This is a genomic window from Agrobacterium tumefaciens (assembly GCF_009649785.1).
GTDB classification, from domain to species: domain Bacteria; phylum Pseudomonadota; class Alphaproteobacteria; order Rhizobiales; family Rhizobiaceae; genus Agrobacterium; species Agrobacterium tumefaciens.
The window spans coordinates 1-56,597 of record NZ_WJOK01000009.1; the positions used below are offsets into that span (position 1 = coordinate 1).

Sequence of the window (56,597 nt, forward strand, 5' to 3'; positions counted from 1 at the left end):
TTGCCAAGACCGCACAGGACTATGACGCCCCTGTGCGGCTGATCGAGACCACCATCGCCATCAACGACAACCGCAAGCGCGCCATGGGCCGCAAGGTCATCAACGCGGTGGGTGGCGACGTGCGCGGCAAGAAGATCGCGGTCCTTGGTCTGACCTTCAAGCCCAATACCGACGATATGCGCGACAGCCCGGCGATTGCCATCATCCAGACCCTCCAGGACGGCGGCGCCAAGGTGGTCGGCTACGATCCGGAGGGAATGGTGAATGCCCGCCATGTCATCGAGGATATCGACTATGCAAGCGGCCCCTACGAGGCTGCCGAAGGCGCCGATGCCGTCGTGATCGTGACGGAATGGAACCAGTTCCGCGCACTCGATCTGCCGCGCCTGAAGGCCATCATGAAAAACCCCGTTCTGGTGGATCTACGCAATATCTACCGCACGGACGAGGTCACCGGGCACGGCTTCGTTTATGCCGGCATTGGCCGCCCACACGACAGCAGTTCCGACAAGGGCCAATAGCGGTTTCGCCTTCGAAGTTTCATTAAAACGGTTTTTGCGCTTCGGTTCGGCCGCAAACGCACCAACGGATTTGGGATATAGTCATCATGCGTTATCTGGTTACCGGCACCGCGGGCTTCATCGGTTTTTACGTTGCCAAACGGCTGCTCGATGCCGGCCATTTCGTAACCGGTTTCGACGGCATGACGAATTATTACGATGTCAGCCTGAAAGAAAAACGCCATGCGATCCTTTCCCGCTCCAACGGTTTCAGGGCGGAAATCGGCATGCTGGAAGACACGGATGCGCTGAAGCGCGCGGCAGAGGCTGCCGAACCGGAAATCATAATTCACCTCGCCGCGCAGGCGGGTGTTCGCTACAGCCTCGAAAATCCACGCGCCTATATCGATTCCAATCTCATCGGATCGTGGAACATGCTGGAGCTTGCCAAGAACCTGCGTGTCAAACACCTGATGCTGGCTTCAACTTCCTCCATCTACGGCGCCAATGAAAAAATTCCCTTTGCGGAAAGCGACAAGGCCGACGAGCCGATGACGCTTTATGCGGCCACCAAAAAATCGATGGAATTGATGGCGCACAGCTACGCCCATCTTCACAAATTGCCCACCACAGCCTTCCGTTTCTTCACGGTTTACGGACCGTGGGGACGGCCGGACATGGCGCCAATCAAATTCGTCGACGCCATCTCGAACGGCGAGCCGATCGATATTTACGGCCAAGGCAATATGAGCCGCGACTTCACCTATATCGATGACCTCGTTGAAGGTATCGTCCGGCTGAGCCAGGTCATTCCGTCCGAGGAAAACCGGGTAACTGAGGAAGGCGTCACCGACACGCTGTCGCACCACGCACCCTTCCGCATCGTCAATATTGGCGGCGGCCAGCCGGTAGAGCTGATGCACTTTGTCGAAACGGTCGAAAAGACGGTCGGCAGGCCGGCAATCCGCAACATGTTGCCGATGCAGCAGGGCGACGTCCCCCGCACCTTCGCTTCACCCGATCTTCTGAGGGCCTTGACGGGCTATGTGCCGCAAACCCCGGTCGAGGAGGGCATCAAGGCCCTCGTCGCCTGGTATCGTGACATGCAGTCGACAGAGCTGCGCGAATAAATCAAAGCGTCGCTAGAAGACGATTTGAAAGCATACCGCCGGAGGCGCTCTGCATGGCGATCTTGGTTTCCACGGCTTCGATGATCGTATCGCTGAAATCGACATCGGTGAGGTCGCGAATGTTGGAGAGACCGCCGGGCGAAAACACGTTTACCTCCAGTATCTTGTCGCCGACAATATCAAGCCCGACCAGGAACATACCGTCTTCCACCAGCTTCGGCCGCATCATTTCGGCAAGCGCCACAATCTCGTCCGTCACCTTCACGGCCTCGGCAGTGCCCTTGGCGTGAATGTTGGAGCGCAGATCGCCTTTTGCCGGAACGCGGCGCAAAGCCGCATATTGTCCGTCGCGCATCAGAGGCTTGCCATTCATCATGAAGAACCGAATATCGCCATCCTTGGCGGCCGGCAGATAGGCCTGTGCAATCAAGTAACCTTCGAGACTGACCGCCTCGAAAATCTGGTTGAGATTGGCCTCCTTGCTGGAGCCGATCTTGAAGACGTTCTTGCCGCCTGAACCCTGCAGCGGCTTGACGATGACACCCTTAGGGTGGGTATCCGCAAATGCGCGTATTTCATCGACATTGCGCGAGATGATCGTGGTCGGGCGTACGATTTCCGGAAAGCTCTGGAAATAGAGCTTGTTCTGCGCCAGCGCCAATCCTTCCGGGTCGTTCAAAACCACAACGCCGCGCTGTTCTGCCAGCCGCCCGAACAGAATGCCGGCATGCACCGCCCATGGCCGCGTCGTCTGATCCAGCGAGGGATCGTTGCGCAGCATCAGCGCGTCGATTTCCTCTACATCCATGGTACGCCGTTCCAGTGCTTTGTCCTGAAGTGCCGCGTGAAAAGCATCGGCTTTCTTGTATTTGGCCTTCGGTAGAACGGTGGCGTGTACGGTCAGGCTATCATCCGAGCGCAAGGTAAAATCGCCAGGCGTCAGATACACCACCTCGTGACCGCGATTGAGCGCCGCCATGGCCAGCAGGCCGGTTGCGAAAGTAGGCCCCTCAGTTTCGATGGAATTGACGAAAAATGCGATACGCATAAGCCCCTCCTGTAATATTACAATGTCGCCAGTTCGGCGATGGATAATCCGGCCCGTATCTTTTCCAGCCGCTCATTGGCCTTGGCCGGCAGCAGAAAAGCGGGACGTACGCCCGGCGGACGCAAGAGGCCGCGCAAGGCAAGCTCCTGCATCACCGGGAAATGGGCAGCGGCAATCTTGCCCATCCAGAACGGATCGAGCGCGCCACCCTTGCGCAGATGCTCCAGCACCTCCGCAAGCCCACGCAGATAGATCGCGTCCTTGGAAAGACCGCCGCCACGATAGATGCGCAAAACCATGTTGAAGGCGCCAGCCTCGTCGAAACCATGATCGCGGGTCATAGTCCGGAACGTCTCAACAAAAGTCGCGCCGTCCAGCATGGCGGCGCAGCCGACGACACGGCCGGCGATCAGCCGCAGGCGCTCGCGCGTCATGCCGCCGGCCAGATGTTCCGCCAGCACTGCCAGCCCTTCCTGCACGCCCTCGTAACCGGAAAGGCCGGTGCGGAAGAGCCGGAGGCCCTGAAACGAACCGTTGAAATAGGTGAGGAGATGCACGCCGATCTCATGCGACAGCAGCGCCTCGACCCGGCGCTGTTCCATGACGGTGTGGCGAGAAATCAGGAGCTTCTCGCCCGTCACCATCAGGCCAGGCGGCAGGTCATCCCTGATCTCGACACGCGCCTTGAATTCCGGCTCCTCCGCCAGATAGGTCTCGATCATCTCGCGCGATTTTTTGGCGACCGCATAACAATCGACCATGGCGATTTCGCCGCTCTCATCCTTGCGTGGGCAATCGGCAAGCACCTTGAGCGCCAGCGTCAGAAGCGCGGGTTCGACGGCACCGTAAAGGGCGCGGGAGAAATCGGTGAAAGTACGGCGATGCAGATTGGCGAGCATGGTCAGTTGCAGATCGATCTCCTGCTGTTTCTCCCGGTAGAGATGATAAAGCACCGGGTCTTCCAGATGATCGAAAACGACGGAATAGAGCTTGCGTTTCTGCTCCTCGACGTCAACGCCGAGCGGCCGGTAAAGCAGGCGCGGCGCATATTGGAAGCTGCCATCGCGAAATTCCTCGAAGGCCCGGCGGGCATTGATCGGCGTCACGGACAGAAGAAAATCAAAGGACGAGACGATGTCGTCTATTGAACGATCGGCACGTCTGACGGCATCAACGAAGGCCTTGCGGCCGAGCGCGCGATGGCTGGTAACCTTGAGTGCATCTTTACCGGCAGCGAATGACGAGAAGGCCTGAAGGCCGGCATCGAAAATATCCGCAATCATCGTCTCGCGCAGGCCGGGATAATCGGCGCCGGATTCAGGCTGTCGGTAGATCGGCGCGAAACGCACGCTGATGCAGGGAAAATCAAGCCCGGCATTTTGAAATCTGAGGATCGGATCGGCATCCGGTTCGGGCCGGGTTATGCGGGGCGTGCGGAAACGCACTTCGGCATCACAAACCGCCTTAATGAAAACACGGCGTGCACTTTGCGTTTCCGGCTCAGATGTTGCCGAGACGGAAACCTCATAATGCGGCAGGAAAGGTGAATCGTCAGCGAGCAGAATGTCGTGTTCCAGTTCGCCGATATCGAGAACCATGAAGGCGCCGAAACGTTCGCGCATGGCCGTGCCGACGGCTGCAATCAGGGGTGCAGCCTCCTGAATGCTCGATGCGATCAGATAAGATGCATGCGCAGAGGCGATATCGCGGGCCGCAAGGTCCTTCGTGCCACCAGTCAGATGCAGGCAAAGAAACGGCAGCGGCCGGTCGATATGCAGCCGGCCGTTCTTTCCGACATCACGACGGACGGCTTTGCCGGCCTCAAGGCAGGCGACGACATCGTCTACCAGCTCGATAACCTGTAACGGTTCACCACGCGCCGAGGAGACGTTCATCGCCGCGCCCTCAGGCATTCTTCGAGAACCGGCTGAAGTGCGGTGATAGCGTCGCGAATATCGGAAACGACGCGCTTATCCGGCTTACCGGTCCACTCGTCCATGAAGAATTTCTTGAACTCCACTGCGATGGCGCAGCCGTTCTGCGCAAAACGCTCGTGAATAAACCGGGTCTGCTCACCCTTGCCCTGAAAGGCGACGTTCTCGCGTACATCAAGGCGGCGTCCGCCGATGGTGGCTGTCGCAAAATGATGGCCCACCGCACTGACGACGTCACTCCAGCGGCTGCGATCCATGGAAAATGTGCCGATATTGATATCAGGCGCTTCCGCCTGGGGCGTTTGCGGCGCTGTAGCGCCCTGCCGGCGATGATTGTAGCTGTGTATGTCCAGCACGACAAAAGCACCATGCCGCCGCTCGACGGTTGAAAGAACTGCTTCGAGCATTGCGTAATAGTCGGCATGAAAATCGAGCGATTGCCGGGTGGCCTCTTCCGGCGGCTCCTGTTTCCAGACCTCCAGCCCCCAGGATTGTTCCGGCTTCAGATAAACTGCCTGATCGGCGAACCGGTTGAGATCGATTTCGAAACGCGAATGGTGAACGACAATGCGGTTTGTCATTCCCGCGATCATCTCGCCGGTAAAAGGGTCTTCCTCTCTCAGCCGCTGGTCGGCGGAAAGAGCCATCAGCGAGGCTATGTCCGGGCGAATGAGATGACCATCATGAATGGCCGTGCCGATGATCGGTGAATTGCCGAAGTCGATCGACCAGAAACCCTTGTTTTCGTCGTTGCCGCGGCACTCGTCGTCACTGTGTCTGGCTGTCATGCTGCCTCCCCTGCATCTGGGCTAAAACAGCACGACTTGCCGGTTTGTTCCGATAAAAATTGCGCGCGATACATTTGTCCTTGGCAAGAATCCGCCTGAAAAAATGCGGAACCATACCGGAAAGCTCACGTTGTTCTGGCAGGAGGGCCGCCGTGTCAAACGGACACGATGGCGCTGAAGAACATCGGGATTTTTCCGTTTTCTCCCGGTGGCCAACGAAATGGCAGCCGAGCTTCTTACCCATCCGGCGCCCTCCGTCCCCGCTTTCCACGCACAAGGAACCGCGACATGGAAAAGACCGAAACGCGTAAACTTGCAGAAGAATATCTGCGGCTCGGCGGCACCCGTCAGGTCATGATCGACGACAACAAGACCTTCGTGCGCCAATGGGAAGACGAACCGGCAGAAGCCGAGACCTTCTGGCAAACGAATATCGAAAAGCTCGATCCGGAGCGCCGTGAGGATGTGGAGTTTTTTCTGCCCTCCGTGAATTCGGACAAAGACGAAAACAGATAAACAGGAAGGAAACAGACATGACTGCCATCAACACTGCAAAAATCGTCATTCTCGCAACGGACGGCTATGAGCGTTCGGAACTGCGCGTGCCATATGATCAGCTGAAGGCCAAGGGCGCGGACGTCAAGATCGCCTCGATCAAGGATGGTGAGATCAAGAGCTGGGACGAAAAGAACTGGGGCGACAGCATCGCCGTCGATATGTCCGCGAAGAACGTCAGCGCCAATGATTTCAATGCACTCGTCCTGCCCGGCGGCCAGATCAATCCGGACGTATTGCGTCATGACGAGGATGCAATGCGCGTGGTGCGAGATTTCGTCAAATCCGGCAAGGTCGTGGCTGCCATCTGCCATGCCCCTTGGCTTCTGGTTGAAGCAGATGCCCTGCGCGGTCGTGACGCGACCTCCTATTGGTCGATCAAAACCGACCTGAAAAATGCCGGAGCCAACTGGAAGGACGAAAAGGTTGTGACCGATAAGGGCATCATCACGTCTCGCAGCCCCGATGATCTGGACGCCTTCGTCGCCAAAATCATCGAGGAGGTCGAAGAAGGCAACCACGAGCGCCGCGCTGCCTAAGGGCCGTAAAGCGGAAAAAAACCAGAGCGCATCCGGCCTATCCAAAATGGCCGGATGCGCTCTCTGTCTTTGTTTGTTCGCATTTTCCAGACGTAACCCGCCAGGCGTTTCCACCGTAAATGCCCTGCACCTTTCAGGAAAACTCCATGCCCACATCGGAACTGACGAAGGAACGCGACCTCAGGGAATCGAAACCCCTTTGGGCCGACACGCCACGCATAGGCCTCCGCACCAGAAACACCCCGAGTTCCGACCATTACGATACGATCGTCGTCGGCGCCGGCATCAGCGGCGCGCTTGCCGCCCATGCGTTGCAGAGACCGGGGCAATCCATGCTGATCGTCGACCGGCGTGATCCGGTGATGGGCAGCAGTGTCGCCAGCACTGCGATGATACAGCACGAGATCGACACACCCCTGATCGAGCTCAGAAAGATGATCGGCAAGGATGCTGCTGATCGGGCGTGGCAGCGCTCCGCGCGCGCCGTGCTGCGGCTGGAGGAAATCGTTTCTTCGCTTGGCATTTCCTGCAGCATGGCGCGCAAACAGGCGCTTTATCTTGCCGGAGACGAGATGGGTTTGCGTGCATTGAAGGCCGAAGCGGCAGCGCGCGAAGAGGCCGGGATCGAGGCCCGCTTTCTCGACACCGCAGAACTTAAAAACGACTATGCGATTGAGCGGACAGGGGCGATCCTCAGCGATATCTCCGCTTCCGCCAATCCGGCGCAGCTGACGGCAGGCCTGTTGCGCCACACAGCGGGCGCCGGCGCTGAGATCGTTTCACAACTTGAAATCACCGATCTTCGAAATCTCGGTGACGAGGTGGTCGTCGCCACAGCACAGGGCGAAATCATTTCCGCGCGCAATATCGTTTTCTGCACCGGATACGAATTCCTGAAATCGCTCGAAAGCCCGAAACACCAGATCATCTCCACCTGGGCGCTGGCGAGTGCGAAGGGTATCGATCTGCCGGACTGGCTGAATAGCCACATCCTCTGGGAGGCTTCAGATCCCTATCTCTACCTGCGCACCGACCGGGACGGGCGCCTTATTGCCGGTGGTGAGGATGAAGAGAACTCCACATCCTACCTGTCTGAGAGCAAGCTTGCCTCCAAGGCGGATGCAATCAAACGCAAGATCGAAAAGCTTCTTGGCGTCGACATCGGCGAACCCGAATATCGCTGGGCGGCCGGCTTCGGCACGACCACCACGGGCCTGCCGCTGATCGGCGCGGTTCCCGGCATGAAGAACGTTTATGCCGTCATGGGCTTTGGCGGCAACGGCATCACCTTCAGCCAGATCGCCGCCGAGATAGTCGCGGCTGCCGTTAATGGTGGCAAGGACCCCGACGCCGATCTCTTCCGTTTCGACTGATGCCGCTTGTCATCCTATATGCGGCGGAGCGTCTGCTGGAATATAAAACGTTGCGCGCAACAGAGCCGGAACCATAGGGGCTCCGAAAGGTTTGTCTCCCGTGCGCAATGGCGTACATCACGCACTTTCACACCATGGGAGAAGAACCAATGGCCGAGAAAAAACTCGACGACCTGTTTTACGATACGCTGAAGGATATCTATTACGCCGAAAGGCAGATCCTGAAAGCTCTGCCGAAAATGGCGCGGGGAGCGACAGACCCGAAGCTGAAACAGGCCTTCGAAAAGCACAAAGAAGAAACGCAGGGCCAGATCGAACGCCTGCAGGAAGTGTTCGAGATCATCGGCAAGCGGGCGCAGGGTAAGACCTGCGAGGCCATCCAGGGCATCATTGCCGAGGGCGAAGAGATTATGGACGATTTCAAGGGCACCGCAGCTCTCGATGCCGGTCTCATTTCCTCAGCCCAGGCGGTCGAACATTACGAAATCGCCCGTTATGGCACCCTGAAGGCATGGGCCGAAAAGCTTGGTCATGCCAATGCCGTTACCCTGCTGGATGCGACGCTGAAGGAAGAGTCCAAGACGGACGATGCGCTGAGCGCGCTTGCCAAGACATCGATCAATGCCGCAGCACAGAAAAAGGCGGCCTGATCGCCTTTTCCAACTGCACAAGCAAAAACCGGAATGGTCACCCTTTCCGGTTTTTTTTGTTTGATTGAATCCGCCTCGTTTTACGGCAGGGTATAGGCGATCACATAGTCGCCCGGCTTGGTTCCAACCGAGCCGTGACCACCCGCAACCATCACAACATATTGCTTGCCGCCATCCAGCGCATAGGTCATGGGCGTTGCCTGCCCGCCAGCCGGCAGACGTGCTTCCCAGAGCTGTTTGCCGGTGGTGAGGTTGTAGGCGCGCAGATAGTTGTCGACGGCAGCACCGAGGAAGGCCACGCCACCCTTGGTAATCATCGGCCCGCCAATGCCCGGTACGCCCACCTTGAAGGGCAACGGCAGCGGCGTCATGTCATGGACCGTGCCGTTCTTGTGCTTGTAGGCGATATCGCCGGTGCGCAGGTCGGCACCAGCGACATAACCCCACGGCGGTGCCTGGCAGGGGATTTTCAGCGGACCGAGGAACGGTCCCATGAAGACGCCATAGGGCGCACCGTCATTGCGGTTCAGCCCCTGCTCACTGCCCTTCTCGTCCTGGCCCTTCGGCGGGATGTCGGCGCGCGGCACGAGCTGCGAGGTAAAGGCAAGGTATGTCGGCATGCCGAACATGACCTGACGTTCGGGATCGACCGCGACGCTGCCCCAGTTGAACGTGCCAAAATTGCCGGGATAGATGATGGAGCCGTTCAGCGAGGGCGGCGTATAGCGGCCCTGATAGTTCAGCTGATGGAAGCGGATGCGGCAGGCGAGCTGATCGAACATGGAGACGCCCCACATGTCCTTTTCCTTCAGCGGCTCCGGCTTGAACGACAGCGCCGTCGTTGGCTGAGTCGGGGAGCTGAAGTCCTCAGGGATTGTACCGCCCGGTGCCGGTTCTTCCGTAATCGGCAGAAGCGGCTCACCCGTGCGCCGGTCCAGAACGTAGATATCGCCCTGCTTTGTAGGGCCGACGAGTGCAGGAACGCTTTGACCGTTCTTGGTGATGTCGAGCAGCACCGGCTGGGCCGGCACATCCATATCCCAGAGGTCGTGATGAACCGTCTGGCGCACCCAGCGATCCTTGCCGGTATTGATATCGAGCGCCACGATGGAGGAGGAATATTTCTCCACATTCTCGCTGCGACCCATACCAAGCTGGTCCGGCACCTGATTGCCGAGGGGTACGTAAACGAGGCCAAGCCCCTCGTCGTAGCTCAACACGGACCAGCTGTTCGGCGAGTTGGTAGTGTAGGTTTCGCCTGCGGCAATCGGCTCGGTCTTTTCCGGATTGCCGGAATCCCAGTTCCAGATGAGTGCGCCGCTGTTCACATCGAACGCACGGATGACGCCGGACTGTTCCTGCGTGGAGTAGTTATCGTTCACCGCACCGCCGATGATGATCTTGCCCGCCGCGATCACGGGCGGCGAGGTCGAATAATAATAACCGGCAGGATTGTATTTCATGCCCTGTTCCAGATGCAGCACGCCCTGATCCGCAAAGGATGTGCAAATCTGACCGGTCGCTGCATCAAGCGCAATCAGCCGCGCATCCGAGGTCGGCAGGTAAACGCGCTGGGCGCAGGCGGTGCCCTGTGCGGCATTGGGTTCGGCATAATAGGAAACACCGCGGCACGTCTGGTGCTGGCGGTCCGGGTTAAGACCGACATTGGGGTCGTATTTCCATTTTTCCTTGCCGGTGGCGGCATCAATGGCGATCGCCCAATTGTGCGGCGTGCAGATATAAAGCGTATTGCCGATCTTGAGCGGCGTTACCTGATAGGTGGTTTCACCCACATCATCCGGTAGCTTCACGTCGCCGGTCTGGTACCGCCACGCTTCCTTCAGCTGCGAAACATTATCGACATTGACCTGCGTCAGCGGCGAATAGCGCTGGCCATAAGGCGTGCGGCCGTATTGATGCCAATCGCCATCCGGCACGTCGCCGCCATAGATCGGAGCTGACGCCACCTTCTCCTCAGACAAGGACCCTGCCTGGTCATGCGGATCCTGCGCCATCGAATATCCCGCCACCACAATGGAGGCGAGAACGGAGAGCGCGAGTGGCCAGGCGTTCGGGCCGTAATTCAGCCCTGTCGGGCTTGAAAAACCGAGAGGCTTCCTGACCCAGGGCACCAACAACCACAGGCCGATAAGAATGACGAAGCCACCCCGCGGCCCAAGTTGCCACCAGTCGAAACCCACTTCCCAGAGGGCCCAGGCGAGTGTCGCGACAATGAAGACGGCATAGACGTGGAGAGCTGCCCGGTTACGCTTGAACAGCAGAATGGCTGTCAACAGGAAGGCCATACCGGAAAGGACGTAATAGAAGCTCCCGCCCAACATGACGAGCTGAGAGCCAAAACCGAACAGCGCAAGGCCGATCAGCGATAGAATAACCGCAGTAACGGTGACTGCCATGAATGAAACCCCCGATTCCTGTCACTTTGCGTGAAATGGAATTGGGGGCAATCTGGTTCCATACAAACTCAACATTCACCGTGAAAAATTTCACGGCATGATGGTTATGGGTTTTGTGGCGCCGGCGCAGTCTCCGTCTGAGCGTTTTGCGGCCGGTTCTCGTCGGGTTCGAAAACCGCATATTCGACGACCGTCCAGACCACCAGCGCGAGAAGCAGACTGACAACCAGGATGACAAGAACCGGACGTCCTTTTACCCCTTGCCGCGCCCGCGTTGCGGTTTCATCTTTCGGATCATGCCGACCGCCAAGATAGCTGGTATTTTCTCTGGCCATGTCTCTCACTCCCTGTAACCCTGGTGATTTAATTCACAGGGACACAGTTTGTTCCAGACAGCAAAATCAGCTTAGCCGTACTCTGCGACCGCAAGTCTATCGCAACCGGCACCGTCGAACTCATCGACCGCACTGAAACTTTGCCCAATCCCCAGCCACGAGAATGGTGGCCGGCGATTGACGTCTTCGGTTTCGCACTGGATTTCCGGCGGGTTTTCAGAAATCGACAGCCACAGCGGTGGTCCCGCCGTTTCAAAGTCGCATTGGTCGCCGGCGGCTTCGAGGTATCTCGTCGTGTCGCGGCGACGCACCCGCCATACGGGCAGCATCTCCAGAAAATTGAGAATTCGTATCATCATGATTGTCAGGCGAAATATCTATTAAAAACAACGTCCGTACTGTGGCACGCCCGCCGCGCAAGCGCATCCCTGCGGAGGTACAAGCGGAACGAATGGTCGGATTGTGCCAACATTCCGTCATACAGTGTCAGATCGGCTTCGAAACAATCGCGTCAGCGACCGAGCTGCACGATCCAGCGTGTCCACTCTGCGCTATCCGGTTTGATAATATCCGGTATGGTATCGCGGTTTTCGGATGCGAAATGCCGCATCTGACGCGGCGACAGGCCGAAGGTCTTCTTGAAAACGCGGCTGAAATTTTCCGGGTTGGTGAAGCCATAGGACGCCGCCACCTCAGCTATCGTCATATGGGCCGACTGCGGCGCCCGCAGGAAATCCATTGCCCGTTCGAGGCGCCTATGGGTGATACAGGCCGAAAACCCGCCCAGCGGTTCGAAAAGCCGGTAGACGGTGCGTCGCGATACGCCGAACTCGCCCATGACCTTTTCCACCGACAAGGCCGGATCGAGCAGATGATTGTCGATATAGCGCCTGATGGATGCTCGCAGCGCCCGCTGAACACCCTGCGCATTGTCTTCCCGGACATGATTATTGATGGCAGCCGCGGCAAGCTCCAGCAATGGCGAGACCGTGGCCGCGCCGTCATTGGCGTTCATGACGTCAAAGTGGCGGTAAACGCTGGTCATCGTTTCCCGCAGCAGAGATACCAGCGGCAAACCGGCCGGCAGCACGCGCTCGTGATTATTGCCGGAACCGATGAGCCTGCCTTCCAGCAGCCGGCGCGGCACGACAAGGCTCAGATGATCGTGATCGGTTGTGGCTGTGGCCAGCGGCTGCGCCATGTCAATGATGTAGAGATCGCCCGGGCCGGCAGTCTCGCCCGCTCCGCGCCGCGACATGCTTTGGCCGCTGGCGTAAAATTGCAGGAGAAAGCCGTCCATCCCGTCCCGGGCAATCTTGTGGCGCGAGCGGTCGAAATCCTGCGCCGAGGACTGGGTGCGGCCAAGCGCGACATTGCCGATGAAGGCGGCATCGACACTAGCAAAAAAACCGTCATCCTGCGATCTGCGCAGGCGGGCATCAAAAAGCACGTTGATCGAATCCCGCCACAGCGCCATGGCGTCGCGCTTCGGCACATGGCGTGTATCGAAACGCGAGCGCGCTAACGGAGCTTCCGAAAACCCTGTGTTCATAATACCGCTGTTCCGTGAAAACGGCGCTGACCCCGCCGCACGCAAAACTATACAGTATTGAAATCGCCTCACAATACCGGAAGGACGGCAGATGGTTCGCTTGAGCCGGATGCGCGAAAATTATTTAGCGGTCCAGCCGCCATCGATGGAAATGGTGGTGCCGGTGATGGAGCGCGCCATATCGCCGGTGAGGTAAAGCGCCATCTCCGCCACTTCCTCCGGCTGCACGAAACGTCGCGTCGGCTGCGGCGCAAGCATCACCTTCTTCACCACCTCATCCTCGCCCATGCCATGCAGGCGCGCCTGATCGGCAACCTGCGCCGCGACGAGTGGCGTCCAGACGTAACCGGGGCAGATGGCGTTGCAGGTAATGCCAAGTTCGGCCACTTCCAGCGCCACGCTTTTCGTCAGGCCCACCACGGCATGTTTCGTCGCCACATAGGGACCCTTGAAGGGTGAGGCGCGCAACCCGTGCGCGGAAGCAATATTGACGATGCGCCCCCAACCCCTTTCCTTCATGCCCGGCAGGGCTGCACGGATCGTATGAAAAGCGCTGTCGAGGGAGATCGCGACAATATGGGAGAAATCGGCGAAATCGAATTCGTCGATCGGCGCGACCTTCTGAATACCGGCATTGTTGACGAGCACGTCAATGTGACCGAATTCGGCAATGACGGTTTCCGGCAGATGTGCACTCTCGTCATAATTGGCGAGGTTGGCAGAAAAATAGACCGGCCGGTGCCGCGCCACCTTCGCAACCGCCTCCAGTGCCTGCGTCGCCGCCTCCACGGTTTCTATGCCGTGGACGGCGACGAGAAATCCCGCCTCGGCAAAACGTTTGGCGATGGCAAGGCCAATGCCGCTGGTGGAGCCGGTGACCAGAACGGTTTTCGGTTGATCCTCCATCATCCTAATCCTTCAGTTGCGGCAGGTTGCGGAAAAGCTCGAGCGCTTCGGGATTGGCGAGCGCGTCGGTGTTTTTCACCGGCCTGCCATGAATGGTGTCGCGAACTGCGATTTCGGAAATCTTGCCCGAGCGCGTACGGGGAATGGCCGTGACGGCAATGATCCTTGCCGGAACATGCCGTGGCGTAGCACCCGAGCGGATGCGGGTACGGATGGTCTTTTCGAGGTCCTCCGTCAGCGCTGCACCCTCTTTAAGGCGCACGAAGAGGATAACCCGCTGGTCACCGTCAATGTCCTGACCCACGGCAATCGCTTCCTCGACCTCCGGCACTGCTTCCACCTGACGGTAGATTTCCGCCGTACCGATGCGAACCCCACCGGGATTGAGCGTCGTATCCGAGCGCCCGTGGATGACATATCCGCCGGTGGCACGCATTTCGGCAAAATCGCCATGCGCCCAGATGCCCGGGAAGCGATCGAAATAGGCAGCCTGATAACGAGAACCGTCCTCATCGCCCCAGAATTTGACCGGCATGGAAAGATGGGCATTGCGGCAGACGAGCTCACCAGCCACGCCGCGAACGGGATGGCCTTCGTCGTCCAGGGTATCGACATCCATACCGAGCATCGCGCCCTGCAGCTCCCCACGGTGAACAGGTTGCAGCGGATTGCCGCCAAGGAAACAGGCGCATATATCCGTGCCGCCGGAAATGGAGGCGAGATGCAGATCGGCCTTCCAGTCGCGATAGATATAATCGAAGGATTGCGGGATGAGCGGCGAGCCGGTGGAAAGGATTGTCCGAAGGGATGAAAGGTCATGGGTTTCGCGCGGTTTCAACCCTGCCTTCAGGCATGCGTCGATAAATTTGGCCGATGTTCCGAAGGTCGCGATCCGTTCGGCGTCAATGAGATCGATCAGCCGCGCGGGCGACGGATAACCCGGATTGCCATCATAGGTGACGAGGGTGGCGCCAAGCGCCAGGCCGGACACCTGCCAGTTCCACATCATCCAGCCGCAGGTGGTGAAATAGAAGAAACGTTCGCCTTGCCTGATATCGCATTGCAGCTTCTGCTCCTTCATATGCTGAAGAAGCAGGCCACCGCCGGAATGGGTGATGCATTTCGGCTTGCCGGTGGTGCCGGAGGAATAAAGGATCGCCAGCGGCGCCTTGACCGGCAGCCGGTTGAACGCGATTTCACCCGGCTCAAAGGGCGAAACGAAATCATTCAACGTCACGCAGCCGAGATCGGAAAGGCTGGCGGGAACAACGTCACCAATCAGCACTATCTTTTGAGGTGCAGCGCTTTCCACCACCGCGCGGATGGTCGGTCCGACATCGATCCGCTTGCCGGCATAACCGTATTCCGGCACGGCGATGAGGATTTTCGGATCGATCTGCGAGAGCCGGTCGGACGCTCCCGCCGGGCCGAAATCCGGTGAACAGGACGACCAGATGGCTCCGATGGCGCTCGTTGCCAGATAACCGACGATCGCCTCGATATCGTGGGTGACGATAGCGCCGATACGATCGCCTTCCTTCACGCCTGCGTGGACAAGCGCCTGCACCATGAGGGAGACATCCGCATAAAGCTGCCTGCGGCTGATTTCACGCCGCGTGCCATCATCTCGATGGGCGATGATCGCCAACCGTTTATCGGCATCGCGCAGCAGGTTTTCGGCATAATTGAGCCTCGCGCCGGGATAAAACTCGGCTTCCCGCATGGTCGCGCCAGGCTTGAAGGCCCTTTCGCCGCGCGTGCCGATGATCCCCAGCTCGTCCCACAGGGCATTGTAAAAGGCATCCGGTGCCTCAATGGACCAGCGCAGCAGGCCGGAATAATCATCAGCCGAAAGCCCATGCAGCGATGAGGTCCTTGTGGCAAAGGCAAAAAGCGCCGAGTGCTCCAGCCTTTCCATTGGCGGTACCCACAGAATATCCGACGGCGTGGCGTCCATCATGCCTCGCCTCCGCGTAGCATTTCGACGATTGCGGAAAAATCACGCGCGCCACCGCCCTCACCCACGAAGTTCTCATAAAGCGTCGATGCTGCGGCGCCGAGTGGAGTGGCAACGCCGGCTCCACTCGCGGCCGCCTGCGAGAGTAGCAAATCCTTCAGCATCAGCGCCGCAGCGAAACCCGGTTGATAATCATTGTTCGCCGGTGATGTCCGCACTGGTCCCGGCACCGGGCAATAGGTGGTGAGCGACCAGCATTGACCCGATGAGGTGGAGGCGACATCGAACAGCGCCTGATGCGAAAGGCCGAGTTTTTCGCCCAGCACGAAGGCCTCGGAAACCGCAATCATGGAAATGCCGAGGATCATGTTGTTACAGATCTTGGCCGCCTGGCCGTTGCCGCCCTTGCCGCAATGGACGATCTTCTTGCCCATGGCTTCCAGCACCGGCTTGGCCGCCGAGAAAGCCTCAGCCTCTCCGCCACACATGAAGGTCAAGGTGCCGGCACTGGCACCGCCCGTACCGCCAGATACAGGCGCGTCGACGGAGGGGCAACCGGCGGAAGCGGCAAGCTCGTGTGCCTTCAGGGCGCTGTCCATATCCACCGTCGAGCAATCGATGAGAAGCGTTCCGGCAGCTATTTTCTGCACCAGATCGCCATATACCGAAACAACATGTTCCCCCTTCGGCAGCATGGTTACGATCACTTCTGCCGCATCAATGGCTTCTGCAGAATCAAAAGCGACGGGAATTCCGGCCTCCCTCGCCGCCGCGCGGCATGCCTCGGAAAGGTCGAAACCCCTGACGGCATAACCGGCCTTGACGAGATTGGCGGCCATCGGCAGGCCCATATGGCCAAGTCCGATAAAAGCGACGGTCTTCATGGGAACGCTCCTCTTAGCGATTATCCGCAAGGATCATGTCGGCAGCCTTTTCGGCAATCATGATCGTTGGCGAATTGGTATTTCCGGACGTGATCCTCGGCATGATGGAGGCGTCCGCCACACGCAGCCCTGCAAGCTTGCGGAATTTCAGCCGCGTATCGACAACACTTTCGGCATCGGAGCCCATGCGCAGGGTGCCGACGGGGTGGAATATGGTCGTGCCGATATCGCCCGCAGCGCGGGCCAGATCGTCGTCATTCTCAAAAGTGGGGCCGGGCCGGTATTCCTGCGGTTTGAACCGCGAAAAGGCGGGCTGGTTGACGATGCGGCGCGTCAGCCGCATGGAATCGATGGCTACCCGGCGGTCGCCTTCCGTCGACAGATAATTCGGTCGGATTTCCGGCTGCATGGCGAAATCCGGTCCTTTCACATGCACTGAGCCTCGGCTTTCGGGCCGCAGATTGCAGACACTTGCCGTAATGGCCGGAAAAGTGTGAACCGGATCACCAAACTTGTCGAGTGACACCGGCTGGACATGATATTCCAGATCCGCCGTCTCCTTTTCCGGAGAGGAACGGGTGAAGACACCAAGCTGGCTCGGCGCCATCGACATCGGCCCGGAGCGGGTCAAAGCAAATTCGAGGCCGATCCTTGCCTTTCCGAACAGCGTGGAGGCCCTCTCATTCAGCGTCAGGACGCCTGAAACCTTATAGACCATGCGCAATTGCAGATGATCCTGCAGGTTCTCGCCCACACCTTGAACTTCCGTCACTGTGTCGATACCGGCGGCCTGCAACACGTCGCCGCGGCCAACGCCGGAAAGCTCCAGAATGTGTGGTGAACCGACTGCACCTGCCGAAAGCACCGTTTCGCGCCGTGCACGCATCTTTTTCAAGACGCCGTCGTGGTGAAACTCGACGCCTGTGACCAGGCCCTCTTCGACGATGAGACGCTTGACATGGGCCTTGGTCATGACTGTCAAATTCCGGCGGCCAAGCGCCGGTTTCAAAAAGGCCTTGGCCGTGTTCCAGCGCCAGCCCGACCGCTGGTTCACATCGAAATAACCGGCGCCTTCATTGTCGCCCCGGTTGAAATCTTCGGTCGCAGGAATGCCGGCCTCACCCGCCGCCTGCTGAAAGGCATCAAGCACATCCCAGCGCACGCGCGCCTTCTCCACCCGCCATTCGCCGCCGGTGGAATGCATGTCGCCCTTGCCGCGATAAAAATCCTCCGACTTCAGGAAATAGGGCAGGATATCATCCCATCCCCAACCCTCGCAGCCGAGTTGACGCCAGACATCGTAGTCGCGGGCCTGACCGCGCATATAGATCATGCCGTTGATGGAGGAGCAGCCGCCGAGAACCTTGCCGCGAGGATAGATCAACGACCTTCCGTTAAGCCCAGGTTCTTCCGCCGTCTTGAAACACCAGTCGGTGCGCGGATTGTTGATGCAATAGAGATAACCGACCGGAATATGGATCCAATGATAATTATCGTTGCCACCCGCTTCCAGCAGCAGGACGCGATTGTTCGGGTCTTTCGAGAGGCGGTTGGCGAGAACGCATCCCGCACTTCCCGCTCCGATGACGATATAGTCAAATTCCGCCATGCTATTCTCCATGGGGCGCCCTTGCCGCGTCGCCCCGGACGCGGAGGAGCCTTCCCCCTGTTTCAAAAAATTCTTATCCCCGGTGCTGAAAACCCAGTTTTCGCCCGAGCCGCGAAGCGTAAAATTCACCGATCAGACCGCGCCGGAACACCAGAACGCAGGCCATGAAAACGAGGCCGGTGATGATGGTGACCGGGAAATCGGATGTCGCGAGATAGTTCTGCAGCGCGACGACAAGCCCCGCACCGAAGATCGGGCCGATCATGGTGCCAATGCCGCCGAGCAGGGTCATCAGGATAACCTCGCCCGACATCTGCCAGGCCACATCGGTCAAGGTTGCGAACTGGAACACCAGCGCCTTCAGGCCGCCCGCAAGACCGGCAAGCGCCGCCGACATGACGAAAGCACCAAGCTTGTAACGCTGCACGCTGTATCCAAGAGAAATGGCGCGCTGCTCGTTTTCGCGGATGGATTTCAGGATCATGCCGAAGGGCGAGTTGACGAAACGCCAGATGACGAGAAGTGCCAGCACGAAGGCGGCCAGCACCGTGTAGTAAATGTTCAGCGGCGCGTTGAGATCGAGAAGGCCGAAGAGGTGTCCACGCGGTACGCCCTGCAATCCGTCCTCACCATGGGTGAAGGGTGCTTGAAGGCAGAAAAAATAAAACATCTGCGACAAGGCAAGCGTGATCATGGCGAAATAGATGCCCTGCCGGCGAATGGCGAAAAAGCCGATGACGAGGCCAAGAAGGGCGGCACCCGCCATGCCGATGAGGAGGCCGATCTCGGGCGTGACGCCCCATTCCTTCACCGAATAGGCGGTGAAATAGGCAGCGCCGCCGAAAAATGCCGCATGGCCGAAGGAAAGCAGCCCGGTGTAACCGATCAGCAGATTGAAGGCGCAGGCAAACAGCGCGAAGCAAAGCAGCTTCATCAGAAAGATCGGATAAACGAACATCGGTGCAGCGATCAGCACGGCCAATCCTGCCAGTATCATCACGGTCTTGATGGTTCCAGCGGTTGCGGAAACCTCGGCCTGCGGCATCGCGCCGGCTGTCGGGTTGTGAGTGGCTTTGGACATATCAGGCGTCCTTTCCGAAAAGTCCGGCGGGGCGGATGAGCAGCACAAAGGCCATGATGACGAAGATGACGATGTTGGACGCTTCCGGGTAGAACACCTTGGTCAGGCCTTCAGCGATACCCAGCATGTAGCCGGTGACGATGGCGCCCATGATCGACCCCATGCCGCCGACCACGACGACGGCGAAGACGACGATGATGAGGTTGGTGCCCATCAGCGGTGAGACCTGATAGATCGGCGCGGCCAGCACGCCGGTGAAGCCGGCAAGGCCCGCACCCAGCGCGTAGGTCAGCGTCAGGAGCACAGGCACGTTGATACCGAAGGCCTGCACCAGTGTCGGATTTTCCGTCGCCGCCCGCAGATAGGAGCCGAGCCGCGTTTTTTCGATCAACGCCCAGGTGGCGATGCAGGCGACAAGCGAGATGACGACAACGAAAGCGCGGTAGTTCGGCAGGAACATGAAGCCGAGATTGGTGCCGCCGGCAAGCTCGCGCGGAACCGAATAAGGTTGACCCGCCGCACCATACAGCCAGCGGAACGTGCCTTCCACCACCAGCGCCAGGCCGAAGGTGAAGAGCAGCCCATACAGCGGATCGAGATCGTAAAGCCGCGACAGTAGCAGGCGCTCGATGATCGCGCCGAAAAGTGCAACGACAAGCGGCGTCACCACCAGTGCCCACCAGAAGCTGATGCCGAAATATTGCAGGCCGAGAAAGGCGACGAAAGCGCCAAGCATATATTGGGCGCCATGGGCGAAATTGATGACGCGCAGGAGGCCGAAAATGACGGCAAGGCCGAGCGACAGGAGCGCATAAAACGACCCGTTGATGAGGCCGATCAGCAATTGCCCGAGCAGGGCCTGAAGCGGAACGCCGAAGAGCATGGTCATCGTTAAACCCCCAGCACTTTATTGAGTTCGCCCATGCGGCCGGAAAGCTCGCCCACCGGAAAATTGCTGACCATCTGGCCATGATCCATCAGGTAGAAACGATCTGCGATGCGGCTGGCGAAGCGGAAATTCTGCTCGACCAGAACCACTGTCATGCCACGACTTTTCAAGGTCTTCAGCACCTCACCGATGCGCTGCACGATTACAGGCGCAAGCCCTTCGGTCGGCTCATCGAGCAGGAGAACCTTGACCCCTGTGCGCAGGATGCGCGCCATGGCCAGCATCTGCTGTTCGCCGCCGGAAAGCTTGGTGCCGGGGCTCGCCCGGCGTTCGTAAAGATTGGGAAACAGCTCGTAGATTTCATCGAGCGTCATGCCGCCGGATGCGACGACGGGCGGCAGTTTCAGATTTTCCTCGACGCTCAGTGTCGCGAAGATGCCGCGCTCTTCCGGCACGAAACCGAGGCCGTATTTCGCCGTGCGATGCAACGGCACCGGCATCAGATCCTTGCCGCCGAGCTTGATCACGCCCTTGCGGTTGCGGATGATGCCCATGATGGTGCGCAGCGTCGTGGTCTTGCCAACCCCATTGCGCCCGAGAATGGTGATGGTTTCGCCTTCGCCGACGGTCAGATCGACACCGTGCAGCGCCTGGCTTTCGCCGTACCAGGATTTCAGGTTGGAGACTTCGAGCATTGCCGCCATATCACGCCTCCTCCGTGCCCATATAGGCCGTACGCACGCGCGGATCGGCGGATACGGTGGCGTAATCGCCTTCCGCCAGAATTTCGCCCCGCTGCAGCACCGTGACCTGATGGCAGATATCCGCCACGACCTTCAGATTGTGTTCGACCATCAGCACCGCGCGCGTTTTGGCCACTTCGCGGATGAGATCGGCGACATGCGCGACATCCTCGCCCCCCATGCCCGCCATCGGCTCATCGAGAAGCAATACCTTCGGGTCGAGCGCAAGCGTCGTGGCGATTTCAAGAACGCGCTTGCGACCGTAGGAAAGATCGGCCGCAAGTGCATTTTTTTCCCGTGTCAGGCCAACCGTTGCGATCAACTCCTCGGCACGTGCATTGAGCCTGTCGAGTGAAGAGAGCGGCAGCCAAAATTGCGTTGAAAGGTTATTCGGCCGCTGCAACGCCACCCGAACGTTCTCAAGAACCGTCAGATGCGGAAACACCGCCGATATCTGGAAAGACCTGACGAGACCGAGCCGCGCCACCTTGTCCGGCGGCGTCTTTGTTATATCCGTTCCCATGAAGGTGATCGCCCCGCCTGTCGGCTGGAGAAACTTGGTCAACAGGTTGAAGACCGTGGTTTTGCCGGCGCCGTTCGGACCAATAAGTGCATGCACGCGGGCATGATGGACGTCGAGATCGACGTTTTTCACGGCCGCGAATGCGCCGAAGGTCTTGGAGAGACCGCGCGCCGAAAGCACGACGCGGGGTTCCGCCTGACCGGCAGGGGCGGGAGCGATCATCATGAAGTTCCCCCTTTTTACTGCGTTACCAGCGGGCAACCGCTTTTTGCGGGGTCCATGAAGGCTTCCTTGCCGGGGATCGTGGCAAGCACCTTGTAGTAGTCCCACGGCTGCTTGCTCTCATCCGGCTTCTTCACTTCCATCAGATACATGTCGTGGATCATGCGGCCATTGGCGGCCACATGGCCATCCTTCGAGAAGACGTCGTTGACAGGCATTTCCTTCATGGCCTTTGCCACGGCGTCAGCATCGTCGGTGCCGGCCTTATCGATGGCCTTCAGGTAATGCAGCACGGCGGAATAGGTACCAGCGTGGACCATGTTCGGCATGGCGCCGGTGCGTTCCTTGAACCGTTCGCCGAATTTGCGCGATTCATCGTCGCGGTCCCAATAGAACCCTTCCGTCAGCGTCAGGCCCTGAGCCGCTTCGAGACCGAGGCCGTGCACTTCGGCAAGCGTAAAGAGAAGGGCCGCCAGCCGCTGCCCGCCCGCAACGATACCGAATTCAGCGGCCTGCTTGATGGCGTTGGAGGTGTCGAGACCGGCATTGGCAAGGCCGATGACCTTCGCGCCTGATGACTGCGCCTGCAACAGGAAGGAGGAATAATCCGTAGAGGCCAGCGGATGGCGCACGGAACCCAGCACCTTGCCGCCATTGGCCTTGACGAAGTTGGACGTGTTTTCTTCCAGCGAATAACCGAAGGCGTAATCCGCAGTCAGAAAGAACCAGCTGTCGCCGCCCTGTTTCACCAGCGCACCGCCGGTGCCGACTGCCAGCGAATAGGTGTCGTAGGCCCAGTGGAAACCATAGGGGCTGCACTGCTTGCCCGTCAGTTCCGTGGTCGCAGCGCCCGTGTTGATGGTGATCTTCTTTTTGTCCTTCGAGAGAGCCTGCACGGCAAGGCCGACCGAGGAAGAGGTCAGTTCCATGATCGAATCGACCTGTTCGGTGTCGTACCACTGCCGGGCGATGTTGGAGGCGACATCCGCCTTGTTCTGGTGGTCAGCCGTTACCACTTCCACCGGCGCGCCCAGCACCTTGCCGCCAAAATCCTCGACCGCCATCTTCGCGGCCTCATAAGAGTATTTGCCGCCAAAATTGGCGTAGACGCCCGACTGGTCGTTCAAGATGCCGATCTTGACCTTGGCGTCCGAAATCTCGGCAGCGTAAGCGGCGGTGCCTGCCGCCAGTGCCATGGCCGTGGATAAAACGATACTCTTGCGCATGACTTCTCCTCCCAGAGATGATTGCGAGCCTCAGATAGGTCTGTGCAACGGTGAACGAAGGCGCATGGCGATCGTCCCACGGTGTTGCATCACAACGGTCGCGCCACCCTCCTCAAAGCAGCGCCTCCCTATGTAGACTTCTCGAATTCGGCCGTTGACACAAGAGCGGGGCATCATCAAATTGCGAACAGGAACTGTTCATTTTTGAACAGACCTCGCAATGGAGACCGAATTGGCCACGCCTTTTACCTGGGACGACCTGCAATATTTTCTGGCGGTGGCCCGCACCGGACAACTTTCATCGGCAGCGCGTAGCCTGCGCACCAGCCACGCCACCGTCTCCCGCCACATCGACCGGCTGGAATTCTCGCTTAAAACCAAGCTGTTCGAGCGAAATCCACGTGGTTACGAACTGACGACGGTCGGGCGGCGCCTGGTCGATACCGTCGAGCGCATCGAGGCGGAAGCGGAAAGATTGCAATCGGATATTTCCGAAAGCGGCAGCCTGCTGCGCGGCGTGGTCAGGCTCAGTGCGCCTGAAGGTTTTTCCAACTTTTTCTTCGTGGAAAGGCTGAAAGACTTCGCCGTCACCCATCCGCACATCATGGTGGAGATGGTTACGATCCAGCAGATCATGGCATTGTCGAAGAAAGAAGCGGATGTGGCGGTCACACTCGATCCGCCGAAAGCAGGCCCCTACATCAACGAACAGATCGTCGATTACACGCTGCATATCTACGCATCGCGTTCCTATCTTGCCAGCCACCCGAAAATCACGCGGCGCGAAGATTTGCCCGATCATTTCTTTATCGGTTACGTGCAGGATCTGATCTTCTCGCCGGGCCTCGATTACATGCGCGACGTGATGCCCGGCCTCCGACCCAACTTCCAGTCATCAAGCATTTTTGCGCAGTTGACTGCAACGCTGAGCGGACGTGGCCTTTGCATATTGCCCAACTTCATCGCCGCACGCTTTCCGGACCTGCAGATGGTGCTGGCAGGTGAAGTGGAACTGCGGCGGGGTTACTGGCTGACAAGCCATCAGGACCTTGCCAATGTGCCGCGCGTGCGCTCGCTGATGGATTTCATTCTCACGACGGCGCGCGCCCACCAAAATCTCTTCATCCTCGACCGCAAGACGATCGCCTGAAACAACCGTCGTTCACATTTCGGCGACACCGTGTCTACGCGTGGCGGATTGGAGAATCCGCACTGCAGCCTATATGACTGACAACAACGATGCCGGCTCAAGTCAGCTGCATCCTAAACATTTGGAAGGTCATCATGAAAAAGATCGGATTTCTATCCTTCGGACACTGGACGCCCTCGCCCCAGTCGCAGACCCGCTCTGCTGCAGACACCCTGGTGCAATCGATAGACCTGGCCGTTGCTGCGGAAGAATTCGGCGCCGACGGCGCTTATTTCCGTGTCCACCACTTCGCCCGCCAGTTGGGATCACCTTTTCCGCTGCTTGCCGCCGTTGGCGCAAGAACGAAAAGTATCGAGATCGGCACCGGCGTCATCGACATGCGTTATGAGAACCCCTTTTACATGGTGGAGGATGCGAGTTCAGCCGATCTCATCGCCGGCGGACGCCTGCAACTCGGCATCAGTCGCGGTTCTCCCGAACAGGTGATCGACGGCTGGCGCTATTTCGGCTACCGCCCTGCCGAGGGCCAGACCGAGGAGGACATGGCGCGCCAGCACACCGAAGTCTTCCTCGAGCTTCTGAAGGGCGAAGGTTTCGCCGAGCCGAACCCTCGGCCGATGTTTCCCAACCCGCCCGGCCTGCTGCGGCTGGAGCCGCACTCCGAAGGGTTGCGCGAGCGCATCTGGTGGGGTTCCAGCTCCAATGCGACGGCGGTTTGGGCGGCAAAGCTTGGCATGAACCTTCAAAGCTCCACCCTGAAAACGGATGAGACCGGCGAACCCTTCCATGTGCAGCAGGCCGAACAGATCCGTGCTTACCGCGCCGCATGGAAAGAGGCTGGACACGCCCGCGAGCCTCGCGTGTCTGTCAGCCGCAGCATCTTCGCTCTCGTCAGCGATCGCGACCGATCCTATTTCGGTTACGGCAGCGAGGGTGACGACAAGATCGGTTACATCGACGACAAGACGCGCGCGATCTTCGGGCGCAGCTACGCCGCCGAACCGGAAGCATTGATCGAGCAGCTAAAAGCCGACGAAGCTATCGCCGAGGCCGACACACTGTTGCTGACCGTGCCGAACCAGCTGGGCGTCGACTACAACGCCCATGTTATCGAGACGATCCTCAAACAGGTGGCTCCTGCACTCGGCTGGCGCTAAGTCTGGCAAAACCTGCATCAAGCCCACACCGTCACCCCGGATTAGATTCTGGGTGACGGTGCGATCAAGTCTTCGATAGCGCACGATTCCTTTGACGACGCCGAAGCCCCGTGGCCGGATGCAATCCGGGCTGAACGCCTCTGTTTCATTTCACCGCTTTGCCGTAGCGGGCGATGCTTTCGGCCAAAGGCGTGGTGCTGGCGCCGGGATGCTCCGGGCGCTTGTAAACACCATCGCGAACATGGATCGGCTCTTCGAAATGGTCCTTGATCCACGGAATATATTCGAGGATGGTCGATGCCGGATGCCAGTAACTCAGATGCACATGCACCTGACTCATCTCACCGGCATGCGGAACGACAGGCAGGCGATTGGCGAGCGCGAGGTCAGCGACCTGGATATATTCGGTGATGCCGCCAAGCCGGGTTACATCCGGCTGGACATAGGCAACAGCGCCCGCGTCGATGAATGACCGGAACGCATCCACCGTATAAAGCTGCTCTCCGAGAGCGATGGGAATGGATGTGTTGCGTGCCAGCCGCGCGTGGCTGGTCACATCGTCGTACCAGAGCGGTTCTTCGAACCAATAGATATCCAGATCCTTTGCCGCCGCGCAGAAGCGCTGGCATGTCGGCAGATCCCACTTGCCGTTGCCATCGATAGCGATGCGTATCGCGGAGCCGAGACGCTTGCGCACCGCCGCGAGGCGTCCGATATCAATATTCGGATCATCGTGCCCGACCTTGATTTTCAGGCGGGTAAAACCTTCCTCTTCAACTGCCCTGGCGCTGCCCGCCAGCAGATTTTCGAGATTGAAGGAAAGCCAGCCTATATCGGTATTGTAAGCTTCGACCCCTGTGGTGTGCGCGCCGCCGAGGTATTGCCAGAGTGGAACGCCCGCCTTCTTCGCCTTCAGATCCCAGAGCGCCACATCGACCGCAGCCAGCGCCAGATGGGTGATGCCCGCGCGGCCGACCCATTGCAGGGACGGATAACGGGCAAGTTTTGTCCACAGCCGCGAATGTTCGGATGCATCCTCGCCGATCAGCAGAGGCGCATAGCAATCGCTGATGCAGGATGTGATCAACCGGTCGGACGGCAGATGCGCATGGGTGCCGGTGAAGCCGTATCCCTCAAGGCCGTCACTCGTCGTAATTTTTGCGCCGACGACGCCCCAATGGGTGATGCTGTGGGTGGAATCGGAAATGGATTCCGATGTCAGCGGCAGATGCAGGATGAAAGGTTCGACAGCGGTTATTTTCATGATCGGTCAATTCCTCGACGCTTGAGCAGCCTTTGGGGAGGAATAAACGGAAGTTCCGTTCTGATCGAAGCTCTACCGATCAACCAGTGGAATGTCGCCACGGCCCCGCGATCAATGACCGCAGGAGATGAAGCCTCAGGGGATTGCCCGGCCACCCTCCTCCAGCAGCCAGCTTCCGATGACGGATACAGCTAAAGCAAAATCGACCATTGTAAAATAAAAAATTTTTTATTTTTTATATTCTGTCATTGCCTGTCACTCGCGGTTAGGTGATGGTGTTGCCATGAACACACTGATCAAAGTCACGCTCGCCGACCAAGCGCATCAGGAACTGCGGGCGCGCATCGTCAGCGGCAGATTGCGCGGCGGCGAACGGCTGTTGCCCAACGAACTTGCCGCCGATCTCGGCATCAGCCCCACGCCGGTCAAGGAAGCATGCCTGAAACTCGAGGCAGACGGGCTGGTGGTCAATTCCTCAAGGCGCGGCATGGTGGTGCGCGATTTTACCGTGGAGGATGTGGAAGAACTCTACGCCGCCAGAATGCTGCTGGAAAAAGGCGCTGTGGAAGTGGCCTTCGATGCCGGGCAGCTGGACGAAGCCTTGCATGCGCAGCTTCTGGAAAGCCTTGCGAAACACCGTGAATTTGCCACGAGCGCGACGCTGGACGATCTCTCCAAAGCGCTGTTTCACGATCGCAGCTTCCACACGGCCCTTGTTTCGGCCGCGCGCATTCCGGTCATTTCCGGCACGCATGGGCGCATTCTCGACCAGACCCACACGGTTTTCGTATCGATCATTGGCGACTACGCCCGCTCTGTCGAGGAACACCAGAACATTGCCGACGCCATAGCCGCCCGCAGCAAGGCCCAGATTATCGACGCCCTATGGCGCCATCTGGAGCGTAGCCGGCAGAATACGCTGCGGCAGGTGCGTCTGCTGAGAGAGGCCGGCGCCTGAGCGTACCCCCGCAATCTTTTGAAGTCCTGAAAAAACAACAGGCCGGAAATCCGGCCTGTTCCACTTATTCATCGGTCAATCGTCGATCTCAAGCAGTCGCAGCCTGCCGTGCCGCCTTGCGGCGCTCCACGCGGGCGCGGATGGCGTCTACATCCGTTACCGGAGTGGCGGCAAAAAGCTGGCGTGTATAGGCGTGCTTCGGATCGGCAAATAGTTCCTCGCGCGTGCCCTGCTCCACGGCTACACCCTTCGAGATAACCATGACGTCATCGGCGATATAGCGAACGACGGAAAGGTCGTGGCTGACGAAGACGTAGGTCAGCTCGAACTCTTCCTGGAGATCTCTCAGCAGGTTTAGCACCTGCGCCTGCACTGAAAGATCGAGTGCCGAGACAGGCTCGTCCAGCACCAGAAGTGCGGGGTTGAGCATCAGCGCCCGCGCAATCGCGATGCGCTGCCGTTGGCCGCCAGAAAACATGTGCGGATATCGGTTGAAGTGTTCGGGACCCAGTCCAACCTTCACGAGCATGGCTTCAGCCCGCTCACGACGCTCGGACGCCGGCATTTTGGTGTTGATGACAAGCGGCTCCATCAACACGTCGCCAACCTTCTGGCGCGGATTGAGGCTACCATAGGGGTTCTGGAACACCATCTGCACCTTGGAGCGCATGTCCGTGCCGGGACGGCGCTTTGCGATATCGACCGGCTGGCCGTCGATCTTCAGCTCGCCACCGGATGCCGGGTCGATCAGCGCGATGATGCGCGCAAGCGTCGATTTGCCGGAACCGGACTCGCCGACGATGGCGAGCGTCTTGCCGCGCTCGACGGCAAAATCGATGCCTTTCAGCGCCTGCACGGTCTTTGCTCCGCCGAACAGGCCGCCCGGAACGTGATAATGGCGGGTAATGCCCTTGCCTTCGACAACGATGCTCATTGAACGCCCTCCTTGCCGAAGAAGTCGGAAACCGTGGGCAGGCGGTCGCCGGTCGCATGTTCCGGCAGCGCGGAAAGCAATGCCTTGGTATAGGGATGTTGCGGGGCCTCAAACAGGCTCAGCACATCCGCTTCCTCCATCTTGCGGCCCTTATATTGCACGACCACGCGGTCTGCTGTTTCGGCCACGACACCCATGTCATGGGTGATGAGGATCAGCGCCATGCCGTATTCTTCCTGCAGATCCATCAACAGATCGAGGATCTGTTTCTGGATCGTCACGTCGAGCGCGGTGGTCGGCTCGTCGGCGATCAAGAGACGCGGTTTGGAAGCGATGGCGATGGCGATCATCACACGCTGGCATTGACCGCCGGACATCTGGTGCGGATAGGCATTGAGCTTGGTTTCCGGATCGGGAATACCGACGGACCGGAACAGCTCCAGTGCGCGTGCACGCGCCGCAGACCGGCCCATGCCGAGATTGAGGCGCAGCACCTCCTCGATCTGGAAACCGACCGTAAAGGACGGGTTGAGCGACGCAACTGGCTCCTGGAAGATCATGGTGATCTCACGGCCGATCAGCTTGCGGCGCTCCTGCGGCGACATGGCCAGCAGGTTTATACCATCGAAGATCATCTCGTCGGCGGTGATCGTCGCCGTATCGGGCAAAAGCCCCATGACGGCGAGCATGGATACCGACTTGCCGGAACCGGACTCGCCGACGATGGCCAGCACCTCATGCTTGTCCACGGAGACGTCGATGCCGTTGACGGCCGTGAACGCGCCGGTGGCGGTGGCGAACTTGACGGTGAGGTTCTTGATTTTCAGCAGGCTCATCGCTTAGCTCCGCTTCAGTTTGGGATCGAGCGCATCGCGCAGCCCGTCACCCATCAGGTTGATGGCGAGCACCGATACGAGAATCGTCAGGCCGGGAAGGGTAACGACCCACCAGGCGCGCAGGATGAACTCGCGGGCTTCGGCCAGCATCGTGCCCCATTCGGATGCGGGCGGCTGCGCGCCCATGCCGAGGAAGCCGAGAGCCGCCGCATCGAGAACGGCAGATGAGAAGGAGAGCGTCGCCTGCACGATCAAAGGTGCAAGGCAGTTCGGCAAAATCGTCTTGAACATCAGCCGGAAATTGCCGGCACCCGCCACACGGGCGGCGGTGACATATTCACGCCGAAGCTCGCTCATGACAGCTGCACGCGTCAGACGCGCGAAATGCGGCTGATAGACGATGGCAATCGCGATCATGGCGTTGGTCAACCCCGGACCCAGGATCGCAACCAGCACCAGTGCCAGAAGCAGCGATGGAAACGCCAGGATGACGTCCATCACGCGCATGATGACAGTGTCCACCCAGCCGCCGAAGAAGCCGGCGACGAGACCGATGACAATGCCGCCGACAAGGGCGATGGAAACAACGACGACGCCGATGAACAGCGAATATTGCGCGCCATAGATCAGTCGGGACAGCATGTCGCGGCCGACAGCGTCGGTGCCGAGCAGGAATGCGGTACGGCCTCCATCCTGCCAGACCGGCGGGACGAGCAACGCGTCTCTATATTGCTGGGTCGGGTCATGCGGGGCAATCACGGCTGCGAAAACCGCGATCAGAACCAGAAGAAGGAAGACGGCAAGGCCGACGACGGCGCCACGGTTCTGGCGGAAGTAGAACCAGAAATCGGCGATCATCCGGCGGCGGATGGCGGCGTCGGAAAGCCTGACGCCGGGAGCTGTGGTCACATCGCTCATTTGTGACGGATCCTTGGATTGATGAGGCCATAGGTGAGATCGACAAGCAGGTTGACGATCATCACCAGACCCGCGATCAGAAGCAGGCCGCTCTGCACGACCGGATAGTCGCGGCGCGAGATGGAATCGATCATCCACTTGCCGATGCCCGGCCAGGAGAAGATGGTTTCGGTCAGGATTGCACCCGCCATCAGCACACCGATCTGCAGGCCGATGGTGGTGATGACCGGGATCATGGCGTTGCGCAATGCGTGAACGCCGACGACACGGGACGGCGACATGCCCTTTGCACGCGCTGTCCGCACATAATCCTCACCGAGGACTTCGAGCATTGCCGACCGTGTCTGGCGGGCAATAACTGCAAGCGGGATGGTGGCAAGCACCACCGAAGGCAGGATGAGATGTGACAGAGCCGAAGCGAAAGCACCCTTCTGCCCTGAAATCAGGCTGTCGATCAGCATGAAACCGGTGACGGAAGGGAAGAAATACATCAACGAGATACGGCCCGACACCGGTGTCCATTGCAGGATGCCGGAGAACATGATGATGAGCAGCAGGCCCCACCAGAAGATAGGCATGGAGAAGCCAACCAGCGCCGTCGTCATGGAGATCTGGTCGAACCACGAGCCACGGCGGATGGCGGCGATGACGCCGACCGGCACACCGATCAGTGTGGCGAGGATGATGGCGACGAGGCCAAGCTCGACTGTCGCGGGAAAGAGCGCCAGGAACTCGGTCAGAACGGGTTTCTTGGTGACCAGCGAATTGCCGAGATCACCCTGAAGCAGCCGCCCCAGAAAATGGAGATATTGCTGCCAGATAGGCTGGCTGAAGCCGAGCTGTTCGGCAAGTTGTGCATGCCGCTCGGGCGAAATGCCGCGCTCACCCGCCATCAACAGCACGGGATCGCCCGGCAGGACGCGAACGAAGGCAAAGGCAACGATGGTAATCCCGAGAAATGTCGGAACGAGATAGAGAAGTTTGCCGAAAATGAACCGGATCATGGTTTTTTCCTGAAAAGACGCGCGAAAGAACCTGAGTTCTTCCGCGCGTCCTGTTGTTTGGGATTACTCAGCGATATCGACGGATTCGAAGGTGAAGTCGCCAAGCGGGCTCATGGTGAAGCCGGAAACCTTGGCGGACATCGGAACGAACTGCGTGGAGTGCGCAAGCGTCGCCCACGGAGCCTGTTCCTTGAAGATCACCTGCGCCTGCTCATAGAGCTTTGTGCGCTCGGCAACGTCAGTGGTCTGCTTTGCCTTGGAAAGCAGTTCGGAGAACTCCTTATTGCACCACTGAGCACGGTTTGCACCGCCTTCGCCGGTTGCAGCGCAGGAAAGCAGAACGCCCATGAAGTTATCAGGGTCACCGTTGTCGCCGGTCCAGCCGAGGATGACGGCACCGTCGCGGTTCACTTCAGTCGACTTCTTGAGGTATTCACCCCATTCGAAGGAGACGATCTCGGCCTTGACGCCAACCTTCGCGAAATCCGACTGGATCAGCTCGGCGGTGCGGCGGGCATTCGGCATGTATGGACGCTGAACCGGCATCGCCCAGATCTTCATCGTCAGATCCTTGACGCCAGCGGCTTCGAGAGCCTTCTTGGCAGCTTCCGGATCGTAAGGATCGTCCTTGATGCTGTCGTTGTAGGACCACATCGTCGGCGGGATCGGGTTCTTGGCAACCGTGCCGGCACCCTGGAATACGGCGTCGATGATGGCCTGCTTGTTCATCGCCATGTTCAGCGCCTTGCGGACTTCCGGCTTGTCGAAAGGTGCAACAGTGGTGTTGTAGGCGAAGTAGGCAACGTTCAGGCCCGGCTGTTCATCGAGCTTGAGGTTGGAATCGGCACGAATGGTGGCGAGGTCGGCCGGGGCCGGATAAGGCATAAGGTGGCATTCGCCAGCCTTCAGCTTCTGCAGACGAACGGCAGCGTCCGGCGTGATCGCGAAGATCAGATCGTCGATCTTCGGAGCTTCGCCCCAGTAGTCGGCGTTCTTCTGGTAGCGGATGACCGCGTCCTTCTGATAGGCGACGAACTTGAACGGGCCGGTGCCGATCGGCAGGTTGTTGAAGTCTTCCTTGGTGCCGGCCTTATCAAGCGTATCAGCATATTCCTTCGAAACGATCGAAGCGAAAGGCATCGCGATATTGGCAAGGAACGGAGCTTCAGGACGGGTCAGCACGAACTTCACGGTGTAATCGTCAACCTTGACGATTTCCTTGATCAGCGACGGCATTTCCATGGAGTTGTAATATTCGTAGGTGATGCCTGCGATATACTGGTTCCACGGGTTCTTTGTGTCACCCTGGCGGTTGTAGCTGAAGATCACATCATCGGCGTTGAAATCGCGGCTTGGCGTGAACTTCTCGTTGGAGTGCCACTTTACGCCCTTGCGCAGGTGGAACGTGTATTCGAGGCCATCGCTCGAAACTTCCCACTTTTCGGCAAGGCCTGGCTCAACTTCGGTCGTGCCCTTCTTGAACTCGGTCAGACGGTTGTAGACCGGATGCGCGGAGGCATCGAAGGTGCCGCCGGCGGTGTAAGGCGAAGGATCGAAGCCTTCCGGAGATGCCTCGGAGCAATAAACGAAGGTCTTCGCCATGGCGGGCACGGCGGAAGCCATCGCAAGCGCAGAGGCTATAAGCAAACTGCGGGTCAGCGTTTTCATCTGGTGGTCCTTTCCCTCTTTTTCTGAGTTTATGCGACCCCGTTTTAAGGGGCCTACCTGTCCTGGTCAGCGACGACGCGGAGCCCCGTGTCGCCGTTCGGTCCTGTGCCTCCCGACCAATTACCCGGCGACCGGCTGGAACAGCCGGTCGAGGTTCTTTTCCGGCGGGCAGAACCAGCGTGGTCCCGCCTCCGTCATATAAGCTATATCCTCGAGACGGACGCCGCATTCCCCATAAACGCACAGCATCGGCTCGATGGAAAAGCACATTCCCGGCTGAAGTGCCGTGGCATTTCCTGCAACGATATAGGGTTCTTCGTGAATATCCAGCCCAAGCCCATGGCCGGTGCGATGCGGTAGACCCGGAACCTGATAATCCGGCCCAAAACCGGCCGCCTTCAGGCTGTCGCGCGCGGCCTTGTCCACGTCCGAGCAGGCAGCACCGACCCGGGCCGCGTCAAAGGCAGCAGCCTGCGCGTCCCGCTCGGCGTTCCAGAGAAAACGCTGCCGTTCCGTCGGCTGGCCGAACACATAGGTGCGGGTGATATCCGAACGATAGCCATGAAGGATGCCGCCGAGATCGACCAGCACCATGTCGCCGTCAACAAGCGTCTGCGCATAGGGCACGCCATGCGGATAAGCCGTCGCCTCGCCGAACTGAACCGCCACGAAAAGCGGCTTCATGCCAAGCGCAACATGTGCGGCGTTAACGAAGTCAGCCACTTCCGTGGTGGATATGCCGGGACGCAGCCCCTCGAACACGGCCTTCTGCACGCCGTAGCTCGCATCCATCGCCGCCTGGATGATGGCAATCTCGGCTGCGGATTTGACCTGCCGCTGTGCGACAATCATCGGCTGGGCGGAAATGATGCGGCCTTCCAGACGCTGCATCAGGGCCGATGCGAAAACGAAAGGAGTGGCAGGATCGATCGCGACAAGGTGGCCGGGACAGCCGAGCGCTTCGATGCGCTTTGCCATCAGGTCAAAAGGACTTTCATCCTCTTCCCAGACGGCAACTTCGCCCTCGATACGGATCATCGTCCGTAGTTTCGGCTCCTCAAATGCCGGACTGACATAGACCGGCTTGCCTTCTGCCGGCACCAGGGCGCCGTGAATGCGCTCCGAAAGACCAAGCGACAGGCCAGTATAATAGGTCAGCGACGATGATGCATCGAGCCAGACCGCCTTGATATTTTGCTGGATTAGCTGCGCTTGCAGGCCGCGCAACCGCAACCCGAGCTCGTCTTCAGCGATCGATGAAACCGCGATCGGCTGAAACCGCTTCAGCGCCTCTTGAAAGTCTGCCATTCTCTCCCCGCCGCTTTCAGGCGCACAGACACAAGCGTGTCGGCAACTCCCAAGCGTTCTTTTGCCAATGCTTAAACACAGGCCGGGGCCTAAGCAATGGGCCAGGACGATGCACCGCCACAAAACTGTGCATATTCATCTAGACATAACGAAATCGTGATCGACACGCGCCCGATTTCGACAATCATCGCCTTGACGGGAAAATCAGAAATCCCCCGAAAACTTAAGGGGAAAAGCGGGGTATCGGTCATCCGGGCGCAGACGGCGCGCAGAAACCTCACCGCAAGATGCATTGGAAAAAGAAGCCCAGAAAAGGAAAAAGCCTGCCGCGGGAGGAGGTGCGGCAGGCTTCAAACTTGATCGGTGATTGGGAGGAGGAGTACCACCGATCCGCATCGAGCGACACTGGGAGGAGGAGTGCGTCGCTTCGATGTTTTGAATATAGCGGTATCCGCGATTTTTAACAGAGCAAGTCTCGCAATGCAGCATTGCATTTTTGCATAGCTCGAAAATTCCTGCTTTGTTTTTTAGCACTCCCGCAGAAGACGTTGGAAATCAACTTTCCCGATGCACTTGAAAACCGGCAAAGGACTGGTTGACCGGCATGAGTTCGAGGCTGTTGATGTTGATATGTTTGGGCTGCGAGGCGACCCAATGGATCGTATTGGCGATATCCTCGGCCGTGATCGGATTGACGCCCTTGTAAAGATTGTCCGAGGCATCCTGATTGCCGCCGGTGCGAACAAGCGTGAATTCCGTTTCGCACATGCCCGGTTCGATCGAGGTGACGCGCACGCCCTTGCCATGCAGGTCGGAGCGCAGACCTAGCGAGAATTGCCGCAGGAAGGCTTTCGTTCCGGCATAGACATTGCCGCCCGCATAGGGCCAGTGCGCAGCTACCGAGGAAAGGTTGATGACAATGCCCTTGCGGTCGATCAACGTGGGCAAAAGATGGTGGGTGATGTTCAAAAGACCGGTGATGTTGGTGTTCACCATGGTCTGCCAGTCTTTCAGCGGCACCTGCGGTGCAGGTGCGGTGCCGAGCGCAAGCCCCGCATTGTTGACGAGAATATCGATGTCCCGGAAACCTTCCGGCAAAGCCGCAAGTGCCTTTTTAGTGGCATCTTCGTCGGTAACATCGAAGGCAGCGCCGTGAAAGGCGGAGCCGAGTTCTTGCGCCAGGGCCTCCAGCCGTTCCGCCCGCCGACCTGTGCCAATGACCTTCCAGCCTTCCTTGACGAAGCGCCGCGCCGTGGCCTGTCCGAAGCCGGACGTGGCGCCGGTGATGAGGATGGTACCGCTCATGATGATGTCTCCAGTAAATTCGTTCTGTCGGGATCAGTCTGTGTCAGTAATTTTTCAGCGGCGGCCGCCAGACAGCGCTTATACGCCTCGAGATCCGTATAAAGGGCCTCTGCCGTCGCGTTGCCAACGATGACGACGCCGCCACGCCGCAAAATTCCGCCGTGCAGCATGAGATTGTCGACCATGTCGAAATTCTCGATCGACAAACCGTCCGGGCCGCGATAGCGCCCTGTTTCATCGATTGCGGCAACACCGTTATATTGCGCCTTGATGCGAGTGAAGTGATTGGCCGCGACATTGGTGTAGGCGAAAACCGGCTTGCCCAGCGCGCACATGAACCCCAGTTCGTAGCTCGTTCCCGTATCGGCGGCGATGCCGCGAAACGGCGTGAGATTGGCGATGACCGCATCCGCTTCCAGCATCATCCGCTCGTCTATGGCATTGATGTTGCAGCCGTGGCCGATTTTCGTGTCCGCGGGCGGAATTTCCAAATCGCCCGGCGAAAGCGGCGTAAACCCGGCCTCGCGTGCAAGCGAGGCCTTGAGGTCGAGCATTTCACGGGCATTCGGGAGGAAGACCTCCGGCCCGGCGAGATAGATTTTCTTTGTCATAGGAAATTTCATACAATTTGGAGAAACAGGATTTCCGCAAACCTAACCCGGAGACTTTCGCAAACGCAAGTACCAAGGGGACATGCGCCAAGGCGCGTCGGAGCGACCTACAAAACGGTATCGTCAAACCTGTCTTTCCGTTATAGCCGGAGCAACGAACTGGACATTCCCGGAGCAAGACAATGGCAGCAACCATCCGTTATCACGAAGGCGATATTTCCGCCGCAGATGCCGCACGCTACCTTGGCGCCATCGCAATCGATACGGAAACACTGGGGCTGGTGCCACGCCGCGACCGTCTCTGTGTCGTTCAGCTTTCTCCTGGAGACGGTACGGCGGATGTCATCCGCATCGCCGCCGGCCAGAAGGAGGCTCCAAACCTCACCCATATGCTTGCAGACCCTGCCCGGCAGAAGATTTTTCACTATGGCCGTTTCGATATCGCCGTTCTGTTCCACACGTTCGGTGTGACGACGACGCCGGTTTTCTGCACCAAGATCGCCTCCCGCCTGACCCGCACCTATACCGACCGGCACGGGCTGAAGGACAATCTGAAGGAAATGCTTGAGGTCGACATCTCCAAGGCGCAGCAATCGTCCGACTGGGCAGCAGAAAAACTGTCACCCGCACAGCTCGAATATGCTGCATCCGATGTGCTGCATTTGCATGCGCTGCGCGACAAGCTGACACACCGCCTCGTGCGTGATGGTCGCCTCGATCATGCCGATGCCTGTTTCGCGTTTCTGCCGACCCGTGCCAAGCTCGATCTTCTGGGCTGGGACGAAACGGATATCTTCGCCCATAGCTGAGCGGTTTCACGCTTCGTTTAAGGACTGATTTACCGAAACTGCCTATTCTCGGCCGCAACTTTGGGTGGCCGGGGACTTCCAGATGATTACACCGTTGCAGCAGACGGCAAGCATTGCAGTCAGCGACCTCATGCGGTCGATGGTGGAAACCATTGAGGAACGCCATCGCGAAGAGCAGGAAAAAGCGAACGGTACCAAAAAAGACGAGACGATAAAGACCCAGCCGCAGCCGGACCAAAGCCATCGCGTTGCCAATGAAAAGATAAGCGCCTATCTGTTCGGCGCCATGAAGCCTGATGGCGATGCCTTCGCCTCGCTTGTCTCCCGTTTCTCGTCTGCGCTTGGCATCACCCAGGAAAACAATGAATCGAACGCCGCTTTCGCACAAAGGCTTCAGGACGCGCTGACCCTGACCGACGGCTTTGAAAAAACCGATGCGGCAGGAAAAGCCACGACGATTTCGCTGAAATCCTTCGGCGTTTCGGGAGCGCAGGTCGTGGAAGTCCTGAATAACGGCGTAACTGCCAAGACCGCGCCCATGGCAGCACTTGCCGCACGCATTGCCCAAAATGCCGGCCTGAGCGGCAAGGAAGAAGATTTCGGCGTGCAGATGTCGAAAGCAATCATGGCAGTGCGCGCCACCGCACCCAAAAATGTCAATGATCTCGAAGAATCGACTGGCCTCAAGGAACTTGGTATTTCCGCGCAGCAGATGATCGCCGCAATCGCAAACCCATTTGGCGATGCGGCACGCGCCGTGAAGAATGCGCTGAACGATCAGGCGCAGGGCACCCAATTCATGACACGGGAAACCATGAAGGTCATCCAGCGCCTGGAAGACGTTGCCGATCCGAAAACCAAGGAAGAATTGCAGGCCGAACGCGGCAAAAACCGCATGGGCGAAATCAACGATGCCGAAGTTGCGGCGGAGCGGGAAGAGGATATCCAGACCCGAGACGCACAGGGCAAGCTGGAGGATGTGCAAAAACTTCAGGACGTCGTGAAGGAACACATAGACGCTGCCGCCGAAGAAAAAGCGCAAGGCACTGACGGGCAAGGCCCGGTCGATATTTCATCGGAAATCGCCCTTATCTCCGTGCTCGCGGCAACGCCATCAAGCGAAACGGCCCAGGCTGAAAATGACAACGAACCCGCAGAGACAGACGCCGCAACCAAGACGGAAGCCGATCAGAAAGACGACGCCGAAAAACTGCTTGATGTTCAGGCAGTCGTCGATAACGCCCGCAGCGCCATTTTGCCGATCTCGATAGACGACAATGGAATTTATGCACTGCTGAAGAAGAAGGCGGCATGATCTCGCCGCTACCGATAGTCACTTGAGCGAAACATGATGTGAGTTCAAACATGTCTCAAATTTCCGGCATATCCGGCAGCGCCGGCCTCGATGCCGAACCAAATGCGGCGCAAGCGCTGCTCTCCATCGCCGCTCCGCCGCTGGCGCCGAATGACGACAATTTCGTTGCCGCAAGCGAGGAAGACAACCTCATCGCCCCCGTGGAAAATCGCCCCGAGAGAGGTTTTCCCAAGGCAAGCTGGCTCGACGCGATGCCACCGGAAGCCTTTGAGGCAGCGGATAGCGAACCGGACCATATTTCATCGGTCAATTCCGACGATAACGGGCTTTACCGCATGTTCATCAGCGTCTCTCCCTGATTGCCATATCGACACGATTTTTATGGTTAGCGAATTCTTAATATCTACGGCCCAGACTCAGGGTTGATGATTCTGTGTGCATCGCGAAGAGCTGGCATTCCTGCCAGCGACGCACACGGCGCTCCCGCATGAGCGGGCGAGATGACACCTGTACATCACCGGCGCGGCAATCTTTCAACATAGGCCAAATGCGGATCAGAGAGCCAGGGACTGGCCCTTTCGCAGCCAGCGCCGGTAATCGATAGGAACGGAGCGCAGCATGTTACCGCCTGTACCGAAAATTCCGGCAGCCGATGCCGCCTATGGAGCCGCAGCCTCGCAGACGCAGCGCGGGGAGCCGAAGGAGGCCGTGCAGCCGCAGGCAAGCAATCTTGCTCCCGACAATGGCAGCAGTCTTTTCGCCAAAGCCGCAGTCACCTCTCTCGCCAGCGAATATCAGCTTTCCCGCAGCACCGCCGTTCTGGCGGAGGCGCTTGGCAAGCTGATGAACCTCCCAAGACGCGACGGCGAAGCCATTCAAACCTATGTGATGCGTCTGACGGATGCGCTGCGCGCCCTGCCCGCACCGCAGCGCCTGGCGCTGGAACAACAGGTCAGCAAAGTCCTGCAGGGGTTGAGCCTTTCGATGCTCGCAGAAATCCTGAAACAGCCAACCGGGCCGGATGCCGCAAGGCTTGCGCTGCTGATCGAACTTTCCCGCTACAAGGGAACGGATCTTGCGGCGAAGGCGGTGGTGTCCTCTTATCAGCAGAACAATTCGGCCAATCCGGTGACCGCGCAGCCAGTGCAAGCGAGACAGCAGAACGGCCCGAGCCAGAGTGCTGACGGCCGCCCAAACCCGGCAACGACCACCACAACAACAGCACAACCGGCAACCGCCGCCGCGCCCGGCCGGCTGTTGCCTATGCTCATCGGCCCGCTTGCCCAAAGCGCCGCCGCAATAAAAGCCATGGTTGCGGCGCAGGCAGCGCCGCAAGGCCCGCAGGCCAATCTTCCCGCCCCACCTGCCGACATGTCCGACTCTCCGCACGATTCGGCAAAACCGGAAGGGAAAGCCGCCGAAAGCACCGTACGCTCGCCTCAGCCGCAAACGGGCAGCACAACAAAAGAAGCTTCGACAGATGCCCGCCCGGCAAATCCGCCACGGGCTGAGAACGCCGAGATGCGCCCTGCACTTCAGCATCGGGACACGATGAAGCTGGAGCCGAGGGAAATCCGCACTACCTTGAACCCGCCATCCGGCCAGTCCACGGCTGGCGCCAAGGATATGGAAAACCTGCTCCTTGCTGCAGTGGCCGGCAAACTTCCCGCCAAGGCCACCACCGCTGCCCAGCTTTCCGCCACGCCACCGGGCGCCGTACCGCAACCACTCGAAGAGCAGCCTGCCGAAAAAACTGCCCTCGCAGCGCCCATCCACCCGACCGGGGAGGAAACGGAGACGATTACCAACCGGCCAGAAGCCCAGCCCATGCCCCGCGCCGCTCTCGACCCGGAAGCAAGAATGGCGATGCTGGAACAAACGGCCTCGCAATCGCTGATCGCTGCAGCTCTGGCAAAAGACGGCACGCCGTTACCGCTCGTCGCATACCCACCGGCGGAAGAGGACCACGAATCGGAAACGCCGCATCGCGGGCGTGGTCCATTTTCCGAGGATGAAGCGAATGGCGAGGCGGAGGGCGAAAATCCCGACGGTCAAGACGAGATGGAAGAGCGGGTGGCCGCCAATGACGAGATTGGGGATGGGGAAAATCCGCGGACAGCGGCTTTCGACGACAGTGCGGAAAATTATTACCTCAAGATGAGTGGCATGCACTGAATTCCGCGCCGCCCATTGGCCTGTGCCACGAACACTGTAGCCAACAAAAAACCCGCCGGAAAATTCCGGCGGGTTCTTTATATCAAACGATCTCTAGCGATTATTCGCTGCGGTTCTTCAGAGCCGCACCGAGGATGTCGCCGAGCGAAGCGCCAGAGTCGGACGAACCGAACTGTGCGACGGCTTCCTTCTCTTCAGCGATTTCCAGAGCCTTGATCGAAAGCATGACCTTGCGGTCCTTCTTCGAGAAGTTGACGACGCGAGCGTCGAAAACCTGGCCAACTGCGAAACGCTCCGGACGCTGATCGTCACGATCGCGTGCGAGGTCGTTGCGGCGGATGAAGGAGGTGATGTCCTCGTGGTTGACGAGCTTCACTTCCACGCCACCGTCGTTAACGGCGATGACTTCGCACGAAACGACTGCGTTCTTGCGCAGGTCGCCGGACGTTGCGGCTTCACCGACAGCATCCTTGCCGAGCTGCTTGATGCCGAGCGAGATGCGTTCCTTCTCGACGTCAACATCGAGAACGACGGCCTTGACCACGTCACCCTTGTTGAACTCTTCGATGACCTGTTCGCCCGGACGGTTCCAGTCGAGATCCGACAGGTGAACCATGCCGTCGACATCGCCTTCGAGGCCGATGAACAGGCCGAATTCGGTCTTGTTCTTGACTTCGCCTTCGACTTCAGTGCCGGCCGGATGGCTGAAGGCAAATGCCTGCCACGGGTTTTCCAGCGTCTGCTTGAGGCCGAGCGAGATACGGCGCTTGGACGGATCGACTTCGAGAACGACAACGTCAACTTCCTGGCTCGTGGACAGGATCTTGCCGGGATGTACGTTCTTCTTGGTCCAGGACATTTCGGAAATGTGGATCAGGCCTTCGATGCCCGGCTCCAGCTCTACGAATGCACCGTAGTCGGTGATGTTCGTGACCGTACCGGAGATCTTCTTGCCAACCGGGTACTTGGCGGAGATGCCATCCCACGGATCGGACTCGAGCTGCTTCATGCCGAGCGAGATACGGTGGGTTTCCTGGTTGATGCGGATGATCTGAACCTTGACCTGCTGGCCAATGTTGAGGATTTCCGAAGGATGGTTGACGCGGCGCCATGCCATGTCGGTAACGTGCAGCAGGCCGTCGATGCCGCCGAGGTCAACGAACGCACCGTAATCGGTGATGTTCTTGACGACGCCGTCAACAACCTGGCCTTCTTCGAGGTTCTGAACGATTTCAGAACGCTGCTCGGCGCGGGACTCTTCGAGAACCGTGCGGCGCGAGACAACGATGTTGCCGCGACGCTTGTCCATCTTGAGGATTTCGAAGGGCTGCGGGTTGTGCATCAGCGGGGTAACGTCGCGGATCGGACGGATGTCGACCTGCGAACGCGGAAGGAAGGCAACGGCGCCGTCCAGATCGACGGTGAAACCACCCTTGACCTGGTTGAAGATAACGCCTTCGACGCGCTCGCCAGCTTCGAACTTGGCTTCGAGCTTGACCCAGCTTTCTTCGCGGCGAGCCTTCTCGCGCGACAGAACGGCTTCGCCGAGTGCGTTTTCGATGCGCTCGACGTAAACTTCGACTTCGTCGCCGACCTTCAGCGTGCCGTCCTTGGACTTCGCGCCGAATTCCTTCAACGGTACGCGGCCTTCAACCTTGAGGCCAACGTCGACGATGGCAACGTCCTTCTCGATTGCCGTCACGATACCCTTGGCAACATAGCCTTCGGCAAGATCGTTAGAGGCAAAGGATTCTTCGAGAAGCGCTGCGAAATCTTCGCGCGTGGGGGTAGATACTGACATGAAATCTCCTGATTGCATCCGCGCGAGAGCGAATACAAAAGCGCCGGTGGGCTAGCGTTGTTGATACCCGAACCCATGCCCGCCTTTTCAAAAGGCTTCCCGGCGCAAGGACATGTCTTCAGGCAATTCCGGACTAAACGCGGACCGATTCAAGCGGTTCCGCGAAAAACCTGTTTCTTCAGGGCGGCGTCGATAATCATCCGCGCGGCCTGAAACGCCGCCTCTATACTCATTTCCGACGTATCTAGCAAGTGCGCGTCTTCAGCCGGTTTCAACGGGCTGTCGGCTCGGCCCATGTCGCGCTCGTCGCGTTTCTTCACCTCGGCGAAAATGGCGTCGTAGTCTGCAACGCTGCCGTTGGCGACAATTTCATCATAACGCCTGCGCGCCCGCACGTCCGGCGAAGCGGTGACGTAGAGTTTCACCGGCGCATCAGGGCACACCACCGTGCCGATGTCGCGGCCATCCAGAACCGTGCCCGGTTCCTTTGCCGCAAACCGCTGCTGCGCTGTCACGAGCGCGCGCCTCACCGGCGTCATCACCGCAATCCTGGACGCCGCCTCGCCGATATCGTGCCTTGAAAGCACCGCGCGGTCGAGGCCGGCAAGGTCGAGTTGCAGCGCCACCTTTTCAGCGACTTTCTCGTCATCGAGCGACAGGCCGGCGTCAAGAAGTGCCTTGGCCGTGGCTCTGTAGGTCAGCCCGGTGTCGAGATGATGGAAACCATAGGTCTCCGCAATCTTGCGTGACAAGGTCCCTTTGCCCGCCGCAGCTGGCCCATCTATGGCAATCGTAAAGGTCATGAAGCTTTCTGCCTGTGCGTCCATCATTAATACAGTAGAGTGCGTCGGCCTCCAATCTTTATGAGCAGCCTGACATACAAGTCGCATCATGGGAGGGCGGCCTCCAAAGTTTGTCTTTGACACGAAAGACCGCAACGATTAAGGGGACCGGCTAGAAATTTTACCGTCTATGCCGGTTTTACGGCGTACACACCGAAACTCATTCGACAATTTGAGGCTTAGACAGTGGCAAAAGCGGACCTTGGTACCAAGCGCACAGACCCCGATACCGGCAAGAAGTTCTACGATCTGAACCGCGACCCGGTCGTTTCTCCCTATAGCGGCAAGTCCTGGCCGCTCTCTTTCTTTGAAGAAAGCACCGCTCAGGCAAAGCTCGAGCAGGCTGAAGAAGAAGAAGTCGCGGAAGTCGATGCCGAAAACACGGAAGTCGAACTCGTATCGCTGGAAGACGCCGACGGCGACAACAGCGGCGACGATATCCCGGACCTGGGCGACGATGACGACGACGTGGAAATCGGCGACGACGACGACACCTTCCTTGAAGCCGACGAAGACGACGATGACGACGACATGTCCGGCATCATCGGCGTACCGGGCGACGACGAAGAAGCTTGATCTTATTGGATAAACCAGCCCGGCGACAAAAAAATGAAGCCGGGCTGTTTTTTGTGCTTGCACTCTTCGATTAGCCGAAGTAGTAAGCCGCCACCGAACGGAACAACAGCCGCTTCGGTTCCCGGAACCGGACGAAATGCCGGAACCCTTATGGGGCTATAGCTCAGCTGGGAGAGCGCTTGCATGGCATGCAAGAGGTCAGCGGTTCGATCCCGCTTAGCTCCACCAAACCTTCTAAAATACAAATTTCTATCGTCCAGCACGGGCGTTCGTGCGGCATTGTCTGTTCTTCGCGTTGACTATTGCAAGAGCGCCCGCACATCCTGCCCGTTGATCCGACATTCCACCGACGGAACGCCGCCGCCTTCTTCCAGCACCCGGCATTCCAGATATTTGCCGCGCAGGCGGTTCTCCAGCGCCTTGAAGGCGTTCAGGCCGCAGGCATAACGGCGGCCGTCAGGTCCGGCGCAAACCCGGTTGCGGTCGATGTCTTCCACGCCGGCGAGGCGGAACTCCTGTCCTTTGAAGGTGAAGCGATTGTTGGACGCAACGCGCAGGCGCTGATCCGCATATATTTTCAGGGGGTATGGATCGGGCGGGGTCGGAATACGCTCATAATTCTGATGGCGGGGATCGACCCTGACCGGAGAGGTCGTCCACAGCGTTTCCGTGTTTGCGGAGAGGCCAGTCGCTGGATATGCCGCCTCGCCATTCATGAGCGAGGCGATGCGGATGCCGGCTATACCAAGCCCCGTGACCAGCACGATCTGAAACAGCAAAATGAAAACCTGCCGAACCATGTCACCGCACATCAAAACAATCGACAAGAAATAGATCGGCGTTTTTCAAGACAGACCGAACGCGATAAATATTACATCAATAAAATCTTGCGCGAGGTGATGTCTCGCACCGTGCCCATCGCCATGATTGGAATGCGGTCACCATCAAGGATAACCCTGCCCGTTGTCCGCAGCCAGCGAAAATCGCCGGATTTGAGTTCGATGCGGTATTGCTGATCATAGAACACGCCGTTCGTCAGCGAGTTGTAAACCGCCTTGGCCACGCGCGCGCGCGAGCCGCTTTCGATCTGATCTATGAAATCCTCCACGGGAATGCCGCGGGCGGCTTTCTCTTCGGAAAATTCGCGCAGGCGAGCCGCCACAGCATCCAGATAAACCAGATTCTGTCCCACGTTCCAGGTGTAATAACCCACAAGTGTTTCTTCGAGATATATATCCTCTAACATCGGCCTTCTACATTATGGATGCTTTTGACGCGGGTCTTAACATAAAGGACGATACGCGACTAACCACAAGCACTTATTCTTTTGTCTGATCGCTACGTAAAGTTTTACATGCGCGGCGGCATCCGCGTTTCCCCGCCCGCTTGTTGGCGAACAGGCATTCCTGTGCCAAAGAAGGTCGATACCGACGCCATCTACCAGAGGAGCCGCCGTGACCATAGGGCTTGCCCACGCCGAACTCATCGCCGTCGTCACCGCCATCACCACGGACGAGCCGCGGGTAATGACCGTGCGGGCGGGCGCGGCACTTCCATCAGGGCCGTTTGAATTCGGACACAGGACGCTTCAGAGCGGGTTGAGAGAGTGGATACACGAACAGACACATCATCCCGTCGGCTATCTCGAACAACTCTACACCTTCGCCGACCGGGACCGCAACAATGACATTCTTGGCGGAAGAACCATATCGATCGGTTATCTCGGGCTGGTTCGCGAACAGGAGCCGCCCGGCAATGGCCGCCCTATCTGGCATGGCTGGTACGAGTATTTTCCTTGGGAAGACCATCGGCAGGGCCGGCCGGCGGTTCTGGACACAATCATCGAGAAGCTGCGCTGCTGGGCGGATTCCGACCCTGCCTGCAAAGGCCAGCGCCATTTACGCGCCGACTTCACCTTCGGCCTTGATGGCGGCGGCTGGAACGAGGAACTGACACTTCAGCGCTACGAATTGCTCTATGAGGCCGGACTGGTCGAAGAAGCCCAGAGTGAGCCTCGGATCAATTTCGGCAGACCGATGTTTGCCGATCACCGTCGCATTCTTGCCACCGGCATCGCGCGCCTCCGGGCTAAGATTAAATACCGGCCTGTAGTTTTCGAACTGATGGCCGACGCTTTCACCCTGCTGCAATTGCAGCGCGCGGTGGAGGCGCTCGCCGGTCTGACGCTGCACAAGCAGAACTTCCGCCGGCTGATAGAACAGCAACAGCTGGTGGAAGAAACTGGCGACATGGCGACCGAAACCGGCGGACGCCCTGCAAAGCTCTTCCGATTCCGCCAGACCGTTGTGGATGAACGCGCCCTTTCCGGAACCAAACTGCCACTCTCCCGCAATTGACATATGCTCACAATGAGAATATCTGTTTGCCGTAGATATACTCAAATAGAGTATAAATGGGAGAGTGCCGTGAACGAACAGATATCTGCCGCAAGCCTTTACGACCGCGTCAGCCGCGTCATTCCCAAGGCGGAATGGATGGGTTTTCAGGATGATGTGGAGGCGATCCTCGATCTGAAGCGCAGGCGCAACGCCGTCATCCTCGCCCATAATTACCAGACGCCGGAAATCTTCCACGGCGTTGCCGATATCGTTGGCGATAGCCTCGCCCTTGCGCGCAAGGCAATGGAAGTAGAAGCGGATGTGATCGTTCTCGCCGGCGTGCATTTCATGGCCGAGACGGCAAAGCTGCTCAATCCGGGAAAAACCGTGCTTATTCCGGATATGGCCGCCGGCTGCTCGCTCGCCGATTCCATCACGCCCGAAGACATCGCACTTCTGCGCAAGGCCTATCCCGGCGTTCCTGTCGTCACTTACGTGAACACCTCGGCGGCGGTGAAGGCGGCTTCCGACATATGCTGCACCTCCGGCAATGCCCGCCAGGTGGTGGAATCGCTCGGCGTGCCGCGCGTGCTGATGCTGCCGGACGAATATCTGGCGAAGAATGTGGCGCGGGAGACCAATGTCGAACTCATCGCATGGCGCGGCCATTGCGAGGTGCATGAGCTTTTCACCGCCGACGACATCAGGGAATTGCGCGAAAGCCATCCCGGCATCACCGTTCTCGCGCATCCCGAATGTCCGCCCGATGTCGTCGAGGCCGCAGATTTTTCCGGCTCGACCGCTGTCATGTCGGATTACGTCGGCCGGGAAAGACCGGCCCGCGTGGTGCTTTTGACGGAATGCTCGATGAGCGACAATGTCGCCGTGCATCATCCCGATGTCGAATTCATCCGCCCCTGCAACCTCTGCCCGCACATGAAGCGCATCACGCTCGGCAATATCCGCACAGCGCTTGAAGAAAACCGCCACGAGGTGACAATCGATCCGGCTGTTGCGGTCGCCGCCCGCCGCGCGGTGGAAAGGATGCTGGCGGTATGAGTGACGCTCTGTCGCAATATGCGGGCAGGACGGTCATCGTCGGCAGCGGTATTGCCGGCCTGATGGCAGCATTGACGCTCGCACCGCAACCGGTCCTGCTTCTGACCCGCGGCGCGCTCGGTGGCGAAACGTCCAGCGCCTGGGCGCAGGGCGGCATTGCCGCAAGCCTTGGCGCTGACGACAGCACTGCACTGCATCTTGCCGATACGCTCGCCGCAGGCGACGGCCTCTGTGACGCGGCTATGGCAGCAGATATCGTCTCCACCGCCCCCGCCGTCATCGATGCCCTGGAACGAGCCGGAGTTCGTTTCGATCGCGATGCACAAGGCAGGCTCGTTTTCGGGCTGGAAGCCGCCCATGGCCGCCGGCGCATCCTGCATGCCGAAGGTGACGGCTCGGGTGCGGCCATTGTGAGGGCTCTTGCAGCCGCCGTTCTCAACACGCCGTCCATCGCAGTCCTGGAAGGTGCGGAGGTGCGCCGGCTGCTGACAGAGGGCGGGGCCATAACCGGTCTCATCTGCGCCGGGCAAAAGGGCAGCTTTGTTCTGCCGGCCACAAACGTCATTCTTGCAACCGGTGGCCTCGGCGGGCTGTATGAGGCCACCACCAATCCCCCCGGCAATTTCGGACAGGGGATCATGCTCGCCGCGCGCGCCGGAGCCATCCTCACTGATATGGAATTCGTCCAGTTCCACCCAACGGCGCTTTCCTCTCCCCGGCGGCCGCTGGCTCTGGTCAGCGAGGCGGTGCGGGGCGAAGGTGCCGTTCTTCTCAATGAAAGCGGCGAACGTTTCATGGCGACCGTTCCGGGTGCAGAACTTGCCTCCCGCGATATTGTCGCCCGCGCCATCGACCGGGAAATCCTGCGCGGCGGCAAAGTCTTTCTCGATGCCCGCAAGGCGATCGGCAGCGGTTTTTCGGCGCGTTTCCCGTCAATCGACCTGCTATGCCGCGAGGCTGGTATAGACCCCGCCCGCGAACTCGTGCCCGTCCGTCCCGCCGTGCACTACCACATGGGCGGCGTCGCCACGGATGGTAATGGCCGTAGTTCCGTGCCGGGCCTATGGGTTGCGGGCGAAACCGCCTGCACCGGTCTTCACGGGGCTAACCGGCTGGCCAGCAACTCCCTGCTGGAGGCGGCTGCCATGGGCATGCGTGCGGCAAAAGATATTGCCGCCCGACCGGCATCAAAACGGGTGACAGCTGTCACGCCATTCGCAACGCCTGTTCTTTCGGCAGCAGACCCGTCTATCGTCCGGCCCATCGTCTCCCGCCATCTCGGCATCGCCAGACATGAAGCGGGGTTGATCAGCGCGATCAGCGAACTTCTCCCACTGGCCGAACAGAACGGCCCGGCATCCGATCCCGCCATCGTCGGGCTCGCAATCGCCGTCTTCGCCGCCTTGCGAAGAGAATCGCGCGGGGCCCATTTCCGCAACGACTTCTCGGAAAAGGACGCGACCGCCACAAGGCGCAGGCTTTGCCTGTCCGATGTCATCGCCATTGCCCATGACCTCTCATCGTCCAATCTTTTTTCTTCCAGCATTGCGCGGAGCGCCTGACATGACCCTCACCCCTCTGCCACGCATTATCGTGGAGCCGCTTGTCCGCAACGCCCTTCTGGAAGACCTGGGTCTGGCGGGCGACATCACGTCCGCCGCAGTCATCCCCGCTGATCATCGCTCAGTCGTCGTCATGGCGGCGCGTGAACCGGGTGTCATCGCAGGTCTTGATGCCGCAGAACTGGCTTTCCAGTTGGTGGACCCGACAATCGTGATGAGGCGGCAGGTGCAGGATGGCGCGGCGGTCGCTCCGGGCGATATTATCGCGACGATCGAGGGTCCCTCGCGCGGTCTTTTGACGGCGGAGCGCACCGCCCTTAATTTTCTCGGCCATCTCTCAGGCATCGCGTCCGTCACCGCTACAATTGCTGCCGCCATCTCCGGCACCAGAGCCTCGGTTGCCTGCACCCGCAAAACGACGCCGGGCCTCAGGGCGCTGGAAAAATATGCCGTGCGCGCCGGCGGCGGCATGAACCACCGTTTTGCCCTTTATGATGCTGTTCTCATCAAGGACAACCACATCGCCGTAGCCGGCGGCGTGCGTGACGCTATCCGCAGCGCCAAGGCGGGTGTCGGACATCTGGTCAAGATTGAGGTGGAGGTCGATACGCTCTTGCAATTGCGCGAAGCGATGGAGGAAGGGGTCGACGCGGTTCTACTCGACAACATGCCGCCGGAACAGCTGCGCGAGGCGGTGCAGATCGTCGCCGGACGCGCCATCACCGAGGCCTCCGGACGCATCACCCCTCAAACCGCAGCAGCCATTGCAGCAACCGGCATCGATCTCATCTCCGTCGGCTGGCTGACCCACAGCGCGCCGGTTCTGGATATCGGGCTGGACTTTCAAAGCCAAAGCTGACGAAAGCAAGGAGACCGGAACAAAATCCTCGATTGGCCGTTAATTCCCTGCCTGGGGTCAAGAGGCGGGGGGATCAGTGCGCGCAAAAGCCTGTCCATATGCCTGCGGACCTCTCTCACAAAGGAAAGGCCTGTTATGGAAGACGCACAAATCGGCTGGATTGCAGCAATCATCATCGGCGGCGTAGCCGGTTGGCTTGCCGAACAGTTCATGAAAAGCAACATGGGTCTTTTCATGAACATAATTCTCGGCATCGTTGGCGCCATCGTCGCCAATTTCCTGCTTGGGCTTGTGGGCATTTCGCTCGGAGGCTGGATTGGATACCTTATCGCCGGTTTCATCGGCGCATGCATTCTCATTGCCATCGGGCGCGCATTTCGCCGATAGAGGGAGGACACAATGAGCTTTTTCGACAAGATCAAGAACGCGATTTTTGGCAAGGCAGAGGCTGCACCGCAGACTTCGGCGCCAGCTGGCGCGCCCACGACAGGCGCAAGCCCGGCCGCTCCGGCTCAGCCAGCAGCACCAGCACCGACAGCCGCTGCTCCGGCATCCACCGGCAGCGTCGATGTCGCCTCCATTCTGGACGCGGCGGTCAAGCAGAACGGGCAGAAACTCGACTGGAAACATTCGATCGTCGATCTTCTGAAAGCGCTCGATCTGGACAGCAGCCTAACCGCTCGCAAGGAACTGGCAAGCGAACTCGGCTATACCGGTGATACCTCGGACTCAGCCACAATGAACATCTGGTTGCACAAGGCTGTCATCAAGAAGCTGTCTGAAAACGGCGGCAAGGTTCCGGCAGAACTTCTGCATTGAACCAGTGACCGGGAGAACCGCGATGGACGACTATTCAAACTTGCGAGAGCAGATCGGCCAGGACCTCGACACCCTGCACAGGACAGAGAATCCGAAATCGATTTTCGAGATTGCCGACGACTATCTTCTGGGAAACCCAAATCTCAAGAGAGCGCTGGTCGAAGACATCATCAAGGAAGAAGCGGACAAGCGCGGCATCGCGATCCACTGAAACCGCGCGTGTCAATCGCGGCGATTTCTACAAGAAGGGCGGCATCCAGATAGGACGCCGCCCTTTTTTGCCCCGTGCCCCGAAGCGTTATTTTTCCGGCTTGGCCCCGGCCTTTCTGGCGTTTTCTTCCATCAGCTCATACCACATGGCGTTCATGACGGCGAAAATAGCGGCGAGAGGCAGGCCGAGCAGCCAGGCGAAATACCACATGTTCGATCTCCTTGTATTTGTTCGATATTAATAAGCGTGGCCGCTGTCTTCACGGATCGCCTTTTCATCCACCTTGCCCCACAGCACGCGATAGACCCATGAGGTGTAAGCGACGATGATGGGGATGAAAATGAGGGCGACGACCAGCATGATGAACAGCGTCATATGGCTCGACGATGCGTCCCAGACCGTCAGGCTCGATTTCGGATCGATCGAAGAGGGCAGGATGAAGGGAAACATCGTCAGACCGACCGTCGAGATGATGCCGAATATGGCAAGCGAACTGGAAAGCAGCGCCAGCACCTCACGCCCGCCCCTTAACAACAGGAAGGCGACGAGCGGGAAGGCAAGACCGAGCGCCGGTGCCAGCATCATCCATGGATGGGCCGCGTAATTCGCAAACCAGACGCCGCTTGCAACCTCGACCGTCTTTGACAACGGATTGGACGGACCGTCGGTCACAACTTCCGAGGTGAAGCGATACCCGTCGATACCGAGCCACAACAATACGCCACCAAGCGCAAAGAGAACTGTGGTGGCAAGTGCTGCAATGCTGCCGAAACTGCGGGCACGCGCAGCGACCGGCCCTTCGGTCTTCAGCACCAGCCAGGCCGCACCATGCATCACCAGCATGCAAACGGAAACGAGGCCGCAAAGGATTGCGTAAGGGTTGAGAAGCTCGAACAAAGTCGTGCCGTCGTAAAAAATCCTGAGGTCATCGTTGAAGCGGAAGGGTACGCCCTGCAGCACATTGCCGATCGCCACACCGAAAATCAGGGCGGGAACAAAGCCACCGACAAACAGCGCCCAATCCCAGGTATTGCGCCATGTCGTACTCTCGCGCTTGGAGCGGTATTTGAACCCCACCGGCCGCAGGATCAGCGCAAATAGTGTGGCGAACATCGCCAGGTAAAAACCTGAAAACGACACCGCATAAAGCGGCGGCCACGCGGCGAAGATGGCGCCGCCACCAAGGATGAGCCAGACCTGATTGCCTTCCCATACCGGGCCGATGGAATTGATGACGACACGCCGCTCGAGATCCGTTTTCGCGACGAAAGGCAGCAGCGCGCCCGTGCCAAGATCGAAACCGCCGGTCACGGCAAAACCGATCAGCACCACGCCAAGCAGCAGCCACCAGATGACGCGGAGGACTTCGTAGTCGATGAGTTGATGCAATATCATGATCGTTTACTCCGCAGCGACGAGTTTTTCAGGAACGAGCGGCGCTTCCGGCTCGTGATCCGGATCCGGCCCCTTGCGGATCGCCTTCAGCATCAGCCCCATTTCGACGATGAACAGCACCGTATAGATGGCGATGAAGCAGAGAAGCGTAATCAGAACCGTTGAAGCGCTGAGGCTGGAGACGGCGGCGGCCGTCGGCAGCACGCCTTCGATGATCCATGGCTGACGGCCGAATTCCGCGACCACCCAGCCCATTTCCGCAGCAATCCACGGCAGCGGAATGGCGAAGACGGCCACCTTCAGCAAGAACGGATAGTGATCCAGCCGGCGGCGGGCGGAGAGATAAAAGAAGGTTGCCGTCAACAGGATGAAGAATATGCCGAGACCGACCATGATGCGGAACGCCCAGAACAGCGTCGGCACATGCGGGATGGTATCGGCGGCGGCCTTGGCAATCTGCTCCTCCGTCGCCTGGCGCGGATCGTCGACATAACGTTTCAGCAACAGGGCGTAACCAAGCTCGTGGCCGAGCTCCGCAAAGGTGCCACGCACCTCTTCGGGCAGTTCCGCGCCCTTGCCGGTGGCACGTATCTGCATCAGCGCATCATAGGCCTTGATGCCATCGCGGATGCGGGTCTTTGCGAGTTCCACCAGATCGTTGATACCGGGGATTTCCGTGTCCAGCGAGCGCGTGCCGATAAGGCCCATCACCCACGGAATTTTCACGGCGAAATGCGTCTCCCGGGCTTCCTGATCAGGAAAACCGATGGCAGTAAAGGGGGCGGGTGCTGGTTCCGTTTCCCACATGGCTTCGATCGAGGCGAGCTTCATCTTCTGGTGTTCGGTCGAAAGATAACCGCTTTCATCACCCAGCACGACGACCGACAGTGCAGCAGCCAGGCCGAAAGAAGCTGCAACCGTCATAGACCGCTTGGCGAGATCGACATGGCGGCCTTTCAGCACGTACCAGGCGGAAACGCCGAGCACGAAGATGGAGGCAGTGACATAACCCGCAGAAACCGTGTGCACGAACTTCGCCTGGGCGACCGGGTTCATCAGCACCGCGAAGAAATCCGTCACCTCCATGCGCATGGTCTGGGGGTTGAAAGCCGATCCCGTCGGGTTCTGCATCCAGCCATTGGCGATCAATATCCACAACGCCGAGAAGTTCGAGCCGATCGCCACGCACCATGTTGCGATGAGATGGCCGAGCTTGGACAGCTTGTCCCAGCCGAAAAAGAACAGACCGACAAAGGTGGCTTCCAGAAAGAAAGCCATCATCCCTTCGATCGCCAGCGGCGCACCGAAGATATCGCCGACATAGTGGCTGTAATAACTCCAGTTCATGCCGAACTGGAATTCCATGACGATGCCGGTGGAAACACCAAGCACGAAGTTGATGCCGAACAATGTACCCCAGAATTTCGTCATCTGCCGCCAGATGGTGCGGCCGGTCATGACATAGACCGTTTCCATGATGGCGATCACCACGGACAGTCCGATCGTCAGGGGAACGAATAGAAAGTGATATAAAGCGGTAACAGCGAATTGCAGGCGCGATAGCGCCACGATGTCGAGTTCCATGTTTTTACCCCACCTTTCAGGAAAGGCCGGCCTTCTGTTACGAAACGGCGCCGGCCCTGAAAAAATCACTCAGTCCGGACGCAATGTTTGCAGCATTACGTCGTATTCCGGGGTGCCGCTTTGACATTGATCAAGTTGGCGCCCCTCTCTCAGCACGATGATGCGATCGGCAAATTCCGCCTCACGGCGATTGTGGGTTATCATCACGACAGTCTTGCCTTCCGCCCTCGCAAACAGCCGGCCGAGCACGTCACGGGCGGTTTCGCCGTCCAGCCCTTCCGTCACCTCGTCGAGAAGCCAGAGTGGTTTGTCGCGTAGAAGGAAACGGGCAAGGGCGAGCCGTCGTGACTGACCGCCGGAGAGACCCTGCCCCGCCTCGCCAAGTCTCGTATCCAGCCCTGCGGCGAGGGTTTTGACATGCTCGCCAAGGCCTGCCGATTGAAGGGCATCCCACAGTTCACGCTCGGTCGCGGCAGGTTTTGCCAGCCTCAGATTATCAGCGATGCTGTCTCGGAAAAGCTGACTTCTCTGCGTCATGAGCGAGCAAGGCAAAGCGCTGACCCTGCCCGCCGCCGGTTGCACTTCACCAGCCAGAAGCTGGATGAGGCTGGTCTTGCCCGCACCGCTCGGGCCGATAATCGCAATCGTCTCTCCGGCGGCGATTGCAAGGTTGATATTCGTCAGGACAGGATTTTCGTTCCCATCCCGCTCCAGCCGCACACCATCAAGCTCAGCCACCAGGCCCATGGCAGGCACGCGTGGACAGTTGGCGGCTGCTTCAGCGGAAAGACGCGGCGCAATGCGTCTTGCCGAAAAAAGCGTGCGCCCGAGTTCCATTGCACCACGGCGCAGCGCCGTGAAGGGCTCCAGCGCGGCGAAACAGACGAGCAGGCCGAGGGCGGCAGTCGGCGCGGTCACAACGCCCTGCTCCGCAAGCCAGGCCATGCCGAGGAGAGCCGCACTCAAAAGAACCGCCGCTGAGATGCCGAATGAAAAACCGGCATTGGTTTCGATCCGGTTCAAGCTGTCATCGCAGGCGAGCAGATAATTGTCGGCCCGTTCGATCGCCGCAACCTGCGCGGAGAGACGGGCAGTCGTGAGCAATTCCACCTGCCCGTTGACCAAGTCCGCCGTGCGGGCACGAAGCGCTTCAAGCCCGATTGCCCGGCGACGCGCAAATTTTTCCGCCGTCAACGCCGAGCGCACTGAAATGCCAAGACCCGCCGCAATGAGGAAGAGGGCCGCCAGAACGCCCGCAAGCGGATTGAGGAGGGCAAGTCCGATGCCTGTTGCGATTGCGGCGAGGATTGCGACGACGGCGGGTACCAGCACGCGCAGATAAAGCGAATCCAGCGCGTCGATATCCGCAGTCAGCCGGTTCAGCAGGCGGGCGGGCCTCGCCTCCAGATGTTTCGCCGCCTGCGGTGCGGCAAAGCCACGAAACAGCTTTTCGCGAAGCGCTGCAAGCACGGACAGCGTCGCCTCATGGGTGGTCATGCGTTCGCCATAACGGGCAGCGGTGCGTGACAACGCCAGCAGCCGGATGGCCGCCGATGGCGCAAAGACATCGAAAGCATAGGCCGTCGCGGGGACCAGACCGGCAATCGCGGTCGCAGTAATGAACCAGCCGGAAACGCCGAGAAGGCCTATACCCGCCAGCACCGTGGTTGCTGCCAGAACCGCGCCAACGAGCAGCATGCCGCGACGTGCCGACCAGAACAGGGAAATAACAGGTTTCAATATGGCAAAACGCGCGATCATGACTGCCCCCTCGAATGGATCGTCGTCATATTCACGACCCTGTCCATGCGCGCGGCGAGCACAGGATCATGGGTTGCGACGATCAATGTCCTGCCTTTTGCGAGTTGCAGCAGGTTTTCGGTGACGAGCGCAGCCGTCTCCCGGTCAAGATGCGCTGTCGGTTCATCGACCAGCACAAGCTGCGTCGCCGGATCGGCAAAAGCACGCGCAATGGCGAGGCGCACCGCCTCCCCGCCCGAAATACCGTAGCCGCCGTCTCCTATAGGCAGATGCCGGCGTGCTTTCGACAATGCATCCAGCCCGGTGCAGCGCAGCGTCTCATCGACCATGCCTTCGCTGACACCGGCGCGGCCAAAGCGAATGTTCGCCTTCAGGGAACCGGCAAAAAAGAACGGCTTCTGGCTGACCCAGCCGATTGTCTTGCGCAGTCCATCGGCAGTCGCATGACCAAGCGTTACGCCCCCGATCTCTATTGTACCGCCGTCAGCCTCGGCCAAGCCGGCAATCAAGGAGAGTACAGTGGATTTACCACAACCGGAAGGCCCAAGAATCGCAACTGTCTCGCCTGACTGGACCGTAAGATTTAGATTCCGAATGACAGGCGGAGCATTCGGATAGGCGAAGGAGAGATTAGCCAACTCCACCAGACCGGGCGTCGGAAAAGGGGCCATTGCGACCTCCTTACCCTCACCCACGATGGCTTTGCCAGCCCGCGTCAATGTGTCGAGCGCCCCCAGCGCCGCCTCGCCGGCTGCGCGGTCGTGCCAGACGGCGGACAACTCCCGCAGCGGTTCGAAAAAGGCAGGCGCCAGAAGCAGGATGAACAGCCCCTCCGCAAGTGTCAGCTTCTCGCCCCACGCGCCGAAATCGAGAAAGCCGAGCAGATGGAAACCGATATAAACGGCTGTCATGGCAACGCCGAGGGCAGCGAAAAGCTCCAGCACCGCCGAGGACAGAAAGGCGATCCGCAGGACAGCCATCGTCCGCTTCTTGAGGTTCTCTGCGTCCGTGCGCAGGCGTCCAGCGGTCAGATCAACGGCTTCCAGTGCGCGGATCGTTTCCAGGCCACGCAGGCGATCGAGCAGGAAAGCATTCATGTTGCCGGTCTCGGCCAGCTGCTTTTCACTGGCAGCCTTCGCCTGCCAGCCGATCAGCGCCATGAAAAGCGGGATAGTGGGCATGGAAAGCAACAGAACAAGCGCCGCAATCCAGGTAAATGGCAGGATTGCCAGCACGAAAACCAAGGGGACAATGGTAGCTTTCATCCGCGCAGGCTGGAACCTGGAAAGATAAGGTACCAGCGCTTCGGCTGCCTCTGCGATAACGCTTGCCGCCTCGCCGGAGGCCGTACGCGCCAGATCAAGCGGCGACACCTCCGCAACGGCATGAAGCGCTTGCAGCCGCCGCCGCGAAAGGGCGGCACGCGCGGCGCGAAACGACAGTCTCGCAGCAACTTTTTCCAGCCATGCCTTGAGGAGACCGAGAATGAGAACAGCCACGGCCGCCGGCAGGATCG

The 56,597-nt window shown here is 59.1% G+C and carries 56 protein-coding genes and 1 tRNA gene (1 of these 57 running past the window's edge); 22 read left to right on the plus strand and 35 right to left on the minus strand.

Annotation, left to right across the window (positions count from 1 at the left end):
• Positions 1 to 521 (plus strand): UDP-glucose/GDP-mannose dehydrogenase family protein (locus GH784_RS11320; protein WP_194842963.1); only part of this gene is annotated, 521 nt, incomplete at its 5' end.
• 86 nt (positions 522 to 607) lie between these two features.
• Positions 608 to 1,630, plus strand: coding sequence for an NAD-dependent epimerase (locus GH784_RS11325; RefSeq protein ID WP_065702971.1), 1,023 nt, complete (start codon positions 608 to 610; stop codon positions 1,628 to 1,630).
• Position 1,631: 1 nt separating this feature from the next.
• Here the strand turns inward: GH784_RS11325 and GH784_RS11330 are convergent, their stop codons facing one another.
• The 4 genes from GH784_RS11330 to GH784_RS11345 are packed head-to-tail and all read right to left on the minus strand — an operon-like array spanning position 1,632 to position 5,644.
• Positions 1,632 to 2,678, minus strand: coding sequence for a glutathione synthase (locus tag GH784_RS11330; RefSeq protein ID WP_004432010.1), 1,047 nt, complete (start codon positions 2,676 to 2,678; stop codon positions 1,632 to 1,634).
• A 17-nt stretch (positions 2,679 to 2,695) separates the two neighbouring features.
• Positions 2,696 to 4,573: a flavohemoglobin expression-modulating QEGLA motif protein gene (locus tag GH784_RS11335; protein WP_004432007.1), complete on the minus strand. Its 1,878-nt coding sequence runs from the start codon at positions 4,571 to 4,573 to the stop codon at positions 2,696 to 2,698.
• A complete protein-coding gene (locus GH784_RS11340) occupies positions 4,570 to 5,400 on the minus strand; it encodes an N-formylglutamate amidohydrolase (protein ID WP_065702969.1) in 831 nt (276 codons plus the stop codon). Before GH784_RS11340 ends, GH784_RS11335 begins: the two co-directional genes overlap by 4 nt.
• Positions 5,381 to 5,644, minus strand: coding sequence for a hypothetical protein (locus GH784_RS11345; protein WP_075807788.1), 264 nt, complete (start codon positions 5,642 to 5,644; stop codon positions 5,381 to 5,383). Before GH784_RS11345 ends, GH784_RS11340 begins: the two co-directional genes overlap by 20 nt.
• 44 nt (positions 5,645 to 5,688) lie before the next feature.
• Between GH784_RS11345 and GH784_RS11350 the strand changes: the two genes are divergently transcribed.
• From GH784_RS11350 to GH784_RS11365, 4 genes are all read left to right on the plus strand, one after another.
• Positions 5,689 to 5,916 (plus strand): hypothetical protein, encoded by a 228-nt coding sequence (locus GH784_RS11350; protein ID WP_004431991.1) that lies wholly within the window; start codon positions 5,689 to 5,691, stop codon positions 5,914 to 5,916.
• Between the two features lie 17 nt (positions 5,917 to 5,933).
• Entirely contained in the window at positions 5,934 to 6,494 is a 561-nt protein-coding gene (locus GH784_RS11355; RefSeq protein WP_004431989.1) for a type 1 glutamine amidotransferase domain-containing protein, read from the plus strand.
• Positions 6,495 to 6,640: 146 nt separating this feature from the next.
• Complete coding sequence (locus tag GH784_RS11360) at positions 6,641 to 7,867, plus strand: NAD(P)/FAD-dependent oxidoreductase (protein ID WP_004431988.1); 1,227 nt, start codon at positions 6,641 to 6,643, stop codon at positions 7,865 to 7,867.
• 149 nt (positions 7,868 to 8,016) lie between these two features.
• The gene (locus GH784_RS11365; RefSeq protein ID WP_153793420.1) at positions 8,017 to 8,517 is read left to right on the plus strand and encodes a YciE/YciF ferroxidase family protein; all 501 of its coding nucleotides are present in this window, start codon (positions 8,017 to 8,019) and stop codon (positions 8,515 to 8,517) included.
• A gap of 80 nt (positions 8,518 to 8,597) precedes the next feature.
• Here GH784_RS11365 and GH784_RS11370 read toward each other — a convergent pair whose 3' ends face one another.
• The 13 genes from GH784_RS11370 to GH784_RS11430 all read right to left on the minus strand — a co-directional run bounded on the left by GH784_RS11370 (position 8,598) and on the right by GH784_RS11430 (position 22,861).
• Positions 8,598 to 10,934 (minus strand): glucose/quinate/shikimate family membrane-bound PQQ-dependent dehydrogenase, encoded by a 2,337-nt coding sequence (locus tag GH784_RS11370; RefSeq protein ID WP_019566511.1) that lies wholly within the window; start codon positions 10,932 to 10,934, stop codon positions 8,598 to 8,600.
• Positions 10,935 to 11,038: 104 nt separating this feature from the next.
• Positions 11,039 to 11,269, minus strand: a complete 231-nt coding sequence (locus GH784_RS11375; RefSeq protein WP_153793421.1) for a hypothetical protein — start codon at positions 11,267 to 11,269, stop codon at positions 11,039 to 11,041.
• A gap of 71 nt (positions 11,270 to 11,340) precedes the next feature.
• Positions 11,341 to 11,628, minus strand: coding sequence for a hypothetical protein (locus tag GH784_RS11380; protein ID WP_233283685.1), 288 nt, complete (start codon positions 11,626 to 11,628; stop codon positions 11,341 to 11,343).
• A gap of 152 nt (positions 11,629 to 11,780) precedes the next feature.
• Positions 11,781 to 12,824, minus strand: a complete 1,044-nt coding sequence (locus GH784_RS11385) for a helix-turn-helix domain-containing protein (protein ID WP_050923926.1) — start codon at positions 12,822 to 12,824, stop codon at positions 11,781 to 11,783.
• 117 nt (positions 12,825 to 12,941) lie between these two features.
• A complete protein-coding gene (locus tag GH784_RS11390; RefSeq protein ID WP_025595201.1) occupies positions 12,942 to 13,727 on the minus strand; it encodes a 3-hydroxybutyrate dehydrogenase in 786 nt (261 codons plus the stop codon).
• Between the two features lie 4 nt (positions 13,728 to 13,731).
• The gene (locus GH784_RS11395) at positions 13,732 to 15,687 is read right to left on the minus strand and encodes an acetoacetate--CoA ligase (RefSeq protein WP_035199957.1); all 1,956 of its coding nucleotides are present in this window, start codon (positions 15,685 to 15,687) and stop codon (positions 13,732 to 13,734) included.
• Positions 15,684 to 16,568 carry a 3-hydroxyisobutyrate dehydrogenase gene (mmsB, locus tag GH784_RS11400; protein WP_025595203.1) on the minus strand — a complete coding sequence of 295 codons (885 nt, stop codon included), beginning with the start codon at positions 16,566 to 16,568 and terminating at the stop codon, positions 15,684 to 15,686. Before mmsB ends, GH784_RS11395 begins: the two co-directional genes overlap by 4 nt.
• 13 nt (positions 16,569 to 16,581) lie before the next feature.
• Positions 16,582 to 18,177, minus strand: coding sequence for a GMC family oxidoreductase (locus tag GH784_RS11405; RefSeq protein ID WP_065702967.1), 1,596 nt, complete (start codon positions 18,175 to 18,177; stop codon positions 16,582 to 16,584).
• 73 nt (positions 18,178 to 18,250) lie between these two features.
• Complete coding sequence (locus tag GH784_RS11410; RefSeq protein WP_004431962.1) at positions 18,251 to 19,258, minus strand: branched-chain amino acid ABC transporter permease; 1,008 nt, start codon at positions 19,256 to 19,258, stop codon at positions 18,251 to 18,253.
• A gap of 1 nt (position 19,259) precedes the next feature.
• Positions 19,260 to 20,147: a branched-chain amino acid ABC transporter permease gene (locus GH784_RS11415; RefSeq protein WP_004431959.1), complete on the minus strand. Its 888-nt coding sequence runs from the start codon at positions 20,145 to 20,147 to the stop codon at positions 19,260 to 19,262.
• A gap of 2 nt (positions 20,148 to 20,149) precedes the next feature.
• The gene (locus GH784_RS11420) at positions 20,150 to 20,851 is read right to left on the minus strand and encodes an ABC transporter ATP-binding protein (RefSeq protein WP_004431956.1); all 702 of its coding nucleotides are present in this window, start codon (positions 20,849 to 20,851) and stop codon (positions 20,150 to 20,152) included.
• A 1-nt stretch (position 20,852) separates the two neighbouring features.
• Positions 20,853 to 21,638: an ABC transporter ATP-binding protein gene (locus GH784_RS11425; protein ID WP_025595206.1), complete on the minus strand. Its 786-nt coding sequence runs from the start codon at positions 21,636 to 21,638 to the stop codon at positions 20,853 to 20,855.
• Positions 21,639 to 21,652: 14 nt separating this feature from the next.
• On the minus strand, positions 21,653 to 22,861 hold the full coding sequence (locus GH784_RS11430) for an ABC transporter substrate-binding protein (RefSeq protein ID WP_004431951.1): 1,209 nt from the start codon (positions 22,859 to 22,861) through the stop codon (positions 21,653 to 21,655).
• Between the two features lie 232 nt (positions 22,862 to 23,093).
• On the opposite strand from GH784_RS11430, the gene GH784_RS11435 reads away from it, so the two are divergent.
• Together GH784_RS11435 and GH784_RS11440 are read left to right on the plus strand one after the other, a co-directional pair.
• On the plus strand, positions 23,094 to 24,011 hold the full coding sequence (locus tag GH784_RS11435; protein WP_025595208.1) for a LysR family transcriptional regulator: 918 nt from the start codon (positions 23,094 to 23,096) through the stop codon (positions 24,009 to 24,011).
• A gap of 134 nt (positions 24,012 to 24,145) precedes the next feature.
• The gene (locus GH784_RS11440; RefSeq protein WP_153793422.1) at positions 24,146 to 25,168 is read left to right on the plus strand and encodes an LLM class flavin-dependent oxidoreductase; all 1,023 of its coding nucleotides are present in this window, start codon (positions 24,146 to 24,148) and stop codon (positions 25,166 to 25,168) included.
• A 145-nt stretch (positions 25,169 to 25,313) separates the two neighbouring features.
• On the opposite strand, the gene GH784_RS11445 is transcribed toward GH784_RS11440, so the two are convergent.
• The gene (locus tag GH784_RS11445; RefSeq protein WP_004431946.1) at positions 25,314 to 26,432 is read right to left on the minus strand and encodes a mandelate racemase/muconate lactonizing enzyme family protein; all 1,119 of its coding nucleotides are present in this window, start codon (positions 26,430 to 26,432) and stop codon (positions 25,314 to 25,316) included.
• A gap of 283 nt (positions 26,433 to 26,715) precedes the next feature.
• On the opposite strand from GH784_RS11445, the gene GH784_RS11450 reads away from it, so the two are divergent.
• Positions 26,716 to 27,390, plus strand: a complete 675-nt coding sequence (locus tag GH784_RS11450) for a GntR family transcriptional regulator (protein ID WP_065702965.1) — start codon at positions 26,716 to 26,718, stop codon at positions 27,388 to 27,390.
• Between the two features lie 88 nt (positions 27,391 to 27,478).
• Here the strand turns inward: GH784_RS11450 and GH784_RS11455 are convergent, their stop codons facing one another.
• From GH784_RS11455 to GH784_RS11495, 8 genes are all read right to left on the minus strand, one after another.
• The gene (locus GH784_RS11455) at positions 27,479 to 28,324 is read right to left on the minus strand and encodes an ATP-binding cassette domain-containing protein (RefSeq protein ID WP_004431943.1); all 846 of its coding nucleotides are present in this window, start codon (positions 28,322 to 28,324) and stop codon (positions 27,479 to 27,481) included.
• Positions 28,321 to 29,160 (minus strand): ABC transporter ATP-binding protein, encoded by an 840-nt coding sequence (locus GH784_RS11460; protein ID WP_004431942.1) that lies wholly within the window; start codon positions 29,158 to 29,160, stop codon positions 28,321 to 28,323. The genes GH784_RS11455 and GH784_RS11460 overlap by 4 nt, the downstream gene beginning before the upstream one ends.
• 3 nt (positions 29,161 to 29,163) lie before the next feature.
• A complete protein-coding gene (locus GH784_RS11465) occupies positions 29,164 to 30,078 on the minus strand; it encodes an ABC transporter permease subunit (protein WP_004431940.1) in 915 nt (304 codons plus the stop codon).
• Entirely contained in the window at positions 30,075 to 31,082 is a 1,008-nt protein-coding gene (locus GH784_RS11470; RefSeq protein WP_004431937.1) for an ABC transporter permease subunit, read from the minus strand. Before GH784_RS11470 ends, GH784_RS11465 begins: the two co-directional genes overlap by 4 nt.
• A 63-nt stretch (positions 31,083 to 31,145) precedes the next feature.
• The gene (locus GH784_RS11475) at positions 31,146 to 32,750 is read right to left on the minus strand and encodes an ABC transporter substrate-binding protein (RefSeq protein ID WP_004431933.1); all 1,605 of its coding nucleotides are present in this window, start codon (positions 32,748 to 32,750) and stop codon (positions 31,146 to 31,148) included.
• Between the two features lie 120 nt (positions 32,751 to 32,870).
• A complete protein-coding gene (locus GH784_RS11480) occupies positions 32,871 to 34,058 on the minus strand; it encodes a M24 family metallopeptidase (protein WP_038494675.1) in 1,188 nt (395 codons plus the stop codon).
• Between the two features lie 555 nt (positions 34,059 to 34,613).
• On the minus strand, positions 34,614 to 35,363 hold the full coding sequence (locus tag GH784_RS11490) for an SDR family oxidoreductase (protein WP_004431929.1): 750 nt from the start codon (positions 35,361 to 35,363) through the stop codon (positions 34,614 to 34,616).
• On the minus strand, positions 35,360 to 35,974 hold the full coding sequence (locus GH784_RS11495; protein ID WP_025595211.1) for a nucleoside 2-deoxyribosyltransferase: 615 nt from the start codon (positions 35,972 to 35,974) through the stop codon (positions 35,360 to 35,362). Before GH784_RS11495 ends, GH784_RS11490 begins: the two co-directional genes overlap by 4 nt.
• A 182-nt stretch (positions 35,975 to 36,156) precedes the next feature.
• On the opposite strand from GH784_RS11495, the gene GH784_RS11500 reads away from it, so the two are divergent.
• The 4 genes from GH784_RS11500 to GH784_RS11515 all read left to right on the plus strand — a co-directional run bounded on the left by GH784_RS11500 (position 36,157) and on the right by GH784_RS11515 (position 40,273).
• Entirely contained in the window at positions 36,157 to 36,783 is a 627-nt protein-coding gene (locus GH784_RS11500; RefSeq protein WP_004431923.1) for a ribonuclease D, read from the plus strand.
• Between the two features lie 82 nt (positions 36,784 to 36,865).
• A complete protein-coding gene (locus GH784_RS11505; RefSeq protein ID WP_153793423.1) occupies positions 36,866 to 38,098 on the plus strand; it encodes a hypothetical protein in 1,233 nt (410 codons plus the stop codon).
• 50 nt (positions 38,099 to 38,148) lie between these two features.
• The gene (locus tag GH784_RS11510) at positions 38,149 to 38,457 is read left to right on the plus strand and encodes a hypothetical protein (RefSeq protein ID WP_004431913.1); all 309 of its coding nucleotides are present in this window, start codon (positions 38,149 to 38,151) and stop codon (positions 38,455 to 38,457) included.
• A 259-nt stretch (positions 38,458 to 38,716) separates the two neighbouring features.
• Complete coding sequence (locus GH784_RS11515) at positions 38,717 to 40,273, plus strand: hypothetical protein (RefSeq protein WP_035199937.1); 1,557 nt, start codon at positions 38,717 to 38,719, stop codon at positions 40,271 to 40,273.
• A 100-nt stretch (positions 40,274 to 40,373) separates the two neighbouring features.
• Here the strand turns inward: GH784_RS11515 and rpsA are convergent, their stop codons facing one another.
• The gene (rpsA, locus tag GH784_RS11520; protein WP_004431908.1) at positions 40,374 to 42,074 is read right to left on the minus strand and encodes a 30S ribosomal protein S1; all 1,701 of its coding nucleotides are present in this window, start codon (positions 42,072 to 42,074) and stop codon (positions 40,374 to 40,376) included.
• Positions 42,075 to 42,223: 149 nt separating this feature from the next.
• A complete protein-coding gene (gene cmk / locus GH784_RS11525; RefSeq protein WP_004431904.1) occupies positions 42,224 to 42,904 on the minus strand; it encodes a (d)CMP kinase in 681 nt (226 codons plus the stop codon).
• 198 nt (positions 42,905 to 43,102) lie between these two features.
• Between cmk and GH784_RS11530 the strand changes: the two genes are divergently transcribed.
• On the plus strand, positions 43,103 to 43,492 hold the full coding sequence (locus GH784_RS11530) for a TIGR02300 family protein (RefSeq protein WP_004431900.1): 390 nt from the start codon (positions 43,103 to 43,105) through the stop codon (positions 43,490 to 43,492).
• Positions 43,493 to 43,644: 152 nt separating this feature from the next.
• Positions 43,645 to 43,720, plus strand: a tRNA-Ala gene (locus GH784_RS11535).
• A gap of 71 nt (positions 43,721 to 43,791) precedes the next feature.
• On the opposite strand, the gene GH784_RS11540 is transcribed toward GH784_RS11535, so the two are convergent.
• Both GH784_RS11540 and GH784_RS11545 read right to left on the minus strand, forming a co-directional pair.
• Complete coding sequence (locus tag GH784_RS11540; RefSeq protein ID WP_025595216.1) at positions 43,792 to 44,292, minus strand: hypothetical protein; 501 nt, start codon at positions 44,290 to 44,292, stop codon at positions 43,792 to 43,794.
• Between the two features lie 71 nt (positions 44,293 to 44,363).
• Positions 44,364 to 44,738, minus strand: coding sequence for a PAS domain-containing protein (locus GH784_RS11545; RefSeq protein WP_004431894.1), 375 nt, complete (start codon positions 44,736 to 44,738; stop codon positions 44,364 to 44,366).
• Positions 44,739 to 44,946: 208 nt separating this feature from the next.
• Between GH784_RS11545 and GH784_RS11550 the strand changes: the two genes are divergently transcribed.
• From GH784_RS11550 to GH784_RS11580, 7 genes are all read left to right on the plus strand, one after another.
• Positions 44,947 to 45,849, plus strand: coding sequence for an NUDIX hydrolase (locus GH784_RS11550; protein ID WP_004431893.1), 903 nt, complete (start codon positions 44,947 to 44,949; stop codon positions 45,847 to 45,849).
• A 69-nt stretch (positions 45,850 to 45,918) separates the two neighbouring features.
• Positions 45,919 to 46,890 (plus strand): quinolinate synthase NadA, encoded by a 972-nt coding sequence (gene nadA, locus GH784_RS11555; protein ID WP_013762087.1) that lies wholly within the window; start codon positions 45,919 to 45,921, stop codon positions 46,888 to 46,890.
• Entirely contained in the window at positions 46,887 to 48,452 is a 1,566-nt protein-coding gene (locus GH784_RS11560; protein ID WP_065702961.1) for an L-aspartate oxidase, read from the plus strand. The genes nadA and GH784_RS11560 overlap by 4 nt, the downstream gene beginning before the upstream one ends.
• 1 nt (position 48,453) lies before the next feature.
• Positions 48,454 to 49,311, plus strand: coding sequence for a carboxylating nicotinate-nucleotide diphosphorylase (gene nadC / locus GH784_RS11565; protein ID WP_038494650.1), 858 nt, complete (start codon positions 48,454 to 48,456; stop codon positions 49,309 to 49,311).
• Positions 49,312 to 49,446: 135 nt separating this feature from the next.
• The gene (locus GH784_RS11570; RefSeq protein ID WP_004431872.1) at positions 49,447 to 49,698 is read left to right on the plus strand and encodes a GlsB/YeaQ/YmgE family stress response membrane protein; all 252 of its coding nucleotides are present in this window, start codon (positions 49,447 to 49,449) and stop codon (positions 49,696 to 49,698) included.
• Positions 49,699 to 49,710: 12 nt separating this feature from the next.
• Positions 49,711 to 50,130: a DUF3597 domain-containing protein gene (locus GH784_RS11575; RefSeq protein WP_004431862.1), complete on the plus strand. Its 420-nt coding sequence runs from the start codon at positions 49,711 to 49,713 to the stop codon at positions 50,128 to 50,130.
• A 22-nt stretch (positions 50,131 to 50,152) separates the two neighbouring features.
• Positions 50,153 to 50,341 carry a hypothetical protein gene (locus tag GH784_RS11580; protein ID WP_004431853.1) on the plus strand — a complete coding sequence of 63 codons (189 nt, stop codon included), beginning with the start codon at positions 50,153 to 50,155 and terminating at the stop codon, positions 50,339 to 50,341.
• 87 nt (positions 50,342 to 50,428) lie between these two features.
• On the opposite strand, the gene cydX is transcribed toward GH784_RS11580, so the two are convergent.
• The 5 genes from cydX to cydD form a co-directional block, all read right to left on the minus strand.
• A complete protein-coding gene (gene cydX, locus GH784_RS11585; protein WP_004431852.1) occupies positions 50,429 to 50,551 on the minus strand; it encodes a cytochrome bd-I oxidase subunit CydX in 123 nt (40 codons plus the stop codon).
• Positions 50,552 to 50,578: 27 nt separating this feature from the next.
• Positions 50,579 to 51,736, minus strand: a complete 1,158-nt coding sequence (gene cydB / locus GH784_RS11590) for a cytochrome d ubiquinol oxidase subunit II (protein ID WP_004431850.1) — start codon at positions 51,734 to 51,736, stop codon at positions 50,579 to 50,581.
• Positions 51,737 to 51,742: 6 nt separating this feature from the next.
• Positions 51,743 to 53,320: a cytochrome ubiquinol oxidase subunit I gene (locus GH784_RS11595; protein ID WP_004431849.1), complete on the minus strand. Its 1,578-nt coding sequence runs from the start codon at positions 53,318 to 53,320 to the stop codon at positions 51,743 to 51,745.
• Positions 53,321 to 53,389: 69 nt separating this feature from the next.
• Entirely contained in the window at positions 53,390 to 55,081 is a 1,692-nt protein-coding gene (gene cydC, locus GH784_RS11600; protein WP_065702959.1) for a thiol reductant ABC exporter subunit CydC, read from the minus strand.
• Positions 55,078 to 56,597: the 3' portion of a thiol reductant ABC exporter subunit CydD gene (gene cydD, locus GH784_RS11605; protein ID WP_065702957.1), read on the minus strand. It continues 265 nt past the right edge of the window; only the last 1,520 of its 1,785 coding nucleotides appear in the window; the start codon falls outside the window, past its right edge; its stop codon occupies positions 55,078 to 55,080. Before cydD ends, cydC begins: the two co-directional genes overlap by 4 nt.

What these genes read in the sequence shown, in the direction of transcription:
- GH784_RS11325 (WP_065702971.1), top strand. Translation starts at nt 608, where the DNA reads ATGCGTTATCTGGTTACCGGCACCGCGGGCTTCATCGGTTTTTACGTT.
- GH784_RS11330 (WP_004432010.1), bottom strand. Translation starts at nt 2,678, where the DNA reads ATGCGTATCGCATTTTTCGTCAATTCCATCGAAACTGAGGGGCCTACT.
- GH784_RS11335 (WP_004432007.1), bottom strand. Translation starts at nt 4,573, where the DNA reads ATGAACGTCTCCTCGGCGCGTGGTGAACCGTTACAGGTTATCGAGCTG.
- GH784_RS11340 (WP_065702969.1), bottom strand. Translation starts at nt 5,400, where the DNA reads ATGACAGCCAGACACAGTGACGACGAGTGCCGCGGCAACGACGAAAAC.
- GH784_RS11345 (WP_075807788.1), bottom strand. Translation starts at nt 5,644, where the DNA reads ATGGGTAAGAAGCTCGGCTGCCATTTCGTTGGCCACCGGGAGAAAACG.
- GH784_RS11350 (WP_004431991.1), top strand. Translation starts at nt 5,689, where the DNA reads ATGGAAAAGACCGAAACGCGTAAACTTGCAGAAGAATATCTGCGGCTC.
- GH784_RS11355 (WP_004431989.1), top strand. Translation starts at nt 5,934, where the DNA reads ATGACTGCCATCAACACTGCAAAAATCGTCATTCTCGCAACGGACGGC.
- GH784_RS11360 (WP_004431988.1), top strand. Translation starts at nt 6,641, where the DNA reads ATGCCCACATCGGAACTGACGAAGGAACGCGACCTCAGGGAATCGAAA.
- GH784_RS11365 (WP_153793420.1), top strand. Translation starts at nt 8,017, where the DNA reads ATGGCCGAGAAAAAACTCGACGACCTGTTTTACGATACGCTGAAGGAT.
- GH784_RS11370 (WP_019566511.1), bottom strand. Translation starts at nt 10,934, where the DNA reads ATGGCAGTCACCGTTACTGCGGTTATTCTATCGCTGATCGGCCTTGCG.
- GH784_RS11375 (WP_153793421.1), bottom strand. Translation starts at nt 11,269, where the DNA reads ATGGCCAGAGAAAATACCAGCTATCTTGGCGGTCGGCATGATCCGAAA.
- GH784_RS11380 (WP_233283685.1), bottom strand. Translation starts at nt 11,628, where the DNA reads ATGATGATACGAATTCTCAATTTTCTGGAGATGCTGCCCGTATGGCGG.
- GH784_RS11390 (WP_025595201.1), bottom strand. Translation starts at nt 13,727, where the DNA reads ATGGAGGATCAACCGAAAACCGTTCTGGTCACCGGCTCCACCAGCGGC.
- GH784_RS11395 (WP_035199957.1), bottom strand. Translation starts at nt 15,687, where the DNA reads ATGATGGACGCCACGCCGTCGGATATTCTGTGGGTACCGCCAATGGAA.
- mmsB (WP_025595203.1), bottom strand. Translation starts at nt 16,568, where the DNA reads ATGAAGACCGTCGCTTTTATCGGACTTGGCCATATGGGCCTGCCGATG.
- GH784_RS11405 (WP_065702967.1), bottom strand. Translation starts at nt 18,177, where the DNA reads ATGGCGGAATTTGACTATATCGTCATCGGAGCGGGAAGTGCGGGATGC.
- GH784_RS11410 (WP_004431962.1), bottom strand. Translation starts at nt 19,258, where the DNA reads ATGTCCAAAGCCACTCACAACCCGACAGCCGGCGCGATGCCGCAGGCC.
- GH784_RS11415 (WP_004431959.1), bottom strand. Translation starts at nt 20,147, where the DNA reads ATGACCATGCTCTTCGGCGTTCCGCTTCAGGCCCTGCTCGGGCAATTG.
- GH784_RS11420 (WP_004431956.1), bottom strand. Translation starts at nt 20,851, where the DNA reads ATGGCGGCAATGCTCGAAGTCTCCAACCTGAAATCCTGGTACGGCGAA.
- GH784_RS11425 (WP_025595206.1), bottom strand. Translation starts at nt 21,638, where the DNA reads ATGATGATCGCTCCCGCCCCTGCCGGTCAGGCGGAACCCCGCGTCGTG.
- GH784_RS11430 (WP_004431951.1), bottom strand. Translation starts at nt 22,861, where the DNA reads ATGCGCAAGAGTATCGTTTTATCCACGGCCATGGCACTGGCGGCAGGC.
- GH784_RS11440 (WP_153793422.1), top strand. Translation starts at nt 24,146, where the DNA reads ATGAAAAAGATCGGATTTCTATCCTTCGGACACTGGACGCCCTCGCCC.
- GH784_RS11445 (WP_004431946.1), bottom strand. Translation starts at nt 26,432, where the DNA reads ATGAAAATAACCGCTGTCGAACCTTTCATCCTGCATCTGCCGCTGACA.
- GH784_RS11450 (WP_065702965.1), top strand. Translation starts at nt 26,716, where the DNA reads ATGAACACACTGATCAAAGTCACGCTCGCCGACCAAGCGCATCAGGAA.
- GH784_RS11455 (WP_004431943.1), bottom strand. Translation starts at nt 28,324, where the DNA reads ATGAGCATCGTTGTCGAAGGCAAGGGCATTACCCGCCATTATCACGTT.
- GH784_RS11460 (WP_004431942.1), bottom strand. Translation starts at nt 29,160, where the DNA reads ATGAGCCTGCTGAAAATCAAGAACCTCACCGTCAAGTTCGCCACCGCC.
- GH784_RS11465 (WP_004431940.1), bottom strand. Translation starts at nt 30,078, where the DNA reads ATGAGCGATGTGACCACAGCTCCCGGCGTCAGGCTTTCCGACGCCGCC.
- GH784_RS11470 (WP_004431937.1), bottom strand. Translation starts at nt 31,082, where the DNA reads ATGATCCGGTTCATTTTCGGCAAACTTCTCTATCTCGTTCCGACATTT.
- GH784_RS11475 (WP_004431933.1), bottom strand. Translation starts at nt 32,750, where the DNA reads ATGAAAACGCTGACCCGCAGTTTGCTTATAGCCTCTGCGCTTGCGATG.
- GH784_RS11480 (WP_038494675.1), bottom strand. Translation starts at nt 34,058, where the DNA reads ATGGCAGACTTTCAAGAGGCGCTGAAGCGGTTTCAGCCGATCGCGGTT.
- GH784_RS11490 (WP_004431929.1), bottom strand. Translation starts at nt 35,363, where the DNA reads ATGAGCGGTACCATCCTCATCACCGGCGCCACGTCCGGCTTCGGACAG.
- GH784_RS11495 (WP_025595211.1), bottom strand. Translation starts at nt 35,974, where the DNA reads ATGACAAAGAAAATCTATCTCGCCGGGCCGGAGGTCTTCCTCCCGAAT.
- GH784_RS11500 (WP_004431923.1), top strand. Translation starts at nt 36,157, where the DNA reads ATGGCAGCAACCATCCGTTATCACGAAGGCGATATTTCCGCCGCAGAT.
- GH784_RS11505 (WP_153793423.1), top strand. Translation starts at nt 36,866, where the DNA reads ATGATTACACCGTTGCAGCAGACGGCAAGCATTGCAGTCAGCGACCTC.
- GH784_RS11510 (WP_004431913.1), top strand. Translation starts at nt 38,149, where the DNA reads ATGTCTCAAATTTCCGGCATATCCGGCAGCGCCGGCCTCGATGCCGAA.
- GH784_RS11515 (WP_035199937.1), top strand. Translation starts at nt 38,717, where the DNA reads ATGTTACCGCCTGTACCGAAAATTCCGGCAGCCGATGCCGCCTATGGA.
- rpsA (WP_004431908.1), bottom strand. Translation starts at nt 42,074, where the DNA reads ATGTCAGTATCTACCCCCACGCGCGAAGATTTCGCAGCGCTTCTCGAA.
- cmk (WP_004431904.1), bottom strand. Translation starts at nt 42,904, where the DNA reads ATGATGGACGCACAGGCAGAAAGCTTCATGACCTTTACGATTGCCATA.
- GH784_RS11540 (WP_025595216.1), bottom strand. Translation starts at nt 44,292, where the DNA reads ATGGTTCGGCAGGTTTTCATTTTGCTGTTTCAGATCGTGCTGGTCACG.
- GH784_RS11545 (WP_004431894.1), bottom strand. Translation starts at nt 44,738, where the DNA reads ATGTTAGAGGATATATATCTCGAAGAAACACTTGTGGGTTATTACACC.
- GH784_RS11560 (WP_065702961.1), top strand. Translation starts at nt 46,887, where the DNA reads ATGAGTGACGCTCTGTCGCAATATGCGGGCAGGACGGTCATCGTCGGC.
- nadC (WP_038494650.1), top strand. Translation starts at nt 48,454, where the DNA reads ATGACCCTCACCCCTCTGCCACGCATTATCGTGGAGCCGCTTGTCCGC.
- GH784_RS11570 (WP_004431872.1), top strand. Translation starts at nt 49,447, where the DNA reads ATGGAAGACGCACAAATCGGCTGGATTGCAGCAATCATCATCGGCGGC.
- GH784_RS11575 (WP_004431862.1), top strand. Translation starts at nt 49,711, where the DNA reads ATGAGCTTTTTCGACAAGATCAAGAACGCGATTTTTGGCAAGGCAGAG.
- GH784_RS11580 (WP_004431853.1), top strand. Translation starts at nt 50,153, where the DNA reads ATGGACGACTATTCAAACTTGCGAGAGCAGATCGGCCAGGACCTCGAC.
- cydX (WP_004431852.1), bottom strand. Translation starts at nt 50,551, where the DNA reads ATGTGGTATTTCGCCTGGCTGCTCGGCCTGCCTCTCGCCGCTATTTTC.
- cydB (WP_004431850.1), bottom strand. Translation starts at nt 51,736, where the DNA reads ATGATATTGCATCAACTCATCGACTACGAAGTCCTCCGCGTCATCTGG.
- GH784_RS11595 (WP_004431849.1), bottom strand. Translation starts at nt 53,320, where the DNA reads ATGGAACTCGACATCGTGGCGCTATCGCGCCTGCAATTCGCTGTTACC.
- cydC (WP_065702959.1), bottom strand. Translation starts at nt 55,081, where the DNA reads ATGATCGCGCGTTTTGCCATATTGAAACCTGTTATTTCCCTGTTCTGG.